The sequence below is a fragment of the uncultured Tenacibaculum sp. genome (genome assembly GCF_947495995.1).
GTDB lineage: Bacteria > Bacteroidota > Bacteroidia > Flavobacteriales > Flavobacteriaceae > Polaribacter.
Genome location: NZ_CANMAX010000012.1, coordinates 1 through 57671 on the forward strand (window position 1 = coordinate 1; position 57671 = coordinate 57671).

General features: G+C 29.0%; 58 protein-coding genes (1 of these 58 running past the window's edge). 27 read left to right on the top strand and 31 right to left on the bottom strand.

Annotated features, from left to right (window positions below):
- The 6 genes from Q1A15_RS19400 to Q1A15_RS19425 form a co-directional block, all read left to right on the top strand.
- On the top strand, nucleotides 1-1344 hold a 1344-nt coding region (locus Q1A15_RS19400), incomplete at its 5' end, for a T9SS type A sorting domain-containing protein (RefSeq protein WP_299627844.1).
- 96 nt (nucleotides 1345-1440) lie between these two features.
- Nucleotides 1441-2766: a hypothetical protein gene (locus Q1A15_RS19405; protein WP_299627846.1), complete on the top strand. Its 1326-nt coding sequence runs from the start codon at nucleotides 1441-1443 to the stop codon at nucleotides 2764-2766.
- 96 nt (nucleotides 2767-2862) lie between these two features.
- On the top strand, nucleotides 2863-4779 hold the full coding sequence (locus Q1A15_RS19410) for a hypothetical protein (RefSeq protein WP_299627848.1): 1917 nt from the start codon (nucleotides 2863-2865) through the stop codon (nucleotides 4777-4779).
- 11 nt (nucleotides 4780-4790) lie between these two features.
- Nucleotides 4791-5483, top strand: a complete 693-nt coding sequence (locus Q1A15_RS19415) for a hypothetical protein (protein WP_299627850.1) — start codon at nucleotides 4791-4793, stop codon at nucleotides 5481-5483.
- Between the two features lie 396 nt (nucleotides 5484-5879).
- Nucleotides 5880-6641, top strand: a complete 762-nt coding sequence (locus Q1A15_RS19420; protein ID WP_299627852.1) for a LytTR family transcriptional regulator DNA-binding domain-containing protein — start codon at nucleotides 5880-5882, stop codon at nucleotides 6639-6641.
- A gap of 85 nt (nucleotides 6642-6726) precedes the next feature.
- Nucleotides 6727-8517 carry a DUF885 domain-containing protein gene (locus Q1A15_RS19425; RefSeq protein WP_299627854.1) on the top strand — a complete coding sequence of 597 codons (1791 nt, stop codon included), beginning with the start codon at nucleotides 6727-6729 and terminating at the stop codon, nucleotides 8515-8517.
- A gap of 51 nt (nucleotides 8518-8568) precedes the next feature.
- Here the strand turns inward: Q1A15_RS19425 and Q1A15_RS19430 are convergent, their stop codons facing one another.
- Nucleotides 8569-8778, bottom strand: coding sequence for a hypothetical protein (locus Q1A15_RS19430; RefSeq protein WP_299627856.1), 210 nt, complete (start codon nucleotides 8776-8778; stop codon nucleotides 8569-8571).
- Between the two features lie 10 nt (nucleotides 8779-8788).
- Complete coding sequence (locus Q1A15_RS19435; RefSeq protein ID WP_299627858.1) at nucleotides 8789-8998, bottom strand: hypothetical protein; 210 nt, start codon at nucleotides 8996-8998, stop codon at nucleotides 8789-8791.
- Between the two features lie 334 nt (nucleotides 8999-9332).
- Between Q1A15_RS19435 and Q1A15_RS19440 the strand changes: the two genes are divergently transcribed.
- Nucleotides 9333-10109 (top strand): hypothetical protein, encoded by a 777-nt coding sequence (locus Q1A15_RS19440; protein ID WP_299627860.1) that lies wholly within the window; start codon nucleotides 9333-9335, stop codon nucleotides 10107-10109.
- A complete protein-coding gene (locus Q1A15_RS19445) occupies nucleotides 10084-11010 on the top strand; it encodes a helix-turn-helix domain-containing protein (protein ID WP_299627862.1) in 927 nt (308 codons plus the stop codon). The genes Q1A15_RS19440 and Q1A15_RS19445 overlap by 26 nt, the downstream gene beginning before the upstream one ends.
- 1 nt (nucleotide 11011) lies before the next feature.
- Here the strand turns inward: Q1A15_RS19445 and Q1A15_RS19450 are convergent, their stop codons facing one another.
- On the bottom strand, nucleotides 11012-11923 hold the full coding sequence (locus tag Q1A15_RS19450; protein WP_299627864.1) for a glycerophosphodiester phosphodiesterase family protein: 912 nt from the start codon (nucleotides 11921-11923) through the stop codon (nucleotides 11012-11014).
- A gap of 194 nt (nucleotides 11924-12117) precedes the next feature.
- Here Q1A15_RS19450 and Q1A15_RS19455 point away from each other — a divergent pair, with 194 nt between their 5' ends.
- Entirely contained in the window at nucleotides 12118-13290 is a 1173-nt protein-coding gene (locus tag Q1A15_RS19455) for a nuclear transport factor 2 family protein (RefSeq protein WP_299627866.1), read from the top strand.
- A gap of 60 nt (nucleotides 13291-13350) precedes the next feature.
- On the opposite strand, the gene Q1A15_RS19460 is transcribed toward Q1A15_RS19455, so the two are convergent.
- The 5 genes from Q1A15_RS19460 to Q1A15_RS19480 all read right to left on the bottom strand — a co-directional run bounded on the left by Q1A15_RS19460 (nucleotide 13351) and on the right by Q1A15_RS19480 (nucleotide 15792).
- Complete coding sequence (locus tag Q1A15_RS19460; protein ID WP_299627868.1) at nucleotides 13351-13620, bottom strand: hypothetical protein; 270 nt, start codon at nucleotides 13618-13620, stop codon at nucleotides 13351-13353.
- A 178-nt stretch (nucleotides 13621-13798) separates the two neighbouring features.
- The gene (locus Q1A15_RS19465; RefSeq protein WP_299627870.1) at nucleotides 13799-14482 is read right to left on the bottom strand and encodes a hypothetical protein; all 684 of its coding nucleotides are present in this window, start codon (nucleotides 14480-14482) and stop codon (nucleotides 13799-13801) included.
- A 10-nt stretch (nucleotides 14483-14492) separates the two neighbouring features.
- A complete protein-coding gene (locus tag Q1A15_RS19470; RefSeq protein ID WP_299627872.1) occupies nucleotides 14493-14699 on the bottom strand; it encodes a hypothetical protein in 207 nt (68 codons plus the stop codon).
- A gap of 105 nt (nucleotides 14700-14804) precedes the next feature.
- A complete protein-coding gene (locus tag Q1A15_RS19475) occupies nucleotides 14805-15221 on the bottom strand; it encodes a hypothetical protein (protein WP_299627874.1) in 417 nt (138 codons plus the stop codon).
- Nucleotides 15211-15792: a sigma-70 family RNA polymerase sigma factor gene (locus Q1A15_RS19480; protein ID WP_299627876.1), complete on the bottom strand. Its 582-nt coding sequence runs from the start codon at nucleotides 15790-15792 to the stop codon at nucleotides 15211-15213. The genes Q1A15_RS19475 and Q1A15_RS19480 overlap by 11 nt, the downstream gene beginning before the upstream one ends.
- Nucleotides 15793-15928: 136 nt before the next feature.
- Between Q1A15_RS19480 and Q1A15_RS19485 the strand changes: the two genes are divergently transcribed.
- The 5 genes from Q1A15_RS19485 to Q1A15_RS19505 all read left to right on the top strand — a co-directional run bounded on the left by Q1A15_RS19485 (nucleotide 15929) and on the right by Q1A15_RS19505 (nucleotide 21969).
- Nucleotides 15929-16324 (top strand): DUF6249 domain-containing protein, encoded by a 396-nt coding sequence (locus tag Q1A15_RS19485; RefSeq protein ID WP_299627878.1) that lies wholly within the window; start codon nucleotides 15929-15931, stop codon nucleotides 16322-16324.
- A 95-nt stretch (nucleotides 16325-16419) separates the two neighbouring features.
- Entirely contained in the window at nucleotides 16420-17751 is a 1332-nt protein-coding gene (locus Q1A15_RS19490; protein WP_299627880.1) for a M28 family peptidase, read from the top strand.
- Complete coding sequence (locus Q1A15_RS19495; RefSeq protein ID WP_299627882.1) at nucleotides 17751-18320, top strand: YdeI/OmpD-associated family protein; 570 nt, start codon at nucleotides 17751-17753, stop codon at nucleotides 18318-18320. Before Q1A15_RS19490 ends, Q1A15_RS19495 begins: the two co-directional genes overlap by 1 nt.
- Nucleotides 18321-18405: 85 nt before the next feature.
- Nucleotides 18406-21015 carry a zinc-dependent metalloprotease gene (locus Q1A15_RS19500; protein ID WP_299627884.1) on the top strand — a complete coding sequence of 870 codons (2610 nt, stop codon included), beginning with the start codon at nucleotides 18406-18408 and terminating at the stop codon, nucleotides 21013-21015.
- Between the two features lie 69 nt (nucleotides 21016-21084).
- Nucleotides 21085-21969 carry a TIGR01777 family oxidoreductase gene (locus tag Q1A15_RS19505; protein ID WP_299627886.1) on the top strand — a complete coding sequence of 295 codons (885 nt, stop codon included), beginning with the start codon at nucleotides 21085-21087 and terminating at the stop codon, nucleotides 21967-21969.
- Here the strand turns inward: Q1A15_RS19505 and Q1A15_RS19510 are convergent.
- The 10 genes from Q1A15_RS19510 to Q1A15_RS19555 form a co-directional block, all read right to left on the bottom strand.
- Nucleotides 21966-22715 (bottom strand): hypothetical protein, encoded by a 750-nt coding sequence (locus Q1A15_RS19510; protein ID WP_299627888.1) that lies wholly within the window; start codon nucleotides 22713-22715, stop codon nucleotides 21966-21968. The two genes, Q1A15_RS19505 and Q1A15_RS19510, sit on opposite strands and share 4 nt — an antisense overlap.
- A 79-nt stretch (nucleotides 22716-22794) precedes the next feature.
- The gene (locus Q1A15_RS19515; protein ID WP_299627889.1) at nucleotides 22795-22983 is read right to left on the bottom strand and encodes a hypothetical protein; all 189 of its coding nucleotides are present in this window, start codon (nucleotides 22981-22983) and stop codon (nucleotides 22795-22797) included.
- Nucleotides 22984-23381: 398 nt separating this feature from the next.
- On the bottom strand, nucleotides 23382-23570 hold the full coding sequence (locus Q1A15_RS19520; protein WP_299627891.1) for a hypothetical protein: 189 nt from the start codon (nucleotides 23568-23570) through the stop codon (nucleotides 23382-23384).
- A gap of 129 nt (nucleotides 23571-23699) precedes the next feature.
- Nucleotides 23700-23885, bottom strand: coding sequence for a hypothetical protein (locus Q1A15_RS19525; RefSeq protein ID WP_299627893.1), 186 nt, complete (start codon nucleotides 23883-23885; stop codon nucleotides 23700-23702).
- 242 nt (nucleotides 23886-24127) lie between these two features.
- Nucleotides 24128-26746 carry a two-component regulator propeller domain-containing protein gene (locus Q1A15_RS19530; RefSeq protein ID WP_299627895.1) on the bottom strand — a complete coding sequence of 873 codons (2619 nt, stop codon included), beginning with the start codon at nucleotides 26744-26746 and terminating at the stop codon, nucleotides 24128-24130.
- Between the two features lie 131 nt (nucleotides 26747-26877).
- Nucleotides 26878-28200 (bottom strand): dihydrolipoamide acetyltransferase family protein, encoded by a 1323-nt coding sequence (locus tag Q1A15_RS19535; protein ID WP_299627897.1) that lies wholly within the window; start codon nucleotides 28198-28200, stop codon nucleotides 26878-26880.
- Nucleotides 28201-28520: 320 nt separating this feature from the next.
- On the bottom strand, nucleotides 28521-29525 hold the full coding sequence (locus Q1A15_RS19540; protein ID WP_299627899.1) for a dienelactone hydrolase family protein: 1005 nt from the start codon (nucleotides 29523-29525) through the stop codon (nucleotides 28521-28523).
- Nucleotides 29515-30108, bottom strand: a complete 594-nt coding sequence (locus tag Q1A15_RS19545) for a hypothetical protein (RefSeq protein ID WP_299627901.1) — start codon at nucleotides 30106-30108, stop codon at nucleotides 29515-29517. Before Q1A15_RS19545 ends, Q1A15_RS19540 begins: the two co-directional genes overlap by 11 nt.
- Before the next feature lie 110 nt (nucleotides 30109-30218).
- Nucleotides 30219-30917 (bottom strand): response regulator transcription factor, encoded by a 699-nt coding sequence (locus tag Q1A15_RS19550; protein ID WP_299627903.1) that lies wholly within the window; start codon nucleotides 30915-30917, stop codon nucleotides 30219-30221.
- Nucleotides 30917-32299: a HAMP domain-containing sensor histidine kinase gene (locus Q1A15_RS19555; RefSeq protein ID WP_299627905.1), complete on the bottom strand. Its 1383-nt coding sequence runs from the start codon at nucleotides 32297-32299 to the stop codon at nucleotides 30917-30919. Before Q1A15_RS19555 ends, Q1A15_RS19550 begins: the two co-directional genes overlap by 1 nt.
- 138 nt (nucleotides 32300-32437) lie before the next feature.
- Here Q1A15_RS19555 and Q1A15_RS19560 point away from each other — a divergent pair, with 138 nt between their 5' ends.
- The gene (locus Q1A15_RS19560) at nucleotides 32438-35068 is read left to right on the top strand and encodes a DEAD/DEAH box helicase family protein (protein WP_299627907.1); all 2631 of its coding nucleotides are present in this window, start codon (nucleotides 32438-32440) and stop codon (nucleotides 35066-35068) included.
- Nucleotides 35069-35071: 3 nt separating this feature from the next.
- Here Q1A15_RS19560 and Q1A15_RS19565 read toward each other — a convergent pair whose 3' ends face one another.
- The 12 genes from Q1A15_RS19565 to hemA form a co-directional block, all read right to left on the bottom strand.
- The gene (locus Q1A15_RS19565) at nucleotides 35072-35485 is read right to left on the bottom strand and encodes a hypothetical protein (RefSeq protein ID WP_299627908.1); all 414 of its coding nucleotides are present in this window, start codon (nucleotides 35483-35485) and stop codon (nucleotides 35072-35074) included.
- Between the two features lie 5 nt (nucleotides 35486-35490).
- Nucleotides 35491-36393: an oxygen-dependent coproporphyrinogen oxidase gene (hemF, locus tag Q1A15_RS19570; protein ID WP_299627910.1), complete on the bottom strand. Its 903-nt coding sequence runs from the start codon at nucleotides 36391-36393 to the stop codon at nucleotides 35491-35493.
- Nucleotides 36394-36438: 45 nt separating this feature from the next.
- Nucleotides 36439-37167 carry an EI24 domain-containing protein gene (locus tag Q1A15_RS19575; protein ID WP_299627912.1) on the bottom strand — a complete coding sequence of 243 codons (729 nt, stop codon included), beginning with the start codon at nucleotides 37165-37167 and terminating at the stop codon, nucleotides 36439-36441.
- Nucleotides 37164-38138 carry a hypothetical protein gene (locus Q1A15_RS19580; RefSeq protein ID WP_299627914.1) on the bottom strand — a complete coding sequence of 325 codons (975 nt, stop codon included), beginning with the start codon at nucleotides 38136-38138 and terminating at the stop codon, nucleotides 37164-37166. Before Q1A15_RS19580 ends, Q1A15_RS19575 begins: the two co-directional genes overlap by 4 nt.
- A gap of 67 nt (nucleotides 38139-38205) precedes the next feature.
- A complete protein-coding gene (locus tag Q1A15_RS19585) occupies nucleotides 38206-38805 on the bottom strand; it encodes a thioredoxin family protein (protein WP_299627916.1) in 600 nt (199 codons plus the stop codon).
- Between the two features lie 26 nt (nucleotides 38806-38831).
- Nucleotides 38832-39857, bottom strand: coding sequence for a uroporphyrinogen decarboxylase (gene hemE, locus Q1A15_RS19590; RefSeq protein ID WP_299627918.1), 1026 nt, complete (start codon nucleotides 39855-39857; stop codon nucleotides 38832-38834).
- A 1-nt stretch (nucleotide 39858) separates the two neighbouring features.
- Nucleotides 39859-40323 carry a protease complex subunit PrcB family protein gene (locus tag Q1A15_RS19595; protein ID WP_299627920.1) on the bottom strand — a complete coding sequence of 155 codons (465 nt, stop codon included), beginning with the start codon at nucleotides 40321-40323 and terminating at the stop codon, nucleotides 39859-39861.
- Nucleotides 40324-40333: 10 nt separating this feature from the next.
- The gene (gene hemL, locus Q1A15_RS19600; protein WP_299627922.1) at nucleotides 40334-41623 is read right to left on the bottom strand and encodes a glutamate-1-semialdehyde 2,1-aminomutase; all 1290 of its coding nucleotides are present in this window, start codon (nucleotides 41621-41623) and stop codon (nucleotides 40334-40336) included.
- A gap of 3 nt (nucleotides 41624-41626) precedes the next feature.
- Nucleotides 41627-41923, bottom strand: coding sequence for a barstar family protein (locus Q1A15_RS19605; protein ID WP_299627924.1), 297 nt, complete (start codon nucleotides 41921-41923; stop codon nucleotides 41627-41629).
- Nucleotides 41923-42903, bottom strand: coding sequence for a porphobilinogen synthase (hemB, locus tag Q1A15_RS19610; protein ID WP_299627926.1), 981 nt, complete (start codon nucleotides 42901-42903; stop codon nucleotides 41923-41925). The genes Q1A15_RS19605 and hemB overlap by 1 nt, the downstream gene beginning before the upstream one ends.
- A 3-nt stretch (nucleotides 42904-42906) precedes the next feature.
- On the bottom strand, nucleotides 42907-44493 hold the full coding sequence (hemC, locus tag Q1A15_RS19615; protein ID WP_299627928.1) for a hydroxymethylbilane synthase: 1587 nt from the start codon (nucleotides 44491-44493) through the stop codon (nucleotides 42907-42909).
- Nucleotides 44477-45745 carry a glutamyl-tRNA reductase gene (gene hemA, locus Q1A15_RS19620; RefSeq protein WP_299627930.1) on the bottom strand — a complete coding sequence of 423 codons (1269 nt, stop codon included), beginning with the start codon at nucleotides 45743-45745 and terminating at the stop codon, nucleotides 44477-44479. The genes hemC and hemA overlap by 17 nt, the downstream gene beginning before the upstream one ends.
- A gap of 212 nt (nucleotides 45746-45957) precedes the next feature.
- Here hemA and Q1A15_RS19625 point away from each other — a divergent pair, with 212 nt between their 5' ends.
- The 9 genes from Q1A15_RS19625 to Q1A15_RS19665 all read left to right on the top strand — a co-directional run bounded on the left by Q1A15_RS19625 (nucleotide 45958) and on the right by Q1A15_RS19665 (nucleotide 51921).
- Nucleotides 45958-46839, top strand: a complete 882-nt coding sequence (locus Q1A15_RS19625; RefSeq protein WP_299627932.1) for an AraC family transcriptional regulator — start codon at nucleotides 45958-45960, stop codon at nucleotides 46837-46839.
- Nucleotides 46839-47684: an alpha/beta fold hydrolase gene (locus tag Q1A15_RS19630; RefSeq protein WP_299627934.1), complete on the top strand. Its 846-nt coding sequence runs from the start codon at nucleotides 46839-46841 to the stop codon at nucleotides 47682-47684. The genes Q1A15_RS19625 and Q1A15_RS19630 overlap by 1 nt, the downstream gene beginning before the upstream one ends.
- Nucleotides 47685-48212, top strand: a complete 528-nt coding sequence (locus Q1A15_RS19635; protein WP_299627936.1) for a TrmH family RNA methyltransferase — start codon at nucleotides 47685-47687, stop codon at nucleotides 48210-48212.
- 5 nt (nucleotides 48213-48217) lie between these two features.
- Nucleotides 48218-48823 (top strand): hypothetical protein, encoded by a 606-nt coding sequence (locus Q1A15_RS19640; RefSeq protein ID WP_299627938.1) that lies wholly within the window; start codon nucleotides 48218-48220, stop codon nucleotides 48821-48823.
- Between the two features lie 10 nt (nucleotides 48824-48833).
- A complete protein-coding gene (gene hemH, locus Q1A15_RS19645) occupies nucleotides 48834-49853 on the top strand; it encodes a ferrochelatase (protein WP_299627940.1) in 1020 nt (339 codons plus the stop codon).
- Between the two features lie 3 nt (nucleotides 49854-49856).
- Nucleotides 49857-50453, top strand: coding sequence for a CopD family protein (locus tag Q1A15_RS19650; RefSeq protein ID WP_299627942.1), 597 nt, complete (start codon nucleotides 49857-49859; stop codon nucleotides 50451-50453).
- A gap of 44 nt (nucleotides 50454-50497) precedes the next feature.
- The gene (locus tag Q1A15_RS19655; RefSeq protein WP_299627944.1) at nucleotides 50498-51049 is read left to right on the top strand and encodes a hypothetical protein; all 552 of its coding nucleotides are present in this window, start codon (nucleotides 50498-50500) and stop codon (nucleotides 51047-51049) included.
- A gap of 18 nt (nucleotides 51050-51067) precedes the next feature.
- Nucleotides 51068-51433: a lipocalin family protein gene (locus Q1A15_RS19660; RefSeq protein WP_299627946.1), complete on the top strand. Its 366-nt coding sequence runs from the start codon at nucleotides 51068-51070 to the stop codon at nucleotides 51431-51433.
- A gap of 101 nt (nucleotides 51434-51534) precedes the next feature.
- Nucleotides 51535-51921, top strand: a complete 387-nt coding sequence (locus Q1A15_RS19665; protein WP_299627948.1) for a hypothetical protein — start codon at nucleotides 51535-51537, stop codon at nucleotides 51919-51921.
- 36 nt (nucleotides 51922-51957) lie between these two features.
- Here the strand turns inward: Q1A15_RS19665 and recR are convergent, their stop codons facing one another.
- A complete protein-coding gene (gene recR, locus Q1A15_RS19670; RefSeq protein WP_299627950.1) occupies nucleotides 51958-52575 on the bottom strand; it encodes a recombination mediator RecR in 618 nt (205 codons plus the stop codon).
- Nucleotides 52576-52699: 124 nt separating this feature from the next.
- On the opposite strand from recR, the gene Q1A15_RS19675 reads away from it, so the two are divergent.
- The 3 genes from Q1A15_RS19675 to Q1A15_RS19685 form a co-directional block, all read left to right on the top strand.
- A complete protein-coding gene (locus tag Q1A15_RS19675; protein ID WP_299627952.1) occupies nucleotides 52700-54163 on the top strand; it encodes an aminoacyl-histidine dipeptidase in 1464 nt (487 codons plus the stop codon).
- 208 nt (nucleotides 54164-54371) lie between these two features.
- Nucleotides 54372-55064 carry a hypothetical protein gene (locus tag Q1A15_RS19680; protein ID WP_299627954.1) on the top strand — a complete coding sequence of 231 codons (693 nt, stop codon included), beginning with the start codon at nucleotides 54372-54374 and terminating at the stop codon, nucleotides 55062-55064.
- Nucleotides 55064-57671: the 5' portion of a TonB-dependent receptor gene (locus Q1A15_RS19685; protein ID WP_299627956.1), read on the top strand. It continues 119 nt past the right edge of the window; the window shows 2608 of its 2727 coding nt (coding positions 1-2608); the start codon lies at nucleotides 55064-55066; the stop codon falls past the right edge of the window. The genes Q1A15_RS19680 and Q1A15_RS19685 overlap by 1 nt, the downstream gene beginning before the upstream one ends.

Consider the following 57671-nt stretch of genomic DNA (forward strand, 5'->3'; position numbering starts at 1 on the left):
TTAACTGCAACTCCTAACGCTGGTTATCAATTTGATGGTTGGTCAGGTGACGCTTCAGGAACTACAAATCCATTAACTATTACAATGGATGCCGATAAAACTGTAACTGCAGTATTTAGTAAAATTCAGCATACCTTAACTACTAATGCTACTAACGGAACTATTTCTAGAAATCCGAATACTCCAACTGCTGGAACTTATGATTTCGGAACTGATGTGGTTTTAACTGCAACTCCTAACGCTGGTTATCAATTTGATGGTTGGTCAGGTGATGCTTCGGGAACCACAAATCCATTAACCATTACAATGGATGCGGATAAAACCGTAACAGCAATATTTATTAAAAGTAAGGAAATTTCCGTTTTTGCAAACGGATTCACTTCTCTTGAAGGAATAGCGGTAACAACAAACAATGAAGTATATGTTTCTGAACATGATTCAGGTAAAATTTATAAAATAGATCCTAGTGGTACTAGCACTGAATTTGCTGCTTCTGGTTTCAGACTGAATGATATTGCTTTCAACGGAAGTAATACTTTATTTGCAGCGCAAGGTTTTGTTGATGACATTATGATTTCTGATGCTACTGGAAATCTTACTGAATATGTAGATGCATTTAATAAAGGTCCATACGGAATAACATTTTATAATAACGAATTATATTATACTTCAGACAATGGTGTAGTTTACAAAATTGATATTAATAAAAATGAGACAATATTTGCAGATGGATTCTTCTCTGTTGCTGGTATAGATTTTGACTCTAAAGGGAATGCATATGTTGCTGATAGAAGTGATAGAAAACTTTTTAAAATTGCTACCGATGGTACTAAAACTACTATTGCTAGCGGATCTGCTAGAATAATCGGTGTAGAAGTTGTTAACGATATTGTTTACTATACTTCAAGTTCTTTTAGTTCAGATAAGATTGTAAAATATAATCCTGAAACAAATACTACTGAAGATTATGTTACTGAAAATTTAGATGACCCTAGAAATTTAGAGGCTGATTATTTAGGTAACATGTACATCACTAATGGTGGTAACGGAACTATAGTTAAAGTTTTTGATGAAAACTTAAAGAGAGCTACAAATAGTATTAATGACGAAGTATTCAACAGTAAGCTTAAATTATATCCTAATCCTGCTAATGATGTAATTAATATTATAAATTCGGATTCTTCTATAATTAAAGAGGTTACTTTAGTAGATGTTTTAGGTAAAGAAGTTTTAAAGACTAAATCCACTAGAATTGATATCTCAGATTTACCAAATGCTGTTTATCTTGTAAAGATTAAAGGTGATAATAATAAGATTGCCATCAAAAAAATAATAAAGAACTAAACAGTCTAAAATATATTTTCAAACCTCTTTGTAAACATGCAAAGAGGTTTTTTTGTAACATTGTGTTATCAACCTATACTAATTATATAAAAAACTATGAAGAGTAACTATACCAGTATCAAGTTTAAACAATGGTTAGATAAATTACAACAAGAAAGTTGGCAATTAGAATTGCTTATTTCTGGTTTTGCTATAGTTGCTTTAGGTTCAGCTATCGAGTTTTTAAGGGATAAAACTAGTGCTGCTCAAGCTATCGAAAGTCCTGCTGAATTCTTTTATATGATGCTTTCTTCATTTAGTATGATTTTAATCTTTAACCTAATCATACATATTGTATTTAGAGGTTTATGGATTGGTTCTGTAGGTTTACGATATGTCTCTGGAGATATTGATTATGAAGTTTTAAACTACAGCAAAAAATTTACTTCATATTTAGAAAAAAAAGTAGGTTCATTCGATAAATATATTTCTAATTTAGAAAACATTTGTAGTACATTATTTGCACTTACATTTATTGTACTTTTTTATTTTCTGTCTTTTTTCTTTTCATTTTTAATACCATTTGGACTAATCACTATTTTAGATAAAATAATTGCAATTCCTGATTTTATTATAAAAATTATACAAGGACTTCTTTCTATTTTTATATTTTTTGGTTTAATCCTAACCTTTATTGATTTTATTACACAAGGGTATTTAAAGAAGAAAAAATGGACATCAATAATTTACTTTCCTGTATATAGAATCTTCAGTATTTTAACTTTATCATTCTTATACAGACATTTAGTTTATAACTTTTTAGACAACAAGTTCGGTAAAAGACTTTTATTCTTTCTAGTTCCTTTCTACATACTGGTTATGGTTATTTCTTCTATTGAAAATGTGCAGTCAAATTATATTATAAATAATTCATATTCATCAGCAAATTTTGCTAAAAACAGACATTACTTAAACACGTATGAGAAGAATGATTATGTTCGAGACATAGCCATAGAATCGAAAGTAATCGATAAATCTTATTTAAAAATCTTTATCGTTTTTAAAAGTAAGATTGAAGACATTATAATTGAAAAAAACAAAGATTTACAGCCTCAAAAAGATGTTAGAGGAATCAACAGTAGAATGTTTCGATCTAATTATAGATCAAGAAGAAAACTTAAACTTTTAGATAGTCTACATACTCCTTACTTAAAAACATTCAATGAAATCTATAAAGTGAAAGTTGATACAACATCTTTTAAATCTGATTTTATTATTTCTAAAGTAAATAACCAATTAGGATTTGAAACTATTATTCCGTTAAAAGACTTTTCAGAAGGAAAACACACACTCAAAGTCGGTAGACTTGAATGGTCTAAAAAAGATAAGAAGGAAGTTCTAATGAAATTAATCGAAATCCCTTTTTGGTATTATAAAGATTAAATCTAACTATCAGCTAACTTTAAATACAAAGATTATCAATTATTAAAGCTCAATATTCAAATTGTATTATATTTGCGCGCTTTAAAAATTGATGTTATGAAACTTTACAACCAAAGTAAGCTTGTAATCACATGCTTGTTATCTTTTTTATTTTTTAGTTGTTCATATAATTTTTCTGATGATTTTGAACCAAATATTATTATCCCGTCTGCAGACGCTAGTAATTTATTTATTATCGATTTCAATGAAAACGACATTATAAATGAACAAAAAAGACTTGAATATAAGTTCGAAGGAACAACTAATCAAATCACTTTAGAATCTCAGGTTTTCTTAGATAATGATCAAATAGGTTCTGGATGGAATGATGGGATCGGTAACTTCACATTATTTCCTGACAGGTATACAGATGGCGAACATACGATTAAAATTGTTCACAAACATACATCAGGATCTCGAAGTATAGCTGATCAAATTCAAGAAGAAACTATAGAAACAACTAGAGTATTTAAGTTTATTGTAAAACGTAATCCTGCTACTCCTCCAGCAATAACTGAGGTAAGAGTAGAAAATGGTAGTATCAGCATAGAATGGGGAGAAATTACAAGTACAGATTTTGAAAATGCTTTCCTGAATATTGAGCAAAAACATGGTGAAAAGAAAATCCCTTTAACAAGTGAAATGTTGAATTCGAAAAAATATATTGATGAAAATACAATCATTTTTGAAGGTAACTCAAATTCAAGAGGGTATGATTCTCATTCTTATGCTACTTATTCAATTGTATATACAAGTGAATACAACGAATTAAAAGGGCAACAAAGAACATTAAGATATGGACCTGAATGGTTAAATATTAAAATTTCTTATGAATCTAATTCTACTATGAAATTAGTTTGGGAACAGTATCCTTTATACAACAATTTTGAAAACATTAGATTTTTCGCGTTCGGACAAAGTTTTTTAGGTTCTAGTAATGGTGGTGAAAAAGCTTTTAACGAAACGTATATATTTGGCAAAAAATATTCTTGCACTCTAAGACCTATTAAAGATCAAGAATACCCTCCTACTTTAAGTATTTACGATATTACTTTAGATGGAAATACTTTTGGAACATTTGAACATAATGATTTCTATTCTTTAGATTTTGTTTATAATCCTATCACAGAAAAATATTACGCCTTAATAGGTGAAGATAGAACTGGTAGTGAGATTAGTTATGGTATATATGAATACTCTAGTTCAATGGAATTAATTCGTAAAAAGAGTATTCCACAAATTACAAGTTTAAGTTCTATATTTTCACGTAAATCACTTCATCTAAATCCTGAAAACTATAATTTTCATATAGATACTAGAAATGGTTCTTATGAGATTGATAAAAATACACTTAATGTTATTGATAGCCATACCAACGATAGAGGAATTAATTGGTGGCAGATAAAAAGAGGTGATATCTTATTCTCTTGGAATAATCGTGAAAGAAAAATAGATATTAAAAATTTGGCAAGTAATAATGAAATTTACTCAGGACCGATAAATTTTAGACCATTCCTATTTTCTTCTTATGGTGGTAATTTATCTAATGATGGTAAATACGTTCATATCCCAGATTATAATACTTCTATAGGTACTATATATAAAATTGAAAATGATGCGCTTGTTAAAATAACAGAAATCAGTAATTCAAAAGTAATATTTTACGGTGATACAGTTTTATATTCTAAAGGCGATGAAGTTTTCATTCACAATTTGAATACCAATATTTCTACTTCTTTCAACTTCGGAATAGAACCAAAATTTGATCTCGATGTTCAATCTCAAAAAGTATTAGCACAACAAAATGGACATAATGCCATTTATGATTTGTCTACAGGTACACTTAAAACGTTCTTTTCTGAAACAAACAAAAATAGCGAACCTCCTTTCGTTAATGAAGATCGAGATTATAGATTACACCTTTTAAACAACAGAGTAATACATACTAAAGGAATTTACATAGAGAACTATTAAATAAATTGCACATGAAAAAATTAACTATACTGCTTATCTTGATAAGCACTGTAAGCTTATTCGGACAAAAATTAGAACTCACTTCTGATTTTAACTACGGATTCTTAACTAATCAATCTTTAAAAGATTTTCATCAAGAATTAACTGATGATATTCCTTTAAATGGAGTCCAAATCACAGATCACTTCAATTCTAATTATGGTTTTAGTTTTGGTGTTAAAGTAAATAGTATAAACACTACTTTCTTTTACAGTCATAAAGTATCTGGAGCAAAATCATCATATTCAGATTTTTCAGGTTTTATTCGCCTAACCAATGAGGTAAAAGGATCTACTATTGGAGGAATGTATGAAAAAAGTATATCAGAAATAGGTAAAGGAGATCTTTTACTTGGCGCTAAAGGTTTAATTACATTTTCAAATTTAGAATTAATTAATGAAAGTCGCATTAGTAATATGGTTATTAATGAAAAATTTAACTTTAACTCTGTAGATTTTGGAGCTGGCATTCTTTTGACTTATAAAGTACCCATTTCATTTTTCTATTTAAGAGCTTTTGTTGGTTTTGATGCATACTTTAGTGGAAAACTAAAATTTGAAGATATTCCAGAAGCTCATTTACTTGATAGTAATGGCAATGAAGTTACTTCAGATTGGACAGGTATAACTACTGGTATTGGTTTTTCTATTCCAATCATGAAATAATAAATTCATAATATTTTTTTTAGAGAAGGATACTCAAAAGTATCCTTTTTCTTTTGTTCCAAATTCAGTAATGGTTCGTTTACTCATTGAAAAGGTACTTTCACTCATCTTAACACTAATAAAAAAGGGGATTTAGTATCTTCGATATGTTATCATTTGGCTATCCCTAAAAGCAAAAGTGAACATAAAAAGTCAAATGAAATGTGTAAAAATTATATTGTAAAATTATCAATTGTAAATCAACTATTTAATAACTAAAAGAAGAAGTATCTGAGGAAAATTACTAAAAATTGCAATCCTTAATACAAATGAAAACTATTAAAAGTGCTATTGCTAAGCACATATTTATTCCGTAATTATCAATCTAGATGTTCTTCTCTTTAATGTAAAATTTCTATGGATATTTCAGCTATTATTATTGATGAGAAAAACTCAGCAAGAACAAGAATTGAGAACCTACTCAAAACATATGATTCAGTAGATGTTGTTGGAAGTTTTGTTAACGGAACAGAAGCTTTAAAACAAATGAACTATTTAAAACCTGATGTTGTTTTTTTAGAAACTAAGATGCAAGATATTTCTGGTTTTGATGTAATCGATCAAACATTATTAACGAACAAACCTTTATTTATTTTTGTTACCGAACATGATGAGTTTGCTTATAAAGCTTTCGATTATTTAGCCTTTGATTACTTATTAAAACCTTACGATGACAATCGTTTATTAAAATCTCTAACCAAAGTTTTAGATCATAAAAGAAGAGAAAAACTTTTAAGTGTAAACTTGCAAAATATCATGTCTGCAATTGATAGTAATAAAAATGCAGTCGATAAAAAACTAACCGTAAAATCTGGAAATAAGATTTTTCTGATCGATATTCATTCTATCAAATACATTATTGCTTCTGGTTATTACATAGAAATGTATACCGAAAAAAAGAAATACTTACTTCGAGAATCTTTATCAAGTATCATTAGAAGATTAAACTCTAAAATGTTTATACGAATTCACAGATCTACTATAATCAATTCCAACTTTATAGAAGAAATAATTTCTTCAAATTATGGAGAAATGGATGTAAAGATTACAGGTAGTAACACTAATTTTAGAGTAAGTAAAAGCTATAAAAAAATGTTTCAAGGTTCTATAGAAATGTAGCTTGAAATTGATATTTAACAACTAAAATATAAGTAACTCAAAAATTACTTTCAATATATTTGTGTTATACCACAAATAATTAACGATGAAAAAATTATTCTTATCTGTAAGCGCTTGCTTTTTAATATTAGTTTCTTGTAAAACAGAATCTAAAAAAGAAGCCGTTACTAAAACAACTCCCAACCAAGAATTTAATCAGTTACTAAAAGAATATAACGAAGGAAAGTTAGAATTAAATCCTATTAATGCTACATATGCAGGAGATAATCGTTTTAACGATCAATTTCCTAATTTTTTATCTGATGAATATGCTTTAAAAGCAAAAGATTTTTTTACTGGAATAAAAGTAAAACTTGAAGATTATTCTGATGATAAACTAACCGAAAGTCAGCAAATGAGTAAAGCTGTTTTAGCTTGGGATTGTGACATGATGTTAAAACAAATGAGTTTTAAAAACGAACAATTACTTCCAATCAATCAAATGTGGACAATCAATTTAACTGTCGGACAGTTAGCTAGTGGAAGTGGCGCACAACCTTTTAAAACTGCAGATGATTATAACAATTGGTTAAAACGATTAGATGGTTTCAACACTTGGTTACAAACTGCTAAACAAAGAATGCAACAAGGAATTAAAGAAGGTTATGTGTTACCAAAATCATTAATCAAAAAGGTTATTCCTCAATTCAAAGTATTAGCTGAAACAAAAATTGAAGATCATTTATTTAATACTCCTTTTAAAAATATTCCTAAGGATTTAGATGCAGCTGACATCACAAAAATTGAAACTGAAAGTTACAATGTACTTAGTTCTAAATTAATTCCTTCTTTTAAAAGTTTATATAATTTCTTAAATAACGAATATTTAAATGCTGGTTTAGATGCAAGTGGTATTAACGCTATTCCTGATGGTAAAGAATATTATGATCACGCGATAAAAAACTATACTACTACGACTATGACTGCTGATGAAATTCATGAACTTGGATTAAAAGAAGTTGCTAGAATTTTATCTGAAATGGAAAAAGTAAAAGAACAAGTTGGCTTTAAAGGTGATTTAAAAGCTTTTTTCGATTACGTAAGAAATAACAAAGAGTTAATGCCTTATACCGAACCTCAACAAATCATAGATAACTTTAATGCTATCCATGAGAGAATGAAGCCTCAGTTAGAAAAATTATTCGACAACAAGCCTAAAACTCCATTTATAGTTAAGCAAACAGAAAAATTTAGAGAAGCTTCTGCAAGTGCAGAATACAATCCTGGTTCTTTAGACGGAACTCGTCCTGGTGTTTTTTACACACCAATTCCAGACGCTTCTAAATACAATGTATTCTCTGATGAAGCTTTATTTTTACATGAAGCTATTCCTGGACACCATTATCAAATTTCATTAACTCAAGAAAATGAAGACTTACCAGACTTTAGAAAAACACTTTGGTATAGTGCTTATGGTGAAGGTTGGGCTTTATACACTGAAAACTTGGGTAAAGAATTAGGTTTATATACCGATCCTTATCAATATTTCGGAATGTTAGGTATGGAAATGCACAGAGCAATTCGTTTAGTAGTTGATACTGGATTACATGCAAAAGGTTGGAGTCGTGAAAAAGCTATTCAATATTCTTTAGAAAATGAAGCAGAAAGTGAAGCTAGTATTATTTCTGAAATTGAACGTTACATGGCTAATCCTGGACAGGCTCTGTCTTATAAAATCGGACAGCTAAAAATAAGAGAATTGAGAGCTAAAGCTAAAAAAGAGCTTGGTAATAAATTTGATATTCGCCAGTTTCATAATAAAGTTTTAGAAACTGGTTGTATTCCATTAGCTTTACTGGAAGATAAAATCGATAAATGGATTTCATCATTAAAATAATGTAATTAAAAAATAAGAAAAAGAGAAGTTTTAAAACTTCTCTTTCTTTTTTTAGTGTAAACAAGTTAAACCCTGAAGATGTGCTTGTGAAATTCCATGTACACAAACACCAGAACAACAGGCAGAGAAATCATGATCTGGATTGGTACAATCGCCATGTTGTTTACATTCATGTCCGAAGAAGTGACGTAACCCTCCTTTTATTTCCTTTTGAGATTCTTTACTAATTATTTTACCTAAGTTTATTATTGAATTTTTCATTTCTATTTTTTTAATTGTTATTTGTATTATATCCCCATTCATTTGCATACCATTCATCAAAAGAACACATTGCGCATCTTCCAAATTTATTCATGCAAGTCATAAAACCACATGGATTACCTCCTGGACTTTCATCTGGATCTCTAAATCTTCCTCCTTGTATTTGCTTCTGATCTTTTTTTGTTAATGGTTTTCCTAAGTTCAATATCGATTTTTTCATATTTCGAATTATTTAAGTAAAAGTTATAGCCTTATTATTTTGAGACATAAAGCACTTTAATGTCTTTCTTCGCGAAAAATAGATTGAGAATACTATTGCAATAATTTTCTTTTCCACTTCAAAGAAAAAACAACCATTAAAATTTTACAAAATGTACATTCATAATTTTATAAATTTAGTGGCTTCAACAAACTAAAAATCAACAGAATCAAGTACTACAAGCTTAATAGAACTAAAACCTATATTTATAAATTTATGTGTTTAGAGATATTCTTATCTCTTTTTTTATAATTTAAAATGTTACGTTAGCTATTACTAGCCTACTTATTAGTATATGAAACACGCCTCTATTTTAATTATTGCTATTTATTTTTCTATTACGAATTGTTATACTCAAAATGAAAACTTTAGATTATTTGATTCTTTTGAAAGTTTAACTGGATTCTCTTTATATCAAGTATTAGAAAACCATCAACAGAAAAACTATAAATCAATTGAGAACATTGTAGATATAATAACCTACAATATTGAAAAAACTAATAATTATCAATTGAAAGGAGACCTTCTTTTTTTAGAAGCATTTATTAGTATGAAAAAAGGAGAAAAAGCTTATCGATTAGCTTTAAAGAACTATGAAAAATTTGCCGAATCTAAACTTATAAACTATCCATATAAAGCAAAACTACATCTCTTAACAGCTTATAAAACGTATTTTAGAGGAAAATGGTCAGAATCATTAAATCAATTTGATCGTAGTTTAGAACTTGCAATAATAGAAAAAGATCAAGTTGCAGAAATTATTTCAAAACTATATAAAGCCTATATTTTTTCTTTTACAATAGATAAAACTAAAGGTTTAAATGATCTAAAAAAACTATATAATGAATTAGAAACAAAAAAAGTTACAGAGGATATTAATAAGGATATTTTAATCTATAAATCAAGAACACTTGAGTTAATTTTACGTCATTATATATTAAATGAACCACAAAAAATAGATTCAATTGTTAAGTATAACAAAATCTATAGTTCAAAAATCAGAACTATAAATGATACTTTATTTCTTCCAAGAATGTTTCTTTTAAATGCATATACCTGCAAGATTAAATAATAAAAGGGTCTCTGAAAATTATTTAGATAAGGCTAAAAATAATCAGCAGAATTATTTTAATCATTTTATCCTAGTTAGCACGTACTTTCATCAAAATGAATTTTATAAAACTATTTTGACCATTGAAAGCCATAAGGACTTTAAAAATATAAATAACGAAGATTATCCATGGCTAAGTCCTGAATTTTTACTTTTAGCTAAAGCTTATGAAAAAATACAAGATTTTAAAAGTTCAAGTTTCTATTACAATCATCATAATAAAGCTAAGAAAGAGCTAAACAATCTTTTAGATTCAGTTTCACAAGTAATACGAGAAAATGAAAGAGTAAATTATAAATATCAATTACAAAAACTCAATATCGAAAAAAACGATACTTCGCATAAAATTGATTATTTAAATATTATCATTAGTCTATTAGTAGTAAGCTTATTAATTTCTATCTTATATTTTTACTACGACAAGAAAACAAAAGAAAAATTACATATACTCTCAATACAGAATTTAATTAAAATTCAAGCAAAAACAGAAAAAAAGAAAGAAGTAACAATAAAACCCGAAATTGTTAAATACATAATTGAAGCTTTAAAAGTATTAGAAAAAACTAAGTTCTTTTTGGATATCAATTGTAATGCTTACAATACTGCAAAAAAAATAAATACGAATACTACTTATCTATCAAAAGCTATTAATTCACATTATAAAAAAAGTTTTAATGAATATATAAATACTTTAAGAATAGAATACGTTGTGAAAAAACTTGAATATGATAAAAAATATAAGAATTATAGTATTGCAAGTATAGCTAATGAATTAGGCTATAAAAGTTCTGATTCATTTAGAAAAGCTTTTAAAAAACACACAGGGTATCTTCCTTCAAACTATATAAAAACTATGATTTAACTTATTGTTTATTTAAAACCTTTGCCACTTCTAAAGGACGATCTGTAGCTATAATATTAGCTCCATTTTTTATATAGGTTAAGTATATACTATCATCTCCTTTAGCAACAGCACTTTTATCAAGGTTTCCTAAAGTTCCTAAAATCGTTTTAATTCCTTTTTCTTTAAGTTTTTCGTAATGAGTTAATTCTGGTTGACGAGTTCCTACAAAACCTAATAATTTATCTGCTGGTAAATTTGCTTTCTCTATTTGCTCTAATGCACCGTCGTTTCCTGCAGAAACAGAAATCATAACTTCTTTATTTAAACTATGTACCAAAGTAGCATCGTTAACACTATATGTAATAATGGCTGCATAATCTATAGCTTTATGTTTTTCAACAGCTGCTATTACTTTTTCAAAAGGAACTCCTCTCTTAATATCTAAAGTAAATAATACTTTGTTTTTACCCCAAGTTAGAACCTCGTCTAATGTTGGGATTTTGAACTCAGTAATATTTCCTTCATTATCTACTAACTTTAAACCTTGTAATTCTTTATAAGTTTTATCCTGAATTGGTCCTTCTCCATTTGTTGTTCTATTTAACTTATTATCATGCATTAATACTAAAACACTGTCTTTAGACATAGCCACATCGCATTCAATAACCACAGAAGCTTGTTCTGCTACATTATTAAAAGTTTCAATAGCATTTTCTGGAAAACCTGGATAAGGTCCTCCCCTATGTGCACTTATTAAAGGAACTGGATTTTTTTTCCAAGCTTCAAAAGAAGTAATTATATCAAGATTTTTCTTGCTTGAATTAACTTTCTCTACTTTTTCAATTTCAGCTTTTTTTGTTTCCTTGTTTTTACAATTAACAACGAATAAGCTTATTAAAAATACCGGAATTATAAGTTTTAAAAATTTCATATGCGCACTTTACTATGTGAATAAACGAGTAAAATTAAAGCTCTTTTACTGAATAAAAAACAATCTTAACATTATGTTTAAGTAAAGAATAGTTCAGTAAATTCAATATTTAGAGTTGTTTTTATCTATCAATTTAGATCTAATTTCTCTATTGAATTCAGTTTTAGTATTTTTAAGGTCTCAAATTATTTTTTATGAAAAAGTTATTGTTGTTATTCTTCCCTATTATTTCTTTTGCACAATTAAATACTGAGGTATATTTATTTGATATCAAAAAAAAAGGTAAAGAATGGAAAGTAACTAATGGTAGAAATATTTCTAATAATAAAGCTTACGATAATCAACCGCATTTCTACGACGATTTTACTGTAATATTTTCTTCTACCAGAAATAAACAAACAGATATTGCTAAATACGATATTAGAACCGGATCTGTAACTTTTATAAATAATACACCTAATGGTGGTGAGTATTCTCCTCAGAGAATACCAAATTCTAAAAATGTTTCTGCTGTTCGATTAGATAAAGACGGAAAACAACGTTTTTATGAATACAATATTAACACAGGAAAAGATAAAGAATTGATCAAAGATTTAGTGATCGCTTATCCTTTGTGGTACGATAATAACACTGTTGTTTCTTCAGCCATTGTTAGTGATTCTTTAGAATTGAATGTGAGTAATATTAAAACACAAAAAAACACGCCTATTTTTAAAAATGTAGGACGTTCTTTTCATAAAATTCCAAATTCTGACCTGGTTAGTTTCATGAAGAAAAATGGTGGTAGATGGGATATTTGGTCTTTGAACCCTAAAACATTAGAAACGAAATTAATTACCAGTACAATTGAAAATCAAGATGTATGCTGGTTACCTGACGGAACTTTATTAATTCCTAGTAAGAATGTAATTTTTAAATATCACCCGAAGAAAGATCAAGGATGGTCTTTATTTTACAGATCAACAAACGAAGAAATTAATAACATTACTAGAATTACTGTAAGTGATGATGGTTCACAAATTGCTTTTGTTGCTGAAGAATCTCCAAGACATATCGTTCAAAAACAATTAGAAGCTTACAACAAAAGAGATTTAAAAACATTTCTTTCTACTTTTAGCGATGATGTAAAAGTGTATACATATTTAGATAAACTTAATTATCAAGGTAAAGAGAAAATGAAAATGGTTTACGGACCAATGTTTAAAACCGTAAAAGATTTACACTGCAAGATTTTAAATCGAATTATTAAAGGAAATAAAGTTATAGATGAAGAACAAGTTACCGTAAATGGTAAAAGCTTTAAAACTGTAGCTATTTATGAAGTTAATAACGGTAAAATTACAACTGTTCGATTCTTACGACAATAAAAAACTTCTGATTTTCATGGAGAATCAGAAGTTAAGAAATGTATTAATTTGAAGAGTCTTTTAATTTTTCTCTTTTTTTAATATCGTAGTATCGTCATTTTTCTTTTTTACTTTTGACTTCGCTTTAACGATTTTTAATGTTTTTGCTCTTGGATCTTGATTTCTTGTTGTTTTTGCCTGAACTAAAGTTTTTTTCTTCTGTTCACTTTTTTTAACAACAGCTGTTTTCTTAACTACTTTTTTTACTTCTTTTTGTTTTGTTTCTTGAGCATTTACTAATATAAAAGAACCTAGTAAACATGCTACAAGCAAACCTTTAGAATATTTCATATGCTTTAGTGATTTGTTTGAAGTCTTTCGTTATTAATCGCTACAAAACTTCAAAGGGGTTGTCTTCTATTAATTGTTATGTTTAAATATAACAATTTTTAATTATAAAACACTGATTTTAAAACCAATAAAAAAGCACCTAAATATTTAGGTGCTTGACTTTTGTAAATATAAAATCTTATTCTTCTTTTTTCTTAGAGCTTAGTTTCTCTAACTTTTCTTCGCTCTTGGCTAATTTAGATTTCATCTTCAACACTTTTTCATCGTGCTTTTGAATTCTCTCTTGAATCTTAGTAACCTTTGCCATCTTCTCATTATACTGCTCTTCAGTAATTTCTCCAGATGATTTCTGAGCTTCTAAACGTTCCTTAGTTTTAGCTATTTTAGTTTTAGCTTTTATATTTTTTTCTTCGTAAAAAGCAATCTTCTCTTTTTTATTTTCAATTCTTTGTTGAACTGCATTTGCTTTTTCGTTCTTATAAGCTTTTTTCTTAGCTTTTAATTCTTTACGTTTTTCTTTAGTAGCTTCTTTATAAGTTGCCAACTTTTCTTTTAATTCAGGATTCGCTTCTAAGTACGCCTTTTTTTCTTCTTTAGACATACCTTTCATCTTTTCTTTATGAGCTCCTAAAATTTCATTTTTCTCTTCTTTCAGCTTTTTCTTCTCTGCTTTAATCTCAGCCTTTTTCTCTTTAAGTTCTTTTTTCTTTTCCTTCATCTCTGCCTTCTTTTCTTTCATGGCAGCTTTTTTCTCTTTAGCTAGTTCTTTTCTAGCTTTCTTTTCTGCTTTTGATTGCTGAGCTGATGTTGTACTTATAAAACCAATAAGAAAAACAACTAATATATATTTTGAAAATTTCATATTCTTTATTTTATAAGTTATCTAATGCTTTTAATTCATTTTCTATTTCATCAGCTTCTTTCTGTAGCGATTCTACATCTTGATCTACTTCTTTGTCAACTGCTTCTATTTTTTGTTCTAGTTCAACTGCTTTTTTCTTCTCTTCCTCTGCTTTCTTATCTCCGCAAGCAAGAGCTATAAATGAAAAAGCTAGTACGATTAAAAAGTTTTTTTTCATAAGGATTATTCTTTTAGTTATTCCTGTGAATATAAACTTTTTTTAACAGATTTTAACAAAAAGACTTAATCAAAACAAAACCATAACATTTTAATAAACAAAAACTTAAACCTTAAACATAGATTCAAATCGTTTTTTCAAGAAATAAAATTGACCTAAAACTAAAAATGAAATCAGAACTAATACATAGGTCATATTAGTTGATAATGATATCAAATTCAAATTACTGAATAGAGATATTTCTGGAAGTTCGAAACTAATGTTCAACTTAGGAAACATTGCAGATGGAGATAGACTTAAAACATATAAAATAACTACTATAAAAACCACTAATAAAGCATACCAAACTCTATTAGATATTAAAGGTGTATACTCAAAAGTTAAAGCTTTTTGAGTCTCTTCCTCTAAAATAACATTCATAATGTTATTGGTAAAATCAATTGACGGAACTTCTTGTTCAATCTCCTTTATGTACTTTTCGTGAAACGAATCTAATGCTTCAAAATCTTTATTATCTTCCATAATTATCAATTAATTCAGAAGTTACACTTCTATTAATTATTGCTAATAATTTCTTTCTTCCTCTATGCAATGTAACTTTAATATTCGCTACTGATAATGTAGTTACTTCTTGTATTTCTTTTAAACTAAACTCATCAAAATAAAACATCCATAACAAAGAACGTTCTTGCTCTGGTAATTTTTGTAAACAACCTTTCAATAATTTAGATCGTTCTTCTTTATCTATTTTAGTTAAAATATCATCTGTACTTTTAACTTTATTTTCAGTTACTTCATCAATAGTAGCTGTAAGATATCTTTTTTCATTTTTCTTCACAACATCTAAACAATTTCTATAAGCAATCTTATATAGCCAAGTAGAAAATTTAGATTCTCCTTTAAATTTACTCAAATTTTTATAAGCTTTTATAAAAGTATCTTGAGAAACTTCTTCTGCCTCTTCCCTATTGTTTAACATTTTAAAAGCTAAACTAAAGACCATTACCTTATACTTTTCTATTAAAAAAGAAAAAGCATTTGTTTCACCTGCTAAGGTTTTAGTTATGTATTTTTGGTCCTTGTTGATAGTCATTTCCCGTAAGACAGCGAACAATTTAAAAAGGTTACAAAAAAATTAAAAATCTTTTTTAGAAAAAAACTGTAACCTTTTTTAAAATCATACTGTCTCAACTACAAACACATTAAAAATCATTTAAAATATATTACATATGGAAGTAGTTATCGTATTTCTTTCTTTTTTCTCAGTAGTCTTCGGAATTTTCTACCTGTTTTATTCTACAAGAAATAGAGAACGTTTAGCTTTAATTGAAAAAGGAATGGAAGCTAAAATATTTGCTAAAGGAGAAATTAAAAAATCAACATTAACAGGAAGAATTATCATACTTAATTTCGCTTTATTACTAATGGGAATTGGAGTTGGTATTTTATTAGGATCTATTTTAAGTTACCATTTTGCTAGTCCGCCTAAAAACTTTATCGATGGTAGAATCGAACAACAAGTTAGAATTTCGGCTGAAGTTTTTTATACCTCTTCTATCTTTTTATGTGGTGGTGGAGCATTACTTTTAGGTTTCTATCTTACAAAAAGATTAGATAAAGAATAAAATTAAACATCATTATAGAATCTGTTTAAGGGAATGTATTAAAAATGCATTCCCTTTTTTCTTTTGTATTTTTAGAAAAACAAACTTAATTACAAATGAATAAATTCTTATCAATAGCATTGCTATTCTTAACTATTACTTCCTATACTCAAACCGACACTAAAATCTATGACATTATAAATAATATTTCTGCGGAAAGAATAAAAGCAGATATTAAAACACTTGCTGATTTTGGAACTCGACACACCTTAAGTGATACTGTATCGAATACTAGAGGAATCGGTGCTGCTAGACGCTGGATAAAAAAAGAATTCGAAACAATTTCTAAAGAGTGTAACAATTGTTTAGATGTTTTTTATCAGAAAGATTTAGTAAAAAAAGGAACAAATCAAAGAATTACTAAAGATGTTTGGGTTGTAAATGTAGTTGCTATTCAAAAAGGAACTAAAAATCCGAATAATTATATCGTAATGAGTGGTGATATTGATTCACGAATTACAGATCCAAATAATTATACAGACAATGCTCCCGGAGCAAATGATAACGCTACAGGAATGGCTGGTGCAATAGAAGCTGCGAGAGTTTTAAGTAAATATAAATTTGATAACAGTATTATTTATGTTGGACTTTCTGGTGAAGAACAAGGTTTATTTGGAGGAAAAGGATTAGCTAAATATGCTAAAGACAAAGGATGGAATATTGTTGGTGTTATGAATAACGATATGATTGGTAATATAAAAGGTGTCGATGGTGTAATTGACAATAGAACTTTCAGGATTTTTTCTGAACCAGTTCCTCCTACAGAAACTGCTCAGCAAAGAAGAGCACGTCGTTTTTACGGTGGTGAAGTGGATGGAATTTCTAGACAACTTGCTCGATATATTTATAAAACTACTAAGACTTACATGCCTGAGATGAATCCAAAAATGATTTATAGATTGGATCGTTTTGGTCGTGGAGGACATCACAGACCTTTTAATGATGCTGGTTTTGCAGGAATTAGAATTATGGAAGCTCACGAAAACTACACACAACAACATCAAGACATTCGTGTTGAAAATGGAATTGAATATGGCGATCGTTTTAAATTCGTAAATTTTGAATACGCAAAAAAACTAACCGCTGTAAATGCAATTAACTTAGCAAGTATTGCCGCTGCTCCTCCTTCACCTAAAAATGTTGGTATTGGTGGTATTGTAGAAGCTTCTGCAAAATTTAAATGGGATGCTGTTAAAGGTGCTAAAGGATACAAAATCTACTGGCGTGATACCACTTCTCCTACTTGGGATCATTTCAAATATGTGGAAAATGTGAATGAATTTGTACTTGACGGAATTGTCGTCGACAACTTTTTCTTTGGTGTAAGTGCTATTGGTGAAAACGGTCATGAAAGTATTGTTAGTTTCCCTTCTAAAATTATTCGTTAATGTCTGAAAAAATACAATTATACTTTAAAACTGATCAAGAGTGGTATAATTGGTTATTAGAAAATCATAATACATCTCAAGGGGTGTATTTGATTTTTTATAAAATTGAAACAAAAATCCCTTCCATGCGATGGGAAGAAGCTGTGAAAGTTGCTTTATGCTTTGGCTGGATAGATTCAACTGTAAAAAGTTTAGGGAATGGTAAACGACAACAATACTTCTCACCTAGAAAACCTAAAAGTGTTTGGAGTAAGCTTAACAAAAGCTATATTATTGAATTAACTGATCAGAATTTACTTCAAGAAAGCGGATTAAAATCCATACAAATTGCTAAAGAAAATGGAAGTTGGTCGCTTTTAGATGATGTAGAAAACTTAATTATTCCTGAAGATTTACAAAAATCCTTTGATACAAATCCAATTGCTTTTAATAATTATAAAAACTTCGCTCCTTCGTATCGAAAAAACTATCTCTATTGGTTATTTATGGCCAAAAGAGAACATACTAGAAACAACAGAATAGATAAAATTATTGAATTGTGTAAACAAAATATTAAAAGCCGTACCTAACGATTTATTAAATCATTAACAAGTTTTTAACGATTTTAATAATATTTTTACAATCCATTAGAAAAATCAATTCAAAAAACATAGTATGATGTTTACACAAAAACCAAGATTAGTATTATCTATCTTCTTGGCATTATTACTTTTAAGTAGTAGCGATATCGATGCGCAAAGAAGAAAAAAGAAAAAAGACAAAGGGAAGGCAAAAACTGAAATGCCTAAGAAACCAAAGAAAAAGCCTAAAAAAACTATTGCTGACCTTACCAAAAAGAGTACTAAAATAGAAGGTTTATTCACTATTTTTCAAGATTCAATAACAGGATCAGTAAAATTATTAGTAAAAAAAGATCAGTTAAATAAAGACTACATTTATTTCTCTCAAATTGCAGATGGTGTAACTGAAGCAAATGCTTTTAGAGGTTCATATAGAGGATCAAGTATTTTTCATATCAAGAAATATTTCAACAAAATAGAGTTTGTTGCTCCAAATACTTCTTTTTACTTTGATAAAAACAATGCTATCGCTAAATCTGCTGAAGCAAATACAAGTGATGCAATTATTGCAAGTGCAAAAGTTTTAGCGTCTGACGATAAAAAAGGAGAATATTTAATTGATGCAAGTGGATTATTTCTATCTGAAGCTTTAACTAGAATTAAAGCTCCTAGTTTTCCAGGAAGATCTCCTTTCGCTTTTAAATTAGGTCGTTTTGATAAGAATAAATCTAAAGTAAATTCTATCAAAAACTATCCTGAAAACACAAATATTAAAACTGAGTATGTATATAACAATCCTTCAGTATTAAACGGAGGAAGTTCTGCTGTAACTGATGGAAGATATGTGTCTATTAAAGTGTTCCATACTTTTATGAACATGCCGAAAGATGGATATGAAACTCGTTTTGATGATCCTAGAGTTGGTTATTTTACAACTCAAGTAAATGACATGACTAGTACGGGTACAGTTAATTACAGAGATTTTGTACACAGATGGAGATTAGTTAAAAAAGATCCTAGCGCAGCTGTTTCTGAACCTGTAACTCCAATTACTTGGTGGATCGAAAATTCTACTCCATTAGAATGGAGAGAAACAATTAAACAAGGTGTTTTAGCTTGGAATGTTGCTTTTGAAAAAGCAGGTTTTAAAAATGCTATGGTTGTAAAAGTACAGCCTGATGATGCTAACTGGGATGCTGGTGATGTTCGTTACAATGTTTTACGTTGGACTTCTTCTCCTAACCCTCCTTTTGGTGGATACGGACCAAGTTTTGTTAATCCTAGATCTGGAGAGATTTTAGGTGCTGATATTATGTTAGAATATGTTCACTTTACAAATAGAGTTCGTTTAGATAAAATATTCAACGCTGCTGCTGCTTCATCTTCAGAAGAAGAAACACATGAAAATTTATTCTTAAATAAAGACAATCATTTATTGTGTTCTGCAGGACATGTAATGCACGAAAACACTATGTTTGGTAAAACTGTATTAGCTGCTACTGGTGCTTCTGATATGGAAATGGAAGGAATGAAAAAAGAAGCTATGATTGCTTTAATTATGCATGAAGTTGGACATACTTTAGGGTTAAACCACAACATGAAAGCAAGTCAGTTATTTTCTCCTGCTGAATTAGCCAATCCTGAATTTATCAAAGGAAAATGTTTAACAGGTTCTGTTATGGATTATGCTGCAATTAACTTAACTCTAGATCCTGCAAAACAAGGTCAATATTACGATACAGCTGTTGGTCCTTATGATGTTTGGGCAATTCAATTTGGTTATACTCCATTTGGAAACAAAACTGAAATGGATGCTTTATTAGCGCAATCTACAAAGCCAGAGTTAATTTTTGGTAATGACGCTGATGATATGCGTTCTCCTGGAAAGGCAATTGATCCAAGAGTAATGACTGGTGATTTATCTAACGATCAAATCTCATATTCTATCGATCGTATTAAATTAGCAAATAACGTTAAGAAAAACATTAAAGCTAAATTAACAAGAACTGGTGAATCTTATCAAGAATTAAGAAATGCATATTATGTGTTAAGCGGACAAGCTGCAAGAGCTGGTGATGTTATTTCTAGATTTATTGGTGGTGTGTATGTAGATAGAGCTATGGCTGGACAGCCAGGAGAAACTCAACCATATACTCCTGTTAGTTACACAGATCAAAAAAGAGCAATGAATGCGTTAAAAACTTACATTTTTGCTCCAAATGCATTTAAAGCTCCTAAAGAGTTATATAATTTCTTAGCTAGACAAAGACGTGGGTATAACTTCTTTAGTGGACCAGAAGATCCTAAAATTCACGCTCAAGTTTTATCATATCAAACTAGAGTGTTAGCTCATATTTTACATCCAAATACATTACAACGTATTAGTGATTCTGAGTTATACGGAAACAAATACCGTCTTTCAGAATTTATGTCAGACTTAAACAATGCTGTTTTCAAAAATGATATTTACGGATCTGTAAACTCTTTCCGTCAAAATTTACAAACACAATACACTAAAATGTTATTGAGTATGGTAAACGGAAGAGGGAAAAATAGATATACAAATGCTGCAAAAGCAATGGCATTATACAACCTAAAGAATATTAAATCTTGGGTAAGTAATGGAACTGGTAACATTGCTACCAAAGCTCATAAAAATCAATTAAAACTTTTAATTACGAATACCTTAAAGGAAATCAAGTAATTAACGTTTTAAATATTTAATTTTAAGAAAACCATAGTAAACTACTATGGTTTTCTTTATTTTTACAGTATGGCAAAAATCTTATTAACTGGCGGTACTGGACTAGTTGGAACTTTATTAGAAAAGAAGCTAAAAGAGAAAAATCACGATGTATACATTTTAACTAGATCTCCTAAAAAAGGGAATCATTTTAAATGGGATTTAGATACAAATTATATCGATGAAAAAGCTTTTGATAAACTTGATTATATAATTCATTTAGCTGGAGCTGGTATTGCTGATAAAAGATGGACAAACCAACGTAAAAAGGAATTAATAGATAGTAGAGTTTCTTCTGCAAACTTACTATACAACTATATTCAAAAATTAAATATTCCTTTGCAAGGTTTTATTTCTTCTTCTGGAATTAATTTTTATGGTGCAGTTACTACAGATAAGATTTACACGGAAAATGATGCACCTGGAAATGATTTTATTTCTAAAATATGTATCGAATGGGAAAAATCTGCAAATCAATTCTCTAGTTTAAACATTCCTGTTACTATTTTAAGAACTGGTGTTGTTTTAAGTAAAAATGGTGGAGCATTACAAAAAATGAATACTCCTTTATTTTTATCTTCTTTAGGAAGCGGAAAACAATTTATTCCTTGGATTCATATTGACGATTTATGCGAAATGTATTGTGAAGCTGTAGAAGATTCGAAATTTACTGGTATTTATAATGCAGCAACTAACGATCATCAAACAAATAAATCGTTTACTCAAACATTAGGAAAAGTATTAAAAAAGCCTGTAACACCTTTTAATGTTCCTGCTTTTGTTCTTAAAATTATAGTTGGAGAATTAGCCATAATTGTACTTCAAGGAAGTAAAGCTTCTGCAGATAAAATAGAACAACAATTCACTTTTAAATACAACAAGCTAGAAGAAGCACTTAAAGAAATTTACAACTAATTCAATTTACGGATAGTAACAAAAGTACTGTTGTTTAATCTCATGACAGGATTATCTGCTTTCATTTTAAAACTAGATTTTAAAGCAACTCCTGTTTTTTTATCAATTTCTAAATCACCTTCTATTCTAGCTCCAGGTAACAATGGAATCTTTCCAAATAATTCTGCTTTAACAAGTGTATCTGTTATTTCTTTAATGGTGTAAGTGATTTCTATTTCAATTCCGTTAGAGTTTTGAGTACTTTTCCAAGACGAGCCAACAGAAACAGCTTTTTCTGGATATACAACTGATTGAAATTGATTTGTCAATTGTTCTATATCTTTTACTTGTTCTGGCTCTAATTTAGTTAATACTGATTTTCCTCTTTTATCAACATTAATAAACATTTTAGTCGCTAATAAAGGAGCCATATCTTTTCGGAATTTTTTCGCATCATCAGATAAATCTTCTTCTTTCATATCTGAGTTGTAATTCACTTCCTCTTTTCCTTTGTTGGTAATTATCGTTCCTAAATAAGTAAACTGGTTTTTAGTATCATAACTTTTATTATCACTGGTAACCCCTTCAACTAACATGTTCATTTTCATTTCCATTTTCATCACAGCTTCACCCAAATCTTGATTCATTTTCATATAAGTTTCATATCGATCTCCTTTTTTATAATTCAATCGTAATAAAACTTTTTCTTGGGCTTTTGAAACTAAGCTTAAAGTGATAATAATTAAGAAGGTAATTCTTTTAATCATGACTGTAATTTTATTATCAAAAATAAGAAAAAAGAGAGACTACTTTTTGTCTCTCTTTATCTAGCTTATAAATGGAAGTTTAACAAACTTCGTCACACTCTTTCTTACATCCTTCTTTATCTTTAGGATCAAATTCACATGCTTCTTTGCATCTTTTGTTATCACACGACCCTACTCCTGCTAATGAACTTGGACCTATTCCTCCCATTATAGATTTTTGTTCTGTTTTAGTTATTACTCTACCTAAAAAAGATATTGGATTTTTCATATTCAAAATAATTTTGCTTAAATAAACTACAGATTTTTTTATAGACTGTCCGGATTTTAGTCTACTCTTCACGAATAAGATTCAATACTAATTTAACTACTATTATAATCTTATATTTTTTATCACAATAAATTGTGACGAACTAGTAAGAAAAGACACCAAAAATCTGAAAAAACAATTTATCCCATACTTAACAGAGATGAATATTCATATTAAAGTTACGCATTAAACTTTTAATTCCCAGTAAGGATTCACGAAAACTACCTTTAGAAAATTGTAAAATTAAATGAACAACTTTAAAGAAATTTTAAATGATTAAATAAGGAAAAGAATACAAAAAACCGAATTAATCTTTTAAAATAAATTAATTCGGTTTTCGCTAAAAAGGTGATTAAAAATTATCTTCCTGATCCACAGTGTTTATTATATGTTTCCATTGCATAATCTCTGTCTCCTTGATAACCACCACCAAAAATAAGACCTCTTAAGGTTTTACAATATTCAAAGCGTGATTCACCACTTCCCTTAATTGTTAATTGCTCTCTTTTAGTTATTACTTTTCCTAATGATAAAATTGATTTTTTCATAATTTTTTGAATTTTACATTTAAATTTTATTTGTAGAGTTTTAGCCATCATACTTAATATTAATCTATTAAATACACTTTTTAATGACTACTTAACTATTCTATTAATGAGTATAATGGGATAATAAGTTTATCCTTGAACACCACAATTTCTATTGTATACCTCTAAAGCATAATCTTGATCTCCTTGATAACCACCACCGAAAATAAGATTCTGTAAAGTTTTACAATACTCTTTTCTAGTTACTCCACCATAAACTGTTTTCAATTCTGTTTGATTCATTACTTTACCTAAAGTTGAAATTGAATTCTTCATATTTTAAAATTTACTTTGATTTAACACATCTTGATAAATTATAGACAATCAAGCCTTTGTCTACTCTTCGCGAATAAGGTTTTGTGTAATCAAATTTATTGGTGAGTTATTATAATTTTCGTTTATCCCTTGTAAATGTGACCAATTCTTAAAAAAATGACACAAAAATAATATCCATACAAAAACAGAATATTTGAATTTGGGACGAATTCTTTAACTTTTGGGATAAACAAAAAATAGTATTAAGCAGAAATTCTCTTTAAATTTTCCGCATAAGTTTTACTTACAGGAATCGTAGCATCAAAAACACTTACTTCTTTATTTCCTTTAATTTCCACAACTTTATCTAATCGAACATAATAAGAACGGTGTACTTTCGTGTATTCTACTAAATCTGGTAAGTCGTAATAAAAATCGTCTAGTTTTTTACGTATCAAATACTTCTTATTTTCTGTGTAAATTTCAACATAATTTCTCGAAGATTTAAAGTACCCAATCTCATTAGAAATCAGCTTGATTATCTTTCCATCACTTTTGATACTGATATATAATTCTTCCTTTTTATTTCTTAACTTATTTAACAACGTAAAATAGATTGCTTTAAAGTGCTTTCTATTAAAGGTTAAAACATTGAATCTAAATAAGGAAAAAACGAATACCATGGTGATTAGAAAGATTAATAATGAAAACCACCACGTTTTCCAAAATGGAGTTTCTACAGTAATTGATTTCTGAATACATTCTAACCATTGATCATCATCTGTTTTAACTTGAAGTTTAAATAAGTAGTTTCCGTGAGATAAATTTGGCAAATCAATCGACGTATTCGAAGTGTAATTCCATTCATCGTTTTCTTTAATTTTATACCTATAAAGTGCGTTACTTTCGTTTTTAAATGATATCGATTTAAATGATATCTTTAAGTCTGGTTTCGGGCAATCCAATTCAATAAAATCCTTAAAAGGCAACACTTGATTTCCTAAAGTAACTTTATCTATCTGAAGCCACTTTTTTTCTATGTTTTTGTTGCTATCCATTACATCTTTTGAAAAACTAAATAATCCTTCTTTAGACGCTATGTAGATTTTATCTTTTATTAGCTCTATATCTAAAATCTCAGAACATAATAATCCTTGATCTACAGATAATTCTTTTATTTCGTACGTATTGTTTTTGAATAAAGTAACTTTATTAAGTCCTCTATTAGTTCCTACCCAAATTGTATAAGGATCTTCAACAAAAACTTCGGTACAGATATCACTTAGCAAGCCATCACTTTTATCAATTGAAAAAATAGTTTCGTTCTTTTTAATTATCAAACCTTTTCCCATTGTAGTCATATATACATTTCCAAATTTTGAATCTATATCTGTAATTCGGTAAGAGAATAATGGTGATTCTTCTTTTAATGATCTTAAAGTTTGGTCTTTATAGGTATATAATCCTCCCAATGTACCTATTAAAACTTCATCTTTATTTTTAGAAATATCAAAAATTCGTTCTGGAACATGTATCACTTTATAAACATCGTCTTCAAGTAATTCAAATGAGTTTTTTGTAAATCCAAAAGTACTTTCAGCATCATCTGAAGCTCCATAAATATAAAATCGTAATTTTCTCTTTTTGTCTAGAAATGAATTCTGACCGTAATCTCCATAATAAATATGTTTCTTGGTTTTATCAAACTCTACATAAGCAGGATAACTCTTGTCTGACTTATACAGCGATACAAAGTCTGTTTCTTCTTTTTTTAAAACTTCTCCGTTATGAAAAGCTAGAAACAATTCATCGTTATTATCTTTAGTAAGTTCTATCGGATAACTTTTAAATGATTTGTATAAAATTGATGGATTTTTACAGTAAAACACACCTGCATTAAGTGTAGCAATCCAAATTCCACCTTCGTGGTCTTTAAACAATTTTGTTACTGATTCATTTTCTAATAGATGTTGCTTAACATCACCTTCTAAATCTACAATAGTTACACCTCGATATTGATATCCCATCCAAAAAAGATCATCAGCATATTTACCACTCATAATGGCGATTCCCTTACCTCGCTTCATCTTTTTCTGATTCATAATTTGATCTGAAGCATCTATTTTTGAATAGTAATTTCCGAAAGTGGCTATTTTACATTTCGATTTTGGAAAGTTTAAAATTCGAGTGTAATTAGAATTATCATCAAAATAACTTAGGTCCCAATTCAACTTTATCTCTGAATTCTTGTAATGATTATCGTTATCTTTAAATATGAAGTTAGGTGTAGCATTTACAATTTTAAAATTGTACTTTCTTTTATTCTTTGGAGTTACAACATAAGGTTTATCTGTAACTTTTCCAGAGGAACTTATTTTTAAAAATCCATTGAGTTTTTGAAACCCTAATAGTAAATCATTCTCTTCAGAAATTACCAAATTGGTAATAATAGCCTTTTTTGCTATATGATCTAAAACGGATTGATTAAACCTATACTCATGAAAACCTTCTTTCTTATTTTTAAAATAAAAAAGTTTATGATTCTGAGTAGTACACCATATAGTTCCATCTTTCTGTTCGTAGAAATTAAATATCACGTTATCAGGCAAACCATCAGACAATGTATATCTTCTAAAAGTTTTTCCGTCGTAACTAGTTAAACCACGATCTGTAGCAAACCATAAATATCCATGAGAATCTTGAGTAATATCATAAACTTCAGAACTCGAAAGTCCATCTATGGCTGTATAGTTTTTAAAGTACAAATGTTGAGCATTTGTAACCTTAAAACTTAATAATAGCAATAAAAAAGTAACATACTTTAACGTAAAAAAATAGCAATAGTTTTTTGTTTCAAAACTTGCGTTAACAAATTTGATCATTAATAATAGGTTGGTTAATAGTTAATAGAACATCAGTTCTTTACCAAAAATAATAACTAACCTATATTGAAAATGTTAAAAAACACTTACAATTTTTATAAAATTATGATTTTACGTTAAAAAGATTCAATTTAGAAATCTTGATTTACGTCCCAAGCCTCAATAATGTCTTTAAATGTTTTAATAAACATTCCACCTAAAGCACCATTTACAACTCTATGATCATAAGAATGAGATACAATCATTTTGTGACGTATACCGATTAAATCTCCTTGTGGAGTCTCAATTACAGCTGGTTTCTTAATAATAGCTCCTAAAGCTAAAATTGCAACTTGCGGTTGGTTAATAATTGGTGTACCTGTTATACTACCAAAACTACCAATGTTAGTTACTGTATAAGTACCTCCTTGAATATCGTCTGGTTTTAACTTATTGGCTCTTGATCTTGTTGCTAAGTCATTAACTTTTTTAGTCATACCAACTAAACTTAATTCATCAGCATTTTTAATTACTGGTACGATTAAGTTTCCATCAGGAAGTGCAGCAGCCATACCTAAATTAATATTACCTCTTTTAATGATTTTGTCACCATCTAAAGAAATATTAATCATAGGGTGTTTCTTTATTGTTTGTGCAACAGCTTGCATGAAGATTGGAGTAAATGTTAACTTCTCTCCTTCTCTTTGTTGGAAAGCATTTTTAACTTTATTTCTCCAGTTTACAATGTTTGTAACATCAATTTCGATAAACGACTGAACGTGAGGAGAAGTTTGTACTGAATCTACCATGTGTTTAGAGATCAGTTTACCCATTCTACTCATTTCAATAATTTCATCTTCTCCACTCATTTGAACAGGTGCCGGAGCTGGAGCAGCTTTCTTAGGCTTTTCTATATCAAATTGAATAGCATCGTTAGATTTAACAGGAGCATTACCTCTATTTTGAACATAAGATAAGATGTCATTTTTAGTAACTCTACCTTCTTTTCCTGTTCCAGAAATTCCTTCTAATTCACTTAAAGAAATTCCTTCTTTTTGTGCGATGCTTTTTACTAATGGAGAATAAAAACGATCACTAGAACTTGTATCTATAGCAGTAGATGTAGTTTCTTTGGCAACTTCTACAGTTTTTTCAACTTCAGCAACTGCTTGTGCAGGAGCTTCGTTTGATGGCGTATCGTTTGAAACACTTGCTGTACTAGCTACATCTTCACCTTCGGTTTCGATAATAGCAATAGTTTGTCCTACTTGTACTACAGCGTCTTTTTCGAATAAAATTTCAACTAATTTTCCTTCTACTTCACTTGGCACTTCACTATCAACCTTATCAGTTGCTACTTCAACAATTGTATCATCTAATTCGATAGTATCGCCAACTTCTTTTAACCATGAAGTTATTGTTGCTTCTGCAACACTTTCACCCATTTTAGGAAGCTTTAGTTCAAATTTTGCCATAATATAGATCGTTTTTGCATTGCAAAAATAGTAAATATATTTGATTTATTTATTATTAAATCAAACACAAAACTGCTTTTATTTTGCGAATACCATAAAAAACAACAAAACATCACTAGTTTTTTTAAGTATATTTTAAGAAAAAACGTTTTTTTAACGTGTTAACATACAGCAATTTGAGCATAAAGCATTAAAAAATTGCTATATAAACAGACTATCAAACAATTAAATAGTAAAAAATTGGATTAAAAAACCCATAATTATACTAAAGGTGAAGTAAAATTATGGGCATAAATCACGAGCTAACTAGTTTTGATAGTCTAGTTATTTTTTAACCAAATCAGAAAATCAGTAAAAACATTATCCCAATGTCTTTCAAAAGTATTTTTACCTACTTTTTGAAAACTATGATTCAGATTTGGATATACTTTAAATGTCAGGTTTTCTTTTCCTTTTCTAATAAATTCTACAGGAATTAAATATGTTGATTCTATTGGTACTGATGTATCTTTTGATCCCATTGCCACATATAAAGGAATATCTATTTGAATTAAATTTTCAATTGGTGATTCTGAAAAATGATACCATCTTTTATACGGATGACCATACCAAGTTTTCTTAAGATCATCTTTATTTTTCATTATATCCTTGTATTTAGATAACAAAGAATCAATCTTTTGAATTCCTTCTTCTTCTGTAATTTTCCCAGATAAAACATCTTTTCTAACAAATAATGGGAAATCATACCATTGCGAATTTCCTCCTCCCGACCAAAAACCTATGTGAGTAATTTTGTTATTAATTGTTCCTAGTTTTGCTACTACATCACTTCCTTCTGAATGTCCTACGACAACTATTTTGTTTGGTTTTGTCAATAATCTTTTAGTGATATCATTAATAACGTTGTGGATTTGGTTCGCTCTGTATTGTAATGATAATCCTGAATAATAACTATCTGGTATTTGATATTCTTCATCTTTATCGTGACAAAAAACAACTCCTTTTTTAGAGACTATTACAAATGCATAATCTTCTGGTATCATTTGTAAATCAAAAGGCATTGTAGAACCTCTATATTTTTTCCCATCTTTTTTAAAGAAACTGTAAAAAGGCTTTGAGTTTGAACCATGGATAAATAACAATATATTTTTCTTTGATGTTATTTTTCCTTTTGTATATATATGATAGTTAATTGTATCATTCTTCGTTTCAATTGAATAATGTTTAAAACCTTTTATCGTATTACACTGACTGTATGTTAATCCGAAATTGATACAAAAAGTAATGACTAAAATCTTTTTCATAACAACTAGATTAGTATCCATTTGAATTCATTTTTTCGCTTTCTCTTTTTACTTCTTTTAGGTTTTGGATAGAAGCTTCTAATTCTCTTTTTGCTCTTTCTAATCTAGCTTCTGCACTACTTACAGAGTTTCTTCTTTTATTTTGAAATGTATGTCTTTTGTGTGACGATATATATTCTTGAAGATCTTCTGCTACTGCTTTTATTTTTCTATATAATCTTGTACTTGCTTCAGATTTATCAAGATAGATTGACATTCTGTTTTTAGATAAAGAGCATTCAAAAACAACTTCTCCGTTCTTTTCAATTTCCCAAACCTTTTCTCTTCTACTTTTAATGAATTTAATGTCTTCTAAAGCATCGGATAAAATATTCTCTACTCCTTCTCTTTTTGAAGCATGAAATTTAGATTTAAATTTAAATTGTGAATTTGAATCTGAAACACTTGTAGAACTACTTATTCTTGAAGATGATGAAGTTGTAACCTCGGTATGAGAATTTGTACTATTTGGTGTTTTTGGTGGAGTTGGTATTGATGGTGAGTTTTGTGCACATGCACTAATTACTGTTAAAATTGATACTAGAGTGATTTTAATAAATTTCATAATGTTTAGTTTTTTCGTTTATAAATACACTCCAAAACTACTTTCATTTCTTCATTAAAAACTAGATTTTAAGTCCGTTAACCTAGCATTAACCTACATGTGAAATACTATTAACTTATCTTAAACTCTAAGCCAATTCCTCTTGAACTTTCTATCTTTATATTAATGTCTTTTTTGAAATACTTACGCAACCTGCTTATGAAAACATCCATACTTCTTCCTGAGAAATAATCGTCGTTCTTCCATACAGCCTTTAAAATCTCTTCCCTTTTTAACATCTGGTTTTTATGTTCAAATAAAAACAGAATTAAACTCGCTTCTTTTTCAGTAAGTTGTTGTGATTCCCCATTAAAAACTAACGATAAACGTCTTTGATCAAACTCGTAAGCTCCAATTTGAATGACTTCTCCTTTATTTCCTTTAGTAACAATATGATTAGACCTATTAATTATATTTCGAATTCTTAAGACTAATTCATCTGCATCAAAAGGTTTCACTACATAATCATCGGCTCCTAATTTCAATCCTTTAATTTTATCTTCTTTTAGTTTTCTTGCGGTTAGAAAAATAAAAGGAACTTCTGGATTTACATCTATAATTTGCTCAGCTAGAGTAAATCCGTCCATTTTTGGCATCATTACATCTAAGACACAGATATGAAAACTACTTTCTTTGAATTTCTCTAAAGCTTCTTCACCATTTTGAGCCCAAACGACAGTATAACCAGACATTTCTAGATATTGTTTCAGAAGATTACCAAAATCTACATCATCTTCCGCTAATAAAATATGTTCTTTTGTTTGAGTCATTAATCTAAAGGTAATTTAATACTAAAAGTGGTTCCTTTTCCTTTTTCACTTTTTACTGAAATTGTTCCGTTATGTGCTTTTATGATTTGATTGCTATAATACAACCCTAATCCTAAACCTTTCACATTATGAATATCTTTATTTTCAGCTCTGAAAAATTTATTAAAAATCTGTTGAATATCTTTCTTAGAAATTCCAATTCCGTTATCTGAAATTATAATTTCAATTCCTTTATTATGTTTTAGTTGAACTTTTAATTCAGTTCCACCGTATTTCACTGCATTTTCCAAAATGTTAGACAATACAGTGCTCATGTAGAATTTATCGACTTCAATTAAAACATCATAATCACACATAACATTAGTTAAAGGAATATCTTTATTAGAGATTAAAAAATCGTCTACAATCTCTAAAACAAAATCATTCAGACTAACACTTTCCTTTTGTAATTCAATTTCATTATAACCTAAACTGTTATTTAATACTTGATCAACTAGTTTTTGCAATCTTATATTTTGCCTTTCTATTGTTTCTATAGTTGATTCAGCAAAATTGTTTTGCGCATTAAGGTCTTGCCTTTTCAACATTTTTGTAGCTAAGGATAAAGTAGCTAAAGGTGTTTTTAACTCGTGTGTGATGTTATTAATAAAGTCCGTTTTAATATCTGCGATCTTTTTTTGCGTGATTAAGTTCTTAATAGAATAATAAAATAGTCCTATGACAAAAAGAAAAATACAAAAAGAGAAAATTAGTAGTCCTCTCATTTCAGTAAGAATGATGCTATTCCAACCATCTATATTCATATAATTAACTGTTTTAAAAACTACATCATATTTACCTTTTCTAGTTTTTCCGCTTAATTTTCTTTCAAAACTTCTACTAGTTTCCCAAGTTGAAGTACCTAAACGTAATTCAGGGTCGTTTTCAAAATCGTAACCTACCAATCTTAAATCCTTTGCTTCTTTATCAAAATACAACGTATCTGTTTTTAAACTATCAACTAGAATAATACTCTGTAAAATCTTATGATATTTTAAATCATAATTTAAACTTTTGCCTTTTATTTCTTTTTTATATTCTGAAATAAACCTCGGATTTAAAGAATCGTTTATAGCTTTTAATCTATTTAATAACATTTCTTTAGATAGTAAGTTGACTGTGAATTTATCTAAATCTTTAAGGAAAGTATTAGAAATTGCATCACTTATCGAATCTATTGGTGTTGCATAACTCCCGATTTTACCTACAATTTCACTTGTTTTATCGATAAAAGCTTCTTTACGTAAAGCATAAGTATTTTGTATTAATCTTGCTTGAATTAAAGACAAAGCTGAAAGCCCAATTATAGAAGCAACTACTAATAAAATTATTTTTTTAGACATCTTTCAAAAATAGTATTTGTTCTTTTATTTCCTTTAGTTAACTATGCCATTAACCTTCAATTAACTTAAAAAAATCTGAATGAACTTGAAAAAGTTTGGTAGAAAAATATAATTTCGCACTGTTATACAATACGCTATATGAAAACGTCACTTCAAAAATTGCATTTTAAACTTCAATGGAGAGCTTATCAAGCCAAAGTTCTTGAAAATTTTGACAAGCATATTGAAGACAATCATTTTCATATTGTTGCTCCTCCTGGTTCAGGTAAAACAATACTAGGATTAGAAATTGTTCGACGAATTGGAAAAAAAACCTTAATTCTTGCTCCAACACTTACGATTCGAAATCAATGGAACGACAGACTTCAAAGTTTCTTTACAACAACAGATGAAAGTTTCGATGAAATTTCTTTTGATATTAAAAATCCATCAACACTAACATTTGCAACATATCAGGCTTTATATAGTTTCTTTAAGACTTTTGAAACTATTGAAGAATACTTTGATTTCTTTAAAAAGGAACAAATAGAAGTTTTACTTTTAGATGAAGCACATCATTTGAAAAACGCTTGGTGGAAATGTTTATACGATTTAAAAGAAGAACATTTACAAACAGTTGTTGCCTTAACTGCTACTCCACCGTATGACAGTGAAAACACTGAAATTCAGAAATATTTTAAGCTCTGTAATGAAATTGATGATGAAATTGTAGTTCCTGATTTGGTTAAGGAAAAGAATTTAGCTCCTCATCAAGATTTGGTTTATTTATCGAAACCTGAGGATGATGAAATTAAATTCATAACTGAATTTAAAAAGAAAGTTTCAGATTTTATTACAGAATTAACGAATGATTCTGAATTTATAGACTTTGTAAAAAAGCATAGATTTTACAGTTTTACAGCAAACAATCTTGAAGAAATATATAAGAATACGGAATTCTTTTCCTCTATATTAATTTTTTTAAATGCTACTGGAGAAAAAATTACTCGAGAAAAATCAGTTATATTAGGGTTTCATGAAGAAGAAACTATTGAATTTCCAGATTTTAATAATCATTGGGCAGAAATTTTACTGCAATTTTTACTCGTAACTGATCGAGAGCAATTACTTACTGATGAAGAATATTTAGAGCAAATAGAAAAACAGCTTCGATTACTTTCTACGTTTAGTAAAAATAAAGTGAATTTAACGGGCGACGAACTTGTTTATAAATCATTAAGTAACAGTCCGAGTAAATTAAAGAGTATTGTAGAAATTGTTCGACAAGAACAAAAAAACTTAAAAGACGATTTACGTTGTGTTATTCTGACAGATTATATTCGAAAAGAATATTTAAACATAGAAAAAGAAGCTCACAATGAAATTCAGAAAATGGGTGTGATTCCTATTTTTCAACGTATTAAAAATGTAATTTTTTATCCAAAATCTCTTGCAGTTTTAACAGGATCGATAGTTTTAGTTCATCAAGATATTATCAATGAACTTGAAAAAATTGATAATTTAGAAAACTATACAATTACCTACTTAAAATCAGATGAAAATTTTGTTTTATTAACAGCTAAAACATCTTCACAGAAAAGTATAGTCGAAGTAATTACAGCGCTTTTTCAACTGGGACATATTAAAATTCTTATTGGTACTAAATCACTTTTAGGTGAAGGATGGGATGCACCAAGCATTAATAGTTTGATTTTAGCTTCTGTTGTTGGTTCTTTTGTTTCTTCTAATCAAATGCGAGGAAGAGCTATCAGAATAGATAGCAATAATCCTAATAAAGTTGGATTAATATGGCATTTAGCTTGTTTAGATCCTACAAATGAAAATGGAGGTAAAGATTTTACCGTACTCGATAGACGTTTTAGTTCTTTTTTAGGAATTTCAAATACTGAAAACAATACTATAAAAACAGGAATAAAAAGATTAAATCTCCCTGAAGCAATTTTCTCTAATGATGTAGAAAGTTTAAATCAGAAAACTTTAGCTCTATCAGGTACAAGAAATTCTATATCTGAAAAATGGGAAAAAGCTATTTTTAAAGGAAAAAAAGTAAATCAACAACTTACTTTTATTAATCGTTCTAAAAAGGAACTAGAACCTAAAGGTGAAGATTACACTAACGCTGTCGTTTTTGCTGTAAAGGAAACATGGTTTATTCTTCTACTATTTGCTATTTACGGTGCTTTACTATTAATTATCAATCATAAACCAACTTTATATTTTTTAAGCTTTACACTTCTCTTGATTGTGATTTGGTTTGCTTTTAAAATTAATTTGTTTGTAAAATACTATTTGAAATACGGAATTATAGATAAACGAATTTATAACAGAGCTTTAGTTGTACTGAATTCACTCTATGATTTACAACTTATTTCCACTCCAAAGCATAAAGTAAAATTAAAAACTAAGGTTACTGAAAAAGGTAACATAGTATGTACAATTGATGGAGCAAATAGACTTGAAAGTAAACTTTTTGTAGATGCTTTAAATGAATTACTGATTCCAATAGAAAACCCTAAATATATTATTTGTGAATCTACTTGGTTAACTGAAAAACTTGAACAACAACGTTTTTTTGCTGTTCCTGAAGTATTTTGTTCTAATAAAAAAAGTGCTATAGTTTTTGAAAAATATTGGAATAAACATATTCATAAAGCAACACTTATTTATACTAGAAACACTAACGGTAGAAAACTGTTATTAAAAGCAAAACTTCAAGCTGTTAAAAGATCGAGTAGAAAAATTACTCGAAAACATGTTATTTGGGAATAGCTATTATATACTATTTAATTGAGCAATAACTTTCTTAAAAAAAGAAACTGAATAGATCAAAAAAGGAATACTAAAGAGAAAAGAAAAAGCATGTAAATTTTCATAATACCAATTTCCATAAGTAAGATATATGACAGCAAACAATAGTAAAATTATTCCTATGATATTAAAAATCATTTTACTTATTGTAGCTTTTTGAAATAATCCTAAGATTAAAATCAATTTACCTATAATAGAAATAAAACCAACATTCATTAGTCTATCCATGTAACTTAATTCAAAATCAACTTGAATTCCATTTTTTAGAAAATTTGGAATACTAAGAATATCGAAAAAAATTAAAAATCCTAAACCATGACCAAATCCTATTACAATTAAAGAATGAAGGAGAATAGTTATTAAACTTTCTTTTCGCATCTATATTAAACCCAATTCACCGGTTTGGCTAAAACTTCTAGTAATTCTGCTTCTTTTGTTCCTGCTTCTGGAACATGATTATATTTCCATTGTACTGTTGGCGGTAAACTCATTAAAATACTTTCTATTCTTCCATTAGTTTTTAATCCGAACAACGTACCTCTATCATGAACTAAATTGAACTCAACATAACGCCCTCTTCTTACCTCTTGCCAATCTTTATGCTCTTGTGTGTATTCTGTATCTTTTCTTTTCTCAACAATTGGTACGTAGCTATTTAAAAAACTATTACCTACTTCAGTGACAAAATCGTATCGATTTTGCATCGAAAACTCTTCTGTTTCTTTTAAATAATCAAAGAACAACCCACCTACTCCTCTAGCTTCATTTCTATGAGCATTCCAGAAATAATTATCACAAGTCTCTTTAAATTTAGGATAAAAATCTGCGTGATGTTTATCGCAAGCTGTTTTACAAACTATGTGAAAATGTTTAGCATCTTCTTTAAATAAATAATACGGAGTTAAATCTTGACCTCCACCAAACCATTGGGTTACAATTTCTCCTTTCTCATTATACATTTCAAAATAACGCCAATTCGCGTGAACTGTAGGAACAAAAGGATTTTTTGGATGTAATACTAAACTTAAACCACAAGCAAAGAAGTTACCAGTTGCTACATTAAACTGTTTTCTTAAAACTTCTGGTAATTCTCCATGAACAGCAGATATATTTACGCCTCCTTTTTCAAATACTTTTCCGTTTTCTATAACACGAGTTCTACCTCCTCCACCTTCAGCTCTTTTCCATAAATCTTCTTGAAATTTAGCCTCGTCATCGATACTCTCTATTTTAGAAGTAATAGTGTCTTGTAATTGTTCAATATAAGCGTAAAATTGATCTTTCATTCTTCATTAATTATTGAACAACAAAAGTACTGATTAAAGTATTCTCTATTGAATTTTTTTCAGGGTTTCTGTAGTTGCAGCTGTAACAGAAAAAGGTAAAACTAAAACAACTCCAATAAATGGTATTAATTGAAAAAGTATAAATATTATTCCGTTACCAATAGCAGTTCCTCTATTTTTTCTTACAAAAGTAACAGTGTCTTTATATTTAAAATGACGTTCTAAAGTAAAATCCATATTTCCAAATCCTGCATAGTATGCCTGTACTAAGAATAATATGATCGGAGTAAAAATTCCGATAACTGGAATAAGCCCAATAATTAAAAACGGAATTGTTATAAGTAATTCTTTACCTAAATTTCTAACACTAATTCGTATTCCTCTAGCTAAAGATTCAGAAAAACTACTTGGTTTATGTTGATGTTGTTTTCCATATAAGTATTCTTCAATTTTTAAAGATACCGGACTCATAAACGGAGATGATAATGCTAAAACAATATGTTTATATAAGATTAAACCAATAACTAAAATCACTATACCTCCTAGAAAATTACCGATTGTAGTAAATGTTTCTTTTCCAAATTCCCATGGCCATAATTGGGCAATATAACTTCCCAAATCATCTGATAAAAAATATGTGATTGATCCTATAACTATTCCTGTTATTAAACTTATAAACACAGGAATCATAAAATATTTCCATAAGTTTAATTTTCTAATAATAGTAAGCGCATCGAAATATGCTTTAATAGCATTTATGGCAGATTGTATCATTTCTTTTTTGTGATAAAGTTAAATTCTTTATTTGAAAAATCAATCATAATAATATCTTTTAAAAATAATTGATTTCCCGTAACTCCAATTATCTCAATTCCATTTTTAAATTCTTTCTCAAAAGGTCTTGTTCCTAAATAAATATTTTTATTCTTTAAATTTAAACCTTCAATTTTAACATCTTCTTTTATCTTTCCTTTATAAGTAGTGTAATAATTTCCAAAAGAAGGGACTTGTAAAGAATCGATAGCTGGTGTTTCTGAGTATTGATTCCAAAAATCTCGATTATTAGTGATTAAAGGGAATATACTTGATCCTGTATCGAACATTACATAATATTTCTTTCTATTAAAATGTACTGGAAGTAGAATTCTATTCGAATTATCCAATTCAAATTTTATTGTTTTTACCTTTTCATAATCAGGTAACATATCACTTAAAACAATAAATCTTTTATTTGGATAATCGATAACCAATTTCTTGCCCTCGAAAGTATTTATTCCTAAAGTTCCTATATGATTTCTATAGTTTGCAAAGATTAAGGAATCTAATTCCTTTCCAGAATTAGGATATAGAATTACTTCACTTGATACCAAAGTAGTGTCTTTGAAATTTAGAGGTAAATCATTTAAAAGATATGATATTCTACGATTATTTATATTTTTTTGATTTAAACTTCGATTTTGATCATAAACTCCTAATTTATTTTTATACTTTTTATAATATTTAAGATAAGAATTTATGATACTATCTTTAAAAAAAGTTGGAGAACCAGTATCTAATTGAAAAGAAAACTTAGGTTTATCGCCTAATGTAAAATCTACAAACATTGCTGATTTATCATATACTTTCTCTCCTATTTTAGAAGATTTCCAATAAAAATCAATCCAATATGATTTTTGTTTTTTAGCACAAGAACTAAAAGCTAACACCAAATAAGTATATGCAATTACAATAAGAATATTTTTCACAGCTTAGAAATAAAAAACCTCTTTCAAAATTAAGAAAGAGGTTTTAAATATTGTGGGTATTTGACTGCTAATTTAGTACTTGACTAATAAAAGTTTCTAATTCTGAAACGTTAGTTGCTGTAGCTTGTTCTTTTGTTACTGTTTTTGTAGGAATTGCAGCTCCTCTTTTAACATCAACGAATTTTTTAGACTTGTCTATTAAATAAGCTGTTGGATAATCTAATTTATGTACAAAACCGCTAATATCTAAATTACCTTTTTGCACTTTGTCAGCTTCTCCTGCAGGAACTAAAACGATTCTATCGTCTAATTTTTCTTGCATTCTTCCTAATTTATCTTTTTTGTCCCAGAAAATCATTACAAATTGAACCTTATCATTGTATTTTTCAACCATTTGATTTAAAGCTGGAATCTGACCGAAACATGGCGCAGACCACGTAGCAGCGGCTATAAGAACGATAGGTTTTTTAATTGACTTTGTACTTATTACTTTATCAGTATCGGTTGTAAAATCATAGTTTAATAAATAACTATCTTTTATACACGTATTAATTAGTTCGTCTGAAGATTTGTCTGCACAACTATTCACCGCTTGGTTATAGTACTTTCTTTGCGCAAATACACTAGACGTTATCACAATTAATATTAAAGTTACTAATCTTTTCATGGGAATCTCGATTAATTTTAATTCTTTTATTGTTTGTATTCTTTTACTGCATCAACAAATGCTTTTGCGTTTTCCAAAGGTATATTTGGTAAAATCCCGTGCCCTAAGTTAACAATATATTTATCCTTTCCAAAATTGTTGATCATTTCTGTCACCATTTTTTTGATTTCATTTGGTGGAGAAAGCAATCTTGAAGGGTCAAAATTACCTTGTAAAGTAATATTTCCTCCCGTTAAATATCTTGCATTTCGAGCAGAACAAGTCCAATCTATTCCTAAAGCTGAAGCTCCTGATTTTGACATTTCATGTAATGCAAACCAACATCCTTTACCAAATGCTATTACTGGAATTTCATCTTTTAACGCTTCAATTATGTCATTGATGTATTGCCATGAAAACTCTTGATAATCTACTGGGGATAGCATGCCTCCCCAAGAATCAAAAATTTGAACAGCATTAACACCGGCCTTAACCTTTGCTTTTAAATAAGCAATTGTGGTGTCTGTTATCTTTCTAAGCAATTCGTGTGCCAAAACTGGTTGCGTAAAACAAAATTCTTTTGCTTTATCAAAGTTTTTAGATCCCTGACCTTGTACCATATAACATAAAATTGTCCATGGAGAGCCCGCAAAACCTATTAATGGAATTTCATCATTCAACTTTTCTTTAGTTGCTTTAATTGCATCCATTACATAACCTAATTCTTCATTTACATCTGGTATAATTACCTGATCTAAACTTTTTTTATCACGAATTGGATTTGGTAAATATGGTCCGAAATTCGGTTTCATCTCTACCTCAACATTCATAGCTTGAGGTACTACAAGAATATCTGAGAACAGAATTGCAGCATCCATACCATATCTACGAATTGGCTGAACTGTTATTTCTGAAGCTAGTTCAGGAGTTCTACAACGTGTAAAGAAATCGTATTTCTTACGAATTTCCATAAACTCTGGTAAATACCTTCCTGCTTGTCTCATCATCCAAACTGGTGGTCTATCTACAGTTTCTCCTTTTAAAGCTCTTAAAAATAAATCGTTTTTTATCATATTATTCTTCAACAAAAACTTTGTTCTTGTCTGTTTTATTAATTGTAACTATATGTATTGGTTGCGTAATTGCCATACCAACCATATCAGTTGGTTTCGGTCCTTTATGATTAATTACAATTTCTAAAGTTTTTCCTTTTTGTGAAACTTCATTAACCTTAATCGTAAAACCTGTAGTATTCCTTACACTATCTATGGCAACAATTACACTTTTTTTTGAAAAATCTATATTGGTATTAAATTCTTCAGAAACTTTATTTATTGAATCTAACTTAGTTAAGAAAGCTTTCCATTCTTCAACAGACTGAATAACAATATTTTCTTTTTTAAATCCTTCTTCTCCTGCTCCAGTTAATGCTCCTTCATACAAACTTTTCATAATTTGCTGTACATCCATCGAATTTGTAATTTTTGGTGAACATGATAGGTAAAAGAAGAGTGATAAAGTTAAACTAAGTAATTTCATGATTCGTTTTTTACATTTCTGAAACTGCTTTTAATGCGTTATCTAACGCTTTTTTAGTTTTACTAATATTTTTTTCAGTTAAAGCACTAGATAAGAACCAAGCTTCGAACTGAGATGGAGGTAAAAATATTCCGTTTTTAATCATCTCCCAGAAAAATACAGCAAACTTTTTAGTATCAGAAGTTTGTGCTTCTTCAAAATTAGTAACTTTTTTATTAGTAAAAAAAGGATTCATCATAGAACCAAACCTATTCACCGTAACATCTACTCCATATTTTTGAGCTGATGATAAAATCGCTTCTTCTATTTCTGCTCCGATTGCATCAAATTGCTTGTACGGATTTTGCTTTTTTAATGTTGACAAAGTAGCAATTCCTCCTACCATTGCAATTGGATTACCACTTAATGTTCCTGCTTGATACATTCCTCCTAATGGAGCAACATTTTCCATAATCTCGTTTCTAGCTCCATAAGCTCCAACTGGGAAACCTCCACCGATAACTTTTCCTAAACAAGTAATATCTGCTTCTACTCCTAAAACTTCTTGAGCTCCACCAAATGTAGAACGGAAACCTGTCATTACCTCATCAGCAATAAGTAAAGCTCCGTTTTTATTCGCTAATTCTTTTAAATCTTTTAAGAAATTATTTTGAGGAATTACAACTCCCATGTTTCCTCCTACTGGTTCAATAATTACTCCAGCAATATCATCATGTTTTTCGAAATGTGCTTTAACACTTTCTAAATCATTATAGTTTGCGATTAAAGTATTTTTCACTGCTCCTTCTGGAACACCTTTACTACCTGGTAAACTTAAAGTTGCTAAACCAGAACCTGCTGCAACTAATAACGAATCTTGATGACCATGGTAACAACCAGAAAACTTAATGATCTTATCTTTTCCTGTGTAAGCTCTAGCTAAACGAATTCCACTTAAAACAGCTTCTGTACCTGAGTTTACAAAACGTACTTTATCCATTCCTGGAAAAGCATCACAAACTATTTTAGCTAGTTTAATTTCGTTTTCTGTTGAAGCTCCAAAAGAATATCCGTTTTTTAAAGCTTTCGTTACTGCTTTTTGTACTTTCTTATGACGATGACCCAGAATCATTGGTCCGTAAGACAATACATAATCGATGTAAGAGTTTCCATCTACATCGACAATTTTACTTCCTTTAGCTTTATCAATAAAAAGTGGATTTCCACCAACAGAAGCGAATGCTCTAACTGGTGAATTTACAGCTCCAACTAAATTAACTAAACCTTTATTATATAGTTTTTGTGATTTTTTGAATTTCATTTTTTAACTTTTAATGAAAGTTATATGTTTATTTTGTTCTATAATTTCAATTACTGTATGTAAGAAACTTGTTTCTAAGTTTTCTTCGCTTTTGTAAAAATTTTTCCACTCAATAATTATTTCTTCATCTACATCAAAAGTTCCAAAACCTCCACTTAAAACATCATTGAAAGCATCTAAATTTCTACCTATTCTCCAATTCAAATCATTTGTAAAAACTCTTTCTATTTCATTGTAAAAGCCTTTCTCATTAGAAAACTTATTTCCATTTATTGTGTAAGTTGGCTTCCAATCAGACATTAATTATTTCTGAATAATTTAGCAACTTCTTTTGCAAAATAAGTTAGGATAATATCTGCCCCTGCTCTTTTAATGCTTAACAAGCTTTCTAACATTACTTTTTCACCATCTAACCAACCTTTTTCTGCGGCTGCTTTAAGCATTGCATACTCTCCACTTACATTATAAGCTGTGATTGGCACATCGTAGTTATCTTTTAGTAACTTGATGATATCTAAATATGCTAAAGCTGGTTTTACCATAATCATATCTGCTCCTTCTTGAATATCTAAATCTGCTTCTATTAAAGCTTCACTCGTATTAGCAGGATTCATTTGGTATGTTTTTTTGTCTCCAAACTTTGGAGCTGAATCTAATGCATCTCTAAACGGACCGTAAAAAGCACTTGCGTATTTAGCTGTATACGACATTATAGAAACCTGTGTATACCCAGCTTCATCTAAAACATTTCTAATATATCCTATACGACCATCCATCATATCAGAAGGTCCTAAAATATCTGCACCAGCTTTTGCTTGTGCAAGAGCCATTTTTCCTAGAATCTCTAAAGTTTCATCATTAAGAATTTCTCCATTCTCAACAATTCCATCGTGACCATCACTTGAATATGGATCCATAGCAATGTCTGTCATTAAAGCAATTTCAGGAAACTTTGATTTGATTTCTTTTAATGCTGTATTGTATAAGCTCTCAGGATTATATCCTTCAGTTGCATATTTATCTTTTTTATCATCTCCTAAGGAAGGAAATACACAAAATCCTTTAATTCCTAAATCTACACATTCTTGAATTTCTTCTAAAAGTAAATCCAACGAATAGCGATAAATACCAGGCATAGAAACAATTTCTTCTTTCTTTCCTAAACCTTCTATAAGAAATACAGGATAAATAAAGTCGTTTACAGATAAGGTAGTTTCTTCTACCATAGCTCTTATTGCTGCAGACTTACGATTTCTTCTTGGTCTTCTTGTATTTAACATATACTAACTCTTTACAAAGTGCAAATTCACTAATTCTAAAATACTTTCTACTGTTGGTACTTTAGCAACTTGTACTTCTTCAAAATATTTAGATGCTTCTTTTGCTGTAGTTTCACCAATACAAAAAGCGATTTTATCTCCTTTATTCTCTTGCATATAGCTTTCTACAGTAGAAGGGCTATAAAATAACACCCCGTTTACTGTTTCATCTACTTTAGCTGGACTGTACATTGTTTTGTACGCCTCTATTTCATTTACAGTAATATTATTTTCTGATAAAACTATTGGTAAAGTATCTAAACGTAAATCGCTGCAGAAATAAGTTACAGTTTGTCCAGATAATTCTTCAGATAAATAAGCTGCTAATTTTTTAGCGTTTCTTTCTGAATTTTTAACCTTACCTATTTTCTGCTCTATTAATTTCTTTGTTCTTCTACCTACACAGTAGATATTTTTAAACTGTAATTCTTCTTTTGTAAAATTATGAAGTAATGCTTCTACTCCATTTTTACTTGTAATAATTACATGTTCTAATTCTTGTTTAACTAATTTAGGAGCAATCCTATTAAATCTAATTTTGATAAAATCGCTATCCTCAACTGTCATAGATTCTGCAAGAAGATTTTTTTGTGCTTCGGAAAGTGCTTTTGTAGAATAAATTGAAAATTCTTTAGCTACAGCTACATCATCACTCATTAAATCTTTTCCACCTCTATCTAAAATATAATTTGCGCAATCTTGTGCTAAATATTTCTTCTTAATTAAAGGAACTGTTCTTTGGACTTCAATTTTTTTCTTTCCATCTCTACTTAATAAAATCCCTTTAAATTCTATCTCTTTATTTACTTCATCAATTCTTGCAAAACCTCCAATTGGTGCGGTACAGCCTCCTTCTAATTTATTTAAGAATTCACGCTCAATAGCTGTACAAGTCTCAGTATCTTTATGATTTAAATAAGAACAAGCTTCTCTAATATCTTCGTTTTCTTCTAAAGCAGTAATCATTATTGCACCTTGTGCTGGTGCAGGAATCATCCAAGATAAATTAACAGCACCTTTTGGTCTTTTCCCAATACGTTCTAATCCTGCTGCTGCAAAAATAGCTCCGTTCCAATCATTATCTTTAACTTTTTGTAAACGTGTATTTACGTTACCTCTTAAATCTTCTACGCTATGTGTTGGATAACGATCTAACCATTGTGCTTTTCTTCTTAAGCTACTAGTAGCAATAACTCCTTTAGGTTGTGCTAAAAACTCTTCATTATCTTTTAGTACTAAGATATCGTTATGATTTGCTCTTTTTAAAACCGCAGCTTGTACAATTCCTTCCGGTAAAACTGTAGGAACATCTTTCATAGAATGAACAGCAATATCGATTTCATAATTCAACATTGCGATATCTAAATTCTTAGTAAAGATTCCTGTAATTCCTAATTCGTATAAGGGTTTATCTAAAATAATATCCCCTGTAGATTTGATAGGGACAATTTCTGACTGATAACCTTCTTGGTGAAGTAATTTTTGAACTTTTTTAGCTTGCCATAGTGCTAATTCACTATCTCGAGTACCAATTCTAATTATTTTTTGCATCTATTGTTTCTAAATTTGTGCCAAACACTTTTGCCATAACTTGAATACTTTGATTAACAGATGTATTCTCTTCTTTTAGGTGTTTTACAAATTGTGTAGTAATTTTCTGTATAAATCTTGATGTGATCGCTTCTGCTTGATCAATATCAAAGTTAGATATTTTCTTTTTGTGGAAGTTTATCTCGTCTTGTTGAATTGCTTCTAAAGACTGTTTTAAAGCATTAATTGCTGGTGTAAAACGACGGTGATTTAACCACTCGTTAAACTCTTGTTTGTGCTCGCTAATAATTGCTTCTGCAACCGGCACTTCTTGTTTTCTTACAGCTAAAGTTTCATCTGTAACTTTAGATAATTCATCAACATTAATTAATGTTACATTATCTAATTGCTTTACTTCTTCACTAACATTTGCCGGTACAGATAAATCTAAAACTAATAAACCTTTACCTGAAGTAATATTTTCTTTAGTGATTGTAGCTGTTGACGCTCCTGTAGAAACAATTAAAACATCTGTGTTTTCTATTTCAGATGTTAAGTTTTCTAGTTTAGCTTTTTTAATAAAATCGTAATCTTTAATAAACTCATCAACTTTCTCTTCTGTTCTATTAACTAAAGTTACTTGTTTGTTTTGAGTATACTGCGCTAAATTTTTACACGTATGTTTTCCCATTTTTCCTAAACCATAAACCAAAATGTTTTTTGAATTATAATCTGGAAGATTTTTGATTAAATATTGAACTGCTGCATACGATACCGATGTTGTACCTGAACTTAACTTTGTTTCGTTTTTAACACGTTTACTCGACTGTAATACCAAATTAATTAAACGTTCTATGTAAGCATTTATAGTTCCAACTTCTTTAGCTTGCTTCACTGCCATTTTTAACTGACCAACTATTTCGTAATCACCTAAAATCTGACTTTCTAAACCAGTTCCCATTCTAAATAAATGGTTCACTGCTTCTTGATTTTGTTGAATTGTAGAAATACTTCTAAACTCTTCTACAGTTCCTTTAGAGTATTTACATAATAACTCTATAAGCAAACAAGGTCTTGGTGCAAATCCAGAAATTTCTGTTCTGTTGCAAGTAGACAATACAAAAATACCATCGAACCCTATTGATTTTGCCTCTTCCAATAACGAAATTTGATCTTCTTTTGATAAAGAAAACTTTCCTCTCGTTTTTGCATCTGCCTTAACATAGCTTACAGCAATATTGTAAAAATTCTTGTGCTTTGTATTCGTCAACATTCAATAAATATCTAAAATCCCGACAAAAATAGAAACTTACTTTAGATAAAAGTATCGCCAAAAGAACTTAAAATGTCGATTTTTGTCTTTATCGTTATTTTTTTCGTAAAACACCTGATTTTCTTTATTTTTGCAGTAAAATCAATGTTTACAAGTTTTTTTATGTAGAATCATTCTAAATAAAAATGTTTTATTCTTAAACTTAATATCGTTTGAAAAATATCGCTGAAAGTACTTTTAATGAAACCAATCTTGAGAACGGTTTTCTACTCTTAGAATTCATAAATGATTCTATGGAAACGCAACGTTTTGAGAGAGATATAGATAATTCTTTTATCCAGTTACACTTTTCAATTCATGGGAATTCTAAGTTTCATTTTAATGGTGGCACTTATACTTTAGATGTTTTAGAAGAACATTCTATTCTATTGTATAATCCGCAACAACGATTACCACTAAATCTTGAAATTAAACCTAAAAGTGCTTTAGTATCTTTATTAGTATCGATTGAAAAGTTTCATTCGTTATTTTCTACAGAAGCAGGTTACATTCCTTTTTTAAGTGAAGAAAATAAGAATAGAAAATATTATGATGATTCAATTATTAAACCGACAGTATTGATCGTTTTAAAGCAACTGATTAATGCTAATGTGAATAGTTCCATTCGAAACCTGTATATAAAAGGAAAGATATACGAACTTTTAAGTTTACATTTTCAAAAAGATGAATCTATAGAGGGAGAATATTGTCCGTTTTTAGTAGACGAAAGAGATGTTTCTAAAATTAGAAAAGCAAAAGATATTATTATCTCTCGTATGGCTGAACCGCCAACTTTACAAGAACTTTCTAATGAAATAGGTTTAAATCTTAAAAAATTGAAAGAAGGTTTTAAACAAGTCTATGGAGATACTGTTTATAGCTTTTTATTCGATTACAAAATGGAACATGCTAGAAAACTATTGGAAAGTAATCGCTATAATGTAAACGAAGTAGGACTGCAAGTTGGTTATAGTACAGCAAGTCATTTTATCGCTGCTTTTAAGAAGAAGTTCGGTACTACTCCGAAACAATATGTGTTATCTCTTAACTCTTAATGATGAAAGTTTTTGAAATAACAACTCCGCTTGGTCATGCTATAAGCCTTACTGAATTCTCTAGTAACTCGAATAAAAACAAAGTTGTTTTGATATGTTCTGCAACTGGAGTTTTACAAGGATATTATCAGAAATTCGCTTCATTTTTAAGCTCAAAAGGAATTACCGTATATACATTTGATTATGCCGGAATTGGAGCTTCTAAAAAAGACAATTTAAAAGCTTTTGATGTTTCTCTTACCAATTGGGCAATTAACGACATTAATAGTGTCTTACATTATATCAAAGAAAAACATCCAGAAGCTCAGATAGATTGCGTTTGCCATAGTATAGGCGGACAAATCTTAGGATTAACTCCAGCTAACAAATACATTAATAATGTAGTTTTAGTAGCTAGTCAATCTGGTTATTTTAAACATTGGAAAGGCTTTGGTAGACTTCAAATGTATTTTAACTGGCATATTATTTTTCCAGTTTTCACAACTGTATTTGGATATTTACCAAGCAAAAAAATCACAGGAATGGAAAACCTTCCGAAGTCAATGGCACAAGAATTTGCAAGCTGGGGACGCCAGAAAGATTATTTATTTCATTACAAGAAAAAAGAAGAATTATACCATCATCAAATAAAAGGTAAGGTCACATCTTATAGTACAGACAATGATTCTTTTGCCCCAAAAAGAGCAATTGATTGGATGACAAAAAAATACTTTAATGCAGAAATTATCCGTAAACATTTAACTCCAAAAAACTATAATGTTGATAACATCGGACACTTTGGATTCTTTAAATCGAAGTTTAAAGATAATTTATGGAATGAGTTCTTATTAGATTTAGAAGTTTAAATGAAACAACTGACACATTACGAAATAGAAAATAAAGCAAAAGAGTTTCCTATAACTATAGTTTGCGATGCCATTAGAACACCAGAAAATATTGGAATGTGTTTTAGAATCGCAGAAAGTTTTGGTGTACAACAAATTTATTTACATGAAAGTTCACCAGCTTTAAACAATAGAATTGTAAAAAAAACAGCTCGCAATACAATTCAACAGATTCATAATGAAACCTATTCAGATTTTCCTGAATTAATCGTACAATTAAAAAAAGAAGGAAATACAATTGTTGGTATCGAAATAACTGATAAAAGCATAAATATTCAAGATTTTGATTTTAAAAATCATGAAAAATTGGTTTTACTTTTGGGTAGTGAACGAAATGGAATAGAACATATTGATTTGGTAGATGCAACTATCTCAATCCCAATGTTTGGAAGAAACTCTAGCATGAATGTTATTCATAGTTTAGCTATCACCTTGTATGAAGTTACTAATCAATTAAATGAATTAGAAAAGTTTTCAAAAGTAGATTAACTAAAATGACAAAAAGAGTTTTTTACATTTTGATTTTAGTATTTATTCCTTTAAAAATACAATCACAAGATTTAATTAAAGGGCTATTATTTATTTCCGAAAGTTTCAAAAATCGTTTTCCAAAAGTATATGTATCGATAGAAGGTTTTACACAACGAAAATTAGTAGATCAAAATGGTTTCTTTGAACTCAAAACAGAAAAGGAACAAGATGAATATCTTATGAATTTTGAGGTTAATGAAACTCTCTTTAAAACCTACATTTACAAAGATATTTGGAGGATGAGAAAAAGACCTAAACGCATCTCTTTCTCTAGAAAATGTATTATAGATAGACAAAAAGCTTTACAAGATCAAAAGAAAAACGAACAAAAATTATATGTTTTTCAAACTGAAAAACTACCTCCAGAAGATTTAAATGTTCAGTTAGAATACAATTTTACTTATGTTCTAGTAAACACAGATGAGATACATAATTTCGATTGCTACAAAAAATATAATGATAGAATTTTCAAATGTCTTGTGTTAAGCAAAGATGTTTCAAAATATATAATAAACAAAAATACAATTGGATTAGATGAGGCCAACATAAGCGGACCTTGTCTCAGATAAATTATAAAGAATGAAAGGAGTATTATTAGTAAACTTAGGATCTCCGGATAGTACAGATCCAAAAGATGTAAAACGATATTTAGGAGAGTTTTTAATGGATGAACGTGTGATTGATTTTCCGTATTGGTTTCGTTCGTTCTTAGTTAAAGGAATTATTTTAAATACGCGTCCGAAAAAATCTGCTGCTGCATATAAAAAGATTTGGTGGAAAGAAGGCTCACCTTTAATTGTACTTTCTGAACGTTTACAAGAAAAAGTACAAGCTAAAACAGATCTTCCTATAGCTTTGGCAATGCGTTATGGAAACCCTTCAATCAAACAAGGATTGCAAGAGTTACATGATAAAGGAGTTACAGATGTACTTTTAGTTCCTTTGTATCCACAATTTGCAATGGCAACTACTGAAACTATTTTAGTATTAGCAGAAGAATTAAGAAAAGAACATTTTCCTAATATGACGTTGACTGACCTTCCTCCTTTTTACAATAAAAAAGAGTACATCAGTGCATTATCAAATAGTATAAAAGATTATTTATCGGATAAAGATTACGATCATATTTTGTTCTCTTATCATGGAGTTCCAGAAAGACATATTCGTAAATCAGACGTTACTAAATCGCACTGTAAAATTGATGGAAGTTGTTGTAATACACAATCTGCCGCACATAACTATTGTTACCGCCATCAATGTTTCCAAACTACAAAAAATGTTATTACTGAATTAGGTTTAGATGAAAACAATGTTACAACTACTTTCCAATCTCGTTTAGGAGTTGATCCATGGTTACAACCTTATACTGATAGAACAATTATTAAGAAAGCAGAAAAAGACGGAATTAAAAAATTAGCAATTGTAACTCCTGCTTTTGTTTCAGATTGTTTAGAAACTTTGGAAGAAATCGCTATGGAAGGTAAAGAAGAATTTGAAGAAGCTGGCGGTGAAGAATTCTACACTGTTCCTTGTTTAAATGATAATGAAGAATGGGTAGATGCGTTAGCAAAATGGATTCATGAATTTGAAAAAAATTAGATTATGAGTTTTGATTATGTAAAATCTCTACACATTATTTTCGTTGTTACTTGGTTTGCAGGTTTATTCTATATCGTTCGACTATTTATTTATCATACAGAAGCTGAAAAAAAAGAAGAACCAGCAAAAAAAATATTACAAGATCAGTATAAATTAATGGAGAAAAGGCTATGGTATATTATATCTTGGCCTTCTGCTATTTTAGCCAGTCTTTTTGCATTTTGGATGCTTTATCTACGACCTTGGTATTTATCTGAAATATGGATGCATATAAAACTTTCTTTTGTTTTAGCTTTATATTTCTATCATGGAGCTTGCCATAGTATTTTTAAGCAATTACAAAAAGACGTAGTTAAATACAGTTCATTAAAACTTAGAATATGGAATGAGTTGGCTACTATTATTCTTTTTGCTGTAGTATTTTTAGTAGTTCTGAAAAATGCCATCAACTGGATTTGGGGCGTTGTAGGAATCGTATTAGTTTCAGTTCTTTTAATGCTAAGCGTTAAGCTTTACAAAAGCATTAGAAACAAGAAAAGCTGGGATAAATACGAAAAAGAACTCATGGAAAACAATAAAAACTCTGAAGACACGCTTTAAAAATAAATACCTATATTTCGCAAAAATTATAAATCCCCAACATCATGAAAAAAATTCTTATTCTTTCATTTGCATTAGTATGCCTATTCTCTTGTTCATCTAGCGATACAGATCCTATAGATCCGGATACTTCTGGAGAAGTTATTACACCTGGAGGTGGCGACAGTTCTGGAGGTGATAATTCGGGAGGAAATTCTGGTGGAGATAGTTCTGGTGGAGATTCTGGATCTGGAAGTGATAATTCAGGCGGTGATAGTTCTGGCGGTGATAACTCTGGTGGAGATTCAGAAACTAGCGATCGTATTATTGGAACTTGGACACTTTTCTTAGGTACAGATCAAGTTGAAGTTAACGACTGTTTAAAGAAAACTACTTTTGTTTTTAATGAAGATAATTCATATTCTCAAATTGAGTTTAAAATAGAAAACAATGTTTGTGAAGAAGTTTTAAACGTTGCTGGTGAATGGACTAGCAAAGGAAATAATGTTTATGAATTAAGAAGACATGGATACACTTCTGGTCCTGACGTTGATTTTGAATTCACAGATGATAACCAGACGATGATTGTAGTTCGTCAAACGTATAAAAAACAATAACTCTAAAATATAATTACCATGAATAAGCTTTGCTACACATTACTTTTTTTAGTTCTTTTTATCTCTTGTTCTAGTGACTCAGATGATAATAACAATGTAAACGATCCTATTCTTGGTACTTGGAATTTATTTTCTTCTGGAGGTAGCGAAGTAACAGATTGTGAAAAACAATCTACAATCACTTTTGCATCAAACAAAACTACTTCTTCTGAAACCTTTCAAGATTTGGCAGGAAACTGTATTTCTCTTACAGGAAATGATACTTGGGAAAATAAAGGAGATAATGTATATAGTTTCAACAACCTAGAATCTCAAATTGAGTTTTCTAATGATAATATGACTTTCAGAATTGTTAGTGGTAACATTGTTTATCAGAAACAATAAAATAATATTTAAGAAACAAAAAAGGGAACATTTTAAAATGTTCCCTTTTTTTATTGTTTATGTATATCTATTTTCGCCCAAATTTTAAAAACTAAATTACTATGAGAAAAGTTATATCAATACTATCAATATTTCTAGTTTTAATATCATGCTCTGATAATACAACTGATATGTTAGATCCAATAATTGGAAAATGGGTATTAGTAAAAAGTATTGAAGATAATGTAGATGTAACGAATGATTGTTTAAAAAGATCACACATTAATTTCACCGAAGATTTTTTTATTAACGGTGAAGTTTTCATACAACAAAACAATCAATGTACTTCTGATGACGGTTTATATTCTGGTAGATGGTTAAAAAATGAATCCGGAAGTTATAATTTAACAATAGGAGCTACTATTTTTTTAGGAATTCAGATCACAGACAATACAATAGAATTTGTTGAGGATTCTGGCGCTATAAAAACAACCTATAAAAAACAGTAATTACAAATAAAAAAGAGCACTAAAAAGTGCTCTTTTTTATTGCTTTAAACTATTTTCAAACGGAATTCTATTCAATATACTTCGACCAAGTGTAACCTCATCAGCATATTCTAATTCATCTCCAACAGAAATACCTCGTGCTATTGTAGATGTTGTTATTCCGTATTCTTGTATCTGTTTATAAATATAAAAGTTCGTTGTATCTCCTTCCATAGTAGAACTCAAAGCGAAAATCAATTCTTTTATCTCTCCGCTTTTAACTTTATTCACTAAAGACTCTATATTCAAATTCTGTGGCCCTACTCCTTCAATTGGGGAAATTTTCCCACCTAGAACATGATACAAGCCTCTAAACTGACCTGTATTTTCAATAGCCATCACATCTCTAATATCTTCAACTACACAAACAACCTCTTCTTTACGATTCGGATTACTACAGATATGACATAATTCTGTATCAGAAATATTATGGCATTTTTTGCACTCTTTAACTTCAGTTCTAAGCTGAGTTAACGCATTGGTTAAATACTTTGTATTATCAGAAGGTTGTTTTAATAAATGTAATACCAAACGTAAAGCAGTACGTTTTCCAATACCAGGTAATCTGCTAACTTCATTAACAGCATTTTCAAGAAGTTTAGATGAAAAATCCATATTGCGAAATTACAACAATATAAAGGAAAGACATAGTATAAAAACAAATCATCTAAATACTACAATCTCTTCTATAGAACTCTTAAAAAATGTACCTTTGAACTATCAAACAAAACTAAAAGGAATGAGTGTAGAAATAAGAAATATTGAGCCAAAAGTTGTGTGGAATCACTTTGCAGATTTAAATGCAGTTCCTCGTCCTTCTAAAAAAGAAGAGCGTGTAATACAATTTATGGTTGATTTTGGTAAAAAATTAAACCTAGAAACTTTTGTAGATAAAGTTGGTAACGTAATTATACGAAAGCCAGCTACTGCTGGTATGGAAGATAGAAAAACCATAGTAATGCAAAGCCATTTAGATATGGTTCACCAAAAAAATGCAGATACTAATTTTGATTTTGATACTGAAGGAATTAAAATGTTTATTGATGGTGACTGGGTTAAAGCCGAAGGAACAACTTTAGGAGCAGACAACGGATTAGGAGTTGCTTCTATTATGGCTGTTTTATCTTCTAACGATATTCCTCATCCTGCAATCGAAGCTTTATTTACTATTGATGAAGAAACTGGAATGACTGGAGCAATGGGACTTGAAGGTGGTATTTTAACTGGTGATATTTTATTAAACCTAGATACTGAAGAAGATGATGAAATAGGAATTGGTTGTGCTGGTGGTGTAGATATTACTGCAACAAGAACTTATGAATCTGAAAACACTCCAGAGAATACAGTTGCTTTCGAGCTTTCTGTTACAGGTTTAAATGGTGGTCATTCAGGAATGGATATTCATAAAGGTTTAGGAAACGCTAATAAAATAATGAACCGTTTATTATTTGATGGTTTTACAAATTATGGTTTACGTATTTCTGAAATCAATGGAGGAAGTTTACGTAATGCTATTCCAAGAGAAAGTTTTGCTACTGTTGTTATTGACAGTGTTTCTAAAGAACCTTTCTTATTTGAACTGAATCAATTAATTAATGAAATAAAAGCTGAGTTTGCTTCTTTGGAAGAAAACTTAACTATTGAACTTAAAGAAGTAGATACTCCTGAAACTGTAATGGATTTAGGTGTTCAAATCGGATTAATTAAATCTATTTACGGAGCTTTAAACGGTGTTTACCGTATGAGTCCGGATATTGAAGATTTAGTAGAAACATCTAACAATGTTGCAAGAGTAATTGTAAAAGATGGAGCTATTAAAATAGGTTGTTTAACTCGTTCTTCTTCTGAAACTAATAAATGGGATTTAGCAAATTCTTTACGTTCTGTTTTTGAATTGGCTGGATTTGAAGTAGAGTTTTCTGGTTCTTATCCTGGTTGGTTACCAAATATGAATTCTGATATATTAACTGTATTAAAGAATTTATATGTAGAAATGAATAATGCTGAACCACACGTTGCTGCTTGCCATGCGGGATTAGAATGTGGAATTTTAGGCCAAAATTACCCAAAAATGGACATGATTTCATTTGGTCCAAATATTAGAGGTGCGCACTCTCCTGATGAAAGAGCACAAATTTCTTCAATGCAAAAATTCTGGAAATTCTTATTGGAGATTTTAAAAAATATTCCAAGTAAAAATTAATAGTATACTATATTTTCAAAACACGGTTATTTTTAAGAAATAACTGTGTTTTTTGTTTTATCTCTCTTCAACTTCACTCCTATTCTATCTTAAAACTTAACATTAATTCTCATTTTCTTAAAACAAAATTGCAAAATAGGTTCTTTTCATTTTTTAATATGCAGTAATTTTTAAATTGCATTTCGATTAACCATGCTAAAACTATGAAATGAAGAAGTTAAACATCTTCTTTCTGAATCTATTCATTATTCAAAGCTTATTAAGTCAAGAACAAAAGCCTGAACAACAACTTTATTCTTTTCTTGATAATACTATAAATAATGTAAATACTAAATTAAGCTATGGTGATGTTTACAAAGAGAAATACATAAAAAAAACTAAGAATAATCATAATTTTTTTGACTCAAGTACTTTCAAAAAAGGAAGCATTATTTATAGAAATGAAGTTTTTTATGATGTTTTATTAAAATACGAAATTGTTGATGATTATGTTATAATTAAACTATCTAATTTAAAACAAAATCTGTCTATCATTCCTGGAAAAAGATTTGTTGAAAGTTTTCAAATTGATACAATTTCATTTATAAACACTAAACAACATGGTTTTCTTGAAGTAATAAATTCTAACAAACACTTTTCTATTTTTAGAAAACACACTAAAGTAAGAAAAGATAATAATGATAATAGATTTATTCATCATACATTCAAAAAGAAAAAAGATCTCTACTACATTCTCTTAAAAGAGCAAGCATATATTCCTGTAAAATCTAAACGAGATTTTATTAAAATTTACCCCACCCAAAAAAAAGTAATTTCTAAGTTCTACAAAACGAACAAGAATTTACTTAAACAAAATTTTAAAGAATTTTTAATAAAACTCATGATTACAATACATGAATAATGAAAAGAAAGCTGCTATTAATATGTATTAGTCTCTTTTTTTACACATCCTATTCACAAGAAAATGAAGAAAAAATTACTTTAAAAGCCGTTAATCTAACACAAATAGAAGTATTACAGCTAATTGAAGAAAACTCCAATTATCAGTTTTATTTCCTAGAAGAATGGTTTTCTAAAAAGACGTTTTCAATTTCTTATGAAGATGTAAAAATTGAGAAAATTTTAGATGAAATCTTTGAATCAAGTACGATCAATTATTTCATCATGGAAGGATCTAAAATTATTTTAACTAAAGGAAATTTAATCAAAAGAAGTATTTACGAAAATATAGATCGTAATACTCAAACAGATGCTCCTATTTTTGTTAACTCTTCTTCTGATTTTAAAAACGAGTATATTAAAATTGGGAAAGAAACTGATTTCAAAAAAGATCGGTATACATTATCTGGTACAGTTACCAATGATAAAACGGGGAAACCTATTGAAGGAGTTACCGTAATTTCTTCTAATAAAAACAACTATACTACAACCGATAAAAATGGAAAATTCCAACTAACATTACCATATGGTAAAAATGAGATAGAAACTATTTTTAGTGGATTTGAAGGTGAATTTCAAAAACTAATTATATACAATAACGGTACTTTAAACCTATCTATTAGTGAAAGTTCTGAACAATTAGATGAAGTTATTATTAATGCTAATAAAACCCAAAACGTTAGGCAAACCATAGCTGGTATCAGTAGTATTAAAGCTAAGGATATTAAAACGATTCCTACAATTTTAGGAGAGCGAGATATTTTAAAAGTTGCGATTACTTTACCTTCAATTAAATCTGCCGGAGAAGGATCGGAAGGTGTAAACGTTAGAGGAGGAAAAGTAGATCAAAATTTATTTTTATTAGACAATGGTGTAATTTATAATCCTACACATTTCTTAGGATTATTCTCGGCAATTAATCCGTTCACCACAAAAGATTTAAAAGCCTATGCTGGAAATATTCCAGCAGAATATGGAGGAAGATTATCGTCTGTATTTGATATAAAAACAAACGATCCAAATACAAAAAAACTCAGCGGAGAAGCATCTATTGGTCCGGTTACTGGAAATGTTAACCTTGACATTCCTATTATCAACAATACATCTGGACTTATTTTAGGTGGTAGAAGTACATATTCGGGTTGGATTTTAGATTTAGTTGATAATAAAGATATTCAAAATAGTAGTGTTTCCTTTTTTGATGTTATTGGTAAATACAAGCATAAAATCAATGAAAACAACAATATAAAAATCACTGGATATCACAGTAAAGATCAATATCAAATTGCATCTGATACCATTAATGAGTATGGAAATACTCTTGTAACTTTAAATTGGAATCATAAATTCAATTCTAAAAATACTGGAGATTTAACGCTTTCTAACAGCAACTATACGTTTAATATTGATTATGAAGGTGGAGATACAAATAAAGGTTTCAATTTAAAATATCGAATTAATGAAACCGATTTAAAATTTTTGATGAAGTATAATTATTCTACTACTCATAAATTTAAATACGGATTAGAATCTAAATTATACAGTATCAATCCAGGTTCAATAATTCCTAACGGAGAAAATTCGGAAATAATTCCACTAAATATTCCGCAAGAAAAAGCTTTAGAAAACAGCTTATTTGTTTTAGATGAAATTAAAGTGAATAAGAAACTAAATTTTAATCTCGGTTTACGTTTAAATCAATTTTTAGCTTTAGGACCTTCTTCAGAAAGAATTTATGAAAATGGAGTTCCGAAAAATGAGTCAACGCTTCTAAACACAGTTAATCATGATAACAATGCTATTTATAAAACTTATCATAATTTAAGTTATAGAATTTCAGGAAGATATTCTTTCGACGATAGTTTTTCAGTAAAAGCTGGTTACAATAAGTCTTTTCAATACATACATCGATTAAATAATAATACTACAGCTACTCCAATAGATACTTGGCGACTTTCAGATGCTAATATTAAACCTCAAGAAGGTTCTCAATTATCTTTAGGATTTTTCAAAAATCTTGAAGAGGATACTTACGAATTCAGTTTAGAAGGATATTTTAAAGAGTATAACAACTTACTCGATTATAAAATTGGCGCTAATTTATTATTGAACGAAAATATTGAAACTGAAATTATTCAAGGAAAAGGTAAATCTTATGGTGTAGAATTTTTATTTAGAAAAAATAGTGGTCGTTTAAATGGTTGGCTTGGTTACAGTTATTCTAGATCACTTATTCAACTTGATAGTGAATTTGATGAAGAAAGAGTTAACAATGGTGTTTTCTTTCCTACCAACTACGATATTCCTCACGATTTAAATGCAGTTTTAAATTACAAGTTTACGAAAAGGTATAGTTTATCGGTAAACTTCACTTATCAAACAGGAAAACCAATTACGTATCCTACTGGAAAATATATCATAGATGATATTGAATTTTTAACATACAGCAATCGAAATCAGTTCAGAATTCCTGATTATTATAGAATGGATGTTGGAATAAACATTGAAGGAAATCATAAAATAAAGAAATTCGCTCATAGCTTTTGGAACATATCTATATATAATGTTT

Bases quoted from the DNA above. Each gene is read 5' to 3' on its own strand.
- Q1A15_RS19465 (WP_299627870.1), bottom strand. From the start codon at position 14,482: ATGAAATTTTCAAAATATATATTAGTTGTTTTTCTTATTGGTTTTATA.
- Q1A15_RS19665 (WP_299627948.1), top strand. From the start codon at position 51,535: ATGAGAAAAGTTATATCAATACTATCAATATTTCTAGTTTTAATATCA.
- hemL (WP_299627922.1), bottom strand. From the start codon at position 41,623: ATGAAATTCAAAAAATCACAAAAACTATATAATAAAGGTTTAGTTAAT.
- Q1A15_RS19560 (WP_299627907.1), top strand. From the start codon at position 32,438: ATGAAAACGTCACTTCAAAAATTGCATTTTAAACTTCAATGGAGAGCT.
- Q1A15_RS19405 (WP_299627846.1), top strand. From the start codon at position 1,441: ATGAAGAGTAACTATACCAGTATCAAGTTTAAACAATGGTTAGATAAA.
- Q1A15_RS19425 (WP_299627854.1), top strand. From the start codon at position 6,727: ATGAAAAAATTATTCTTATCTGTAAGCGCTTGCTTTTTAATATTAGTT.
- Q1A15_RS19535 (WP_299627897.1), bottom strand. From the start codon at position 28,200: ATGGCAAAATTTGAACTAAAGCTTCCTAAAATGGGTGAAAGTGTTGCA.
- recR (WP_299627950.1), bottom strand. From the start codon at position 52,575: ATGGATTTTTCATCTAAACTTCTTGAAAATGCTGTTAATGAAGTTAGC.
- Q1A15_RS19510 (WP_299627888.1), bottom strand. From the start codon at position 22,715: ATGATTAAAAGAATTACCTTCTTAATTATTATCACTTTAAGCTTAGTT.
- Q1A15_RS19500 (WP_299627884.1), top strand. From the start codon at position 18,406: ATGATGTTTACACAAAAACCAAGATTAGTATTATCTATCTTCTTGGCA.
- Q1A15_RS19595 (WP_299627920.1), bottom strand. From the start codon at position 40,323: ATGAAATTACTTAGTTTAACTTTATCACTCTTCTTTTACCTATCATGT.
- Q1A15_RS19585 (WP_299627916.1), bottom strand. From the start codon at position 38,805: ATGAAAAGATTAGTAACTTTAATATTAATTGTGATAACGTCTAGTGTA.
- Q1A15_RS19680 (WP_299627954.1), top strand. From the start codon at position 54,372: ATGAAGAAGTTAAACATCTTCTTTCTGAATCTATTCATTATTCAAAGC.
- Q1A15_RS19650 (WP_299627942.1), top strand. From the start codon at position 49,857: ATGAGTTTTGATTATGTAAAATCTCTACACATTATTTTCGTTGTTACT.
- hemF (WP_299627910.1), bottom strand. From the start codon at position 36,393: ATGAAAGATCAATTTTACGCTTATATTGAACAATTACAAGACACTATT.
- Q1A15_RS19470 (WP_299627872.1), bottom strand. From the start codon at position 14,699: ATGAAAAAAAACTTTTTAATCGTACTAGCTTTTTCATTTATAGCTCTT.
- Q1A15_RS19605 (WP_299627924.1), bottom strand. From the start codon at position 41,923: ATGTCTGATTGGAAGCCAACTTACACAATAAATGGAAATAAGTTTTCT.
- Q1A15_RS19430 (WP_299627856.1), bottom strand. From the start codon at position 8,778: ATGAAAAATTCAATAATAAACTTAGGTAAAATAATTAGTAAAGAATCT.
- Q1A15_RS19655 (WP_299627944.1), top strand. From the start codon at position 50,498: ATGAAAAAAATTCTTATTCTTTCATTTGCATTAGTATGCCTATTCTCT.
- Q1A15_RS19540 (WP_299627899.1), bottom strand. From the start codon at position 29,525: ATGGATACTAATCTAGTTGTTATGAAAAAGATTTTAGTCATTACTTTT.
- Q1A15_RS19415 (WP_299627850.1), top strand. From the start codon at position 4,791: ATGAAAAAATTAACTATACTGCTTATCTTGATAAGCACTGTAAGCTTA.
- Q1A15_RS19495 (WP_299627882.1), top strand. From the start codon at position 17,751: ATGTCTGAAAAAATACAATTATACTTTAAAACTGATCAAGAGTGGTAT.
- hemC (WP_299627928.1), bottom strand. From the start codon at position 44,493: ATGCAAAAAATAATTAGAATTGGTACTCGAGATAGTGAATTAGCACTA.
- Q1A15_RS19640 (WP_299627938.1), top strand. From the start codon at position 48,218: ATGACAAAAAGAGTTTTTTACATTTTGATTTTAGTATTTATTCCTTTA.
- Q1A15_RS19460 (WP_299627868.1), bottom strand. From the start codon at position 13,620: ATGAAATATTCTAAAGGTTTGCTTGTAGCATGTTTACTAGGTTCTTTT.
- Q1A15_RS19410 (WP_299627848.1), top strand. From the start codon at position 2,863: ATGAAACTTTACAACCAAAGTAAGCTTGTAATCACATGCTTGTTATCT.
- Q1A15_RS19505 (WP_299627886.1), top strand. From the start codon at position 21,085: ATGGCAAAAATCTTATTAACTGGCGGTACTGGACTAGTTGGAACTTTA.
- Q1A15_RS19450 (WP_299627864.1), bottom strand. From the start codon at position 11,923: ATGAAATTTTTAAAACTTATAATTCCGGTATTTTTAATAAGCTTATTC.
- Q1A15_RS19520 (WP_299627891.1), bottom strand. From the start codon at position 23,570: ATGAAAAAATCAATTTTATCATTAGGAAAAGTAATAACTAAAAGAGAG.
- Q1A15_RS19565 (WP_299627908.1), bottom strand. From the start codon at position 35,485: ATGCGAAAAGAAAGTTTAATAACTATTCTCCTTCATTCTTTAATTGTA.
- Q1A15_RS19445 (WP_299627862.1), top strand. From the start codon at position 10,084: ATGCATATACCTGCAAGATTAAATAATAAAAGGGTCTCTGAAAATTAT.
- Q1A15_RS19490 (WP_299627880.1), top strand. From the start codon at position 16,420: ATGAATAAATTCTTATCAATAGCATTGCTATTCTTAACTATTACTTCC.
- Q1A15_RS19530 (WP_299627895.1), bottom strand. From the start codon at position 26,746: ATGATCAAATTTGTTAACGCAAGTTTTGAAACAAAAAACTATTGCTAT.
- Q1A15_RS19545 (WP_299627901.1), bottom strand. From the start codon at position 30,108: ATGAAATTTATTAAAATCACTCTAGTATCAATTTTAACAGTAATTAGT.
- Q1A15_RS19550 (WP_299627903.1), bottom strand. From the start codon at position 30,917: ATGACTCAAACAAAAGAACATATTTTATTAGCGGAAGATGATGTAGAT.
- Q1A15_RS19435 (WP_299627858.1), bottom strand. From the start codon at position 8,998: ATGAAAAAATCGATATTGAACTTAGGAAAACCATTAACAAAAAAAGAT.
- Q1A15_RS19575 (WP_299627912.1), bottom strand. From the start codon at position 37,167: ATGATACAATCTGCCATAAATGCTATTAAAGCATATTTCGATGCGCTT.
- Q1A15_RS19420 (WP_299627852.1), top strand. From the start codon at position 5,880: ATGGATATTTCAGCTATTATTATTGATGAGAAAAACTCAGCAAGAACA.
- Q1A15_RS19630 (WP_299627934.1), top strand. From the start codon at position 46,839: ATGATGAAAGTTTTTGAAATAACAACTCCGCTTGGTCATGCTATAAGC.
- Q1A15_RS19515 (WP_299627889.1), bottom strand. From the start codon at position 22,983: ATGAAAAATCCAATATCTTTTTTAGGTAGAGTAATAACTAAAACAGAA.
- Q1A15_RS19660 (WP_299627946.1), top strand. From the start codon at position 51,068: ATGAATAAGCTTTGCTACACATTACTTTTTTTAGTTCTTTTTATCTCT.
- Q1A15_RS19440 (WP_299627860.1), top strand. From the start codon at position 9,333: ATGAAACACGCCTCTATTTTAATTATTGCTATTTATTTTTCTATTACG.
- Q1A15_RS19635 (WP_299627936.1), top strand. From the start codon at position 47,685: ATGAAACAACTGACACATTACGAAATAGAAAATAAAGCAAAAGAGTTT.
- Q1A15_RS19675 (WP_299627952.1), top strand. From the start codon at position 52,700: ATGAGTGTAGAAATAAGAAATATTGAGCCAAAAGTTGTGTGGAATCAC.
- hemE (WP_299627918.1), bottom strand. From the start codon at position 39,857: ATGATAAAAAACGATTTATTTTTAAGAGCTTTAAAAGGAGAAACTGTA.
- Q1A15_RS19555 (WP_299627905.1), bottom strand. From the start codon at position 32,299: ATGTCTAAAAAAATAATTTTATTAGTAGTTGCTTCTATAATTGGGCTT.
- Q1A15_RS19475 (WP_299627874.1), bottom strand. From the start codon at position 15,221: ATGGAAGATAATAAAGATTTTGAAGCATTAGATTCGTTTCACGAAAAG.
- hemA (WP_299627930.1), bottom strand. From the start codon at position 45,745: ATGTTGACGAATACAAAGCACAAGAATTTTTACAATATTGCTGTAAGC.
- Q1A15_RS19485 (WP_299627878.1), top strand. From the start codon at position 15,929: ATGGAAGTAGTTATCGTATTTCTTTCTTTTTTCTCAGTAGTCTTCGGA.
- hemB (WP_299627926.1), bottom strand. From the start codon at position 42,903: ATGTTAAATACAAGAAGACCAAGAAGAAATCGTAAGTCTGCAGCAATA.
- Q1A15_RS19525 (WP_299627893.1), bottom strand. From the start codon at position 23,885: ATGAAGAATTCAATTTCAACTTTAGGTAAAGTAATGAATCAAACAGAA.
- Q1A15_RS19455 (WP_299627866.1), top strand. From the start codon at position 12,118: ATGAAAAAGTTATTGTTGTTATTCTTCCCTATTATTTCTTTTGCACAA.
- hemH (WP_299627940.1), top strand. From the start codon at position 48,834: ATGAAAGGAGTATTATTAGTAAACTTAGGATCTCCGGATAGTACAGAT.
- Q1A15_RS19480 (WP_299627876.1), bottom strand. From the start codon at position 15,792: ATGACTATCAACAAGGACCAAAAATACATAACTAAAACCTTAGCAGGT.